This window comes from Streptomyces iconiensis (genome assembly GCF_028657195.3).
In the GTDB taxonomy this organism is placed as follows: Bacteria; Actinomycetota; Actinomycetes; order Streptomycetales; family Streptomycetaceae; genus Streptomyces; species Streptomyces iconiensis.
Genome location: NZ_JANCPR020000015.1, coordinates 115,343 through 173,013 on the forward strand (window position 1 = coordinate 115,343; position 57,671 = coordinate 173,013).

35 protein-coding genes (2 of these 35 running past the window's edge) are annotated in these 57,671 nt (G+C 71.7%); 8 read left to right on the forward strand and 27 right to left on the reverse strand.

The window, feature by feature from the left end; genetic code table 11:
* The 19 genes from NMN56_RS17170 to NMN56_RS17260 all read right to left on the reverse strand — a co-directional run.
* A protein-coding gene (locus NMN56_RS17170; protein ID WP_274045330.1) for a beta-ketoacyl synthase N-terminal-like domain-containing protein crosses the window boundary here: on the reverse strand, positions 1–840 show its 5' portion. It extends 1,599 nt beyond the left edge of the window; 840 of the gene's 2,439 nt are visible here — the first part of the coding sequence; it begins with the start codon at positions 838–840; the stop codon falls past the left edge of the window.
* Positions 841–851: 11 nt separating this feature from the next.
* Positions 852–10,391 (reverse strand): type I polyketide synthase, encoded by a 9,540-nt coding sequence (locus tag NMN56_RS17175; RefSeq protein ID WP_283742489.1) that lies wholly within the window; start codon positions 10,389–10,391, stop codon positions 852–854.
* Positions 10,392–10,453: 62 nt separating this feature from the next.
* Complete coding sequence (locus NMN56_RS17180; protein WP_280842849.1) at positions 10,454–16,735, reverse strand: type I polyketide synthase; 6,282 nt, start codon at positions 16,733–16,735, stop codon at positions 10,454–10,456.
* Between the two features lie 125 nt (positions 16,736–16,860).
* A complete protein-coding gene (locus NMN56_RS17185) occupies positions 16,861–18,534 on the reverse strand; it encodes an NAD(P)/FAD-dependent oxidoreductase (RefSeq protein WP_274045325.1) in 1,674 nt (557 codons plus the stop codon).
* A 29-nt stretch (positions 18,535–18,563) separates the two neighbouring features.
* Positions 18,564–21,311 carry a helix-turn-helix transcriptional regulator gene (locus NMN56_RS17190; RefSeq protein WP_274045324.1) on the reverse strand — a complete coding sequence of 916 codons (2,748 nt, stop codon included), beginning with the start codon at positions 21,309–21,311 and terminating at the stop codon, positions 18,564–18,566.
* Between the two features lie 15 nt (positions 21,312–21,326).
* A complete protein-coding gene (locus NMN56_RS17195) occupies positions 21,327–22,586 on the reverse strand; it encodes a cation:proton antiporter domain-containing protein (protein ID WP_274045323.1) in 1,260 nt (419 codons plus the stop codon).
* Between the two features lie 37 nt (positions 22,587–22,623).
* Positions 22,624–23,895, reverse strand: coding sequence for an NAD(P)/FAD-dependent oxidoreductase (locus NMN56_RS17200; RefSeq protein ID WP_274045322.1), 1,272 nt, complete (start codon positions 23,893–23,895; stop codon positions 22,624–22,626).
* A gap of 594 nt (positions 23,896–24,489) precedes the next feature.
* The gene (rfbB, locus tag NMN56_RS17205) at positions 24,490–25,461 is read right to left on the reverse strand and encodes a dTDP-glucose 4,6-dehydratase (RefSeq protein WP_274045321.1); all 972 of its coding nucleotides are present in this window, start codon (positions 25,459–25,461) and stop codon (positions 24,490–24,492) included.
* A 13-nt stretch (positions 25,462–25,474) separates the two neighbouring features.
* A complete protein-coding gene (locus NMN56_RS17210) occupies positions 25,475–26,545 on the reverse strand; it encodes a glucose-1-phosphate thymidylyltransferase (RefSeq protein ID WP_274045320.1) in 1,071 nt (356 codons plus the stop codon).
* The gene (locus NMN56_RS17215) at positions 26,545–27,765 is read right to left on the reverse strand and encodes a DUF418 domain-containing protein (RefSeq protein WP_274045319.1); all 1,221 of its coding nucleotides are present in this window, start codon (positions 27,763–27,765) and stop codon (positions 26,545–26,547) included. Before NMN56_RS17215 ends, NMN56_RS17210 begins: the two co-directional genes overlap by 1 nt.
* Before the next feature lie 59 nt (positions 27,766–27,824).
* On the reverse strand, positions 27,825–28,415 hold the full coding sequence (locus NMN56_RS17220) for a dTDP-4-dehydrorhamnose 3,5-epimerase family protein (RefSeq protein WP_274045318.1): 591 nt from the start codon (positions 28,413–28,415) through the stop codon (positions 27,825–27,827).
* 48 nt (positions 28,416–28,463) lie between these two features.
* Entirely contained in the window at positions 28,464–29,573 is a 1,110-nt protein-coding gene (locus NMN56_RS17225) for a DegT/DnrJ/EryC1/StrS family aminotransferase (protein ID WP_274045317.1), read from the reverse strand.
* Positions 29,570–30,295: a class I SAM-dependent DNA methyltransferase gene (locus NMN56_RS17230; protein WP_274045315.1), complete on the reverse strand. Its 726-nt coding sequence runs from the start codon at positions 30,293–30,295 to the stop codon at positions 29,570–29,572. The genes NMN56_RS17225 and NMN56_RS17230 overlap by 4 nt, the downstream gene beginning before the upstream one ends.
* Positions 30,296–30,305: 10 nt before the next feature.
* Entirely contained in the window at positions 30,306–31,325 is a 1,020-nt protein-coding gene (locus NMN56_RS17235) for an NAD-dependent epimerase/dehydratase family protein (protein WP_274045313.1), read from the reverse strand.
* Positions 31,322–32,719, reverse strand: coding sequence for an NDP-hexose 2,3-dehydratase family protein (locus tag NMN56_RS17240; RefSeq protein ID WP_274045312.1), 1,398 nt, complete (start codon positions 32,717–32,719; stop codon positions 31,322–31,324). Before NMN56_RS17240 ends, NMN56_RS17235 begins: the two co-directional genes overlap by 4 nt.
* Positions 32,720–32,967: 248 nt before the next feature.
* Complete coding sequence (locus NMN56_RS17245; RefSeq protein WP_274045311.1) at positions 32,968–33,600, reverse strand: TetR/AcrR family transcriptional regulator; 633 nt, start codon at positions 33,598–33,600, stop codon at positions 32,968–32,970.
* 170 nt (positions 33,601–33,770) lie between these two features.
* Complete coding sequence (locus tag NMN56_RS17250; protein ID WP_274045310.1) at positions 33,771–35,168, reverse strand: AMP-binding protein; 1,398 nt, start codon at positions 35,166–35,168, stop codon at positions 33,771–33,773.
* A 165-nt stretch (positions 35,169–35,333) separates the two neighbouring features.
* Positions 35,334–36,713, reverse strand: a complete 1,380-nt coding sequence (locus NMN56_RS17255; protein WP_274045309.1) for an NAD(P)/FAD-dependent oxidoreductase — start codon at positions 36,711–36,713, stop codon at positions 35,334–35,336.
* Between the two features lie 114 nt (positions 36,714–36,827).
* Positions 36,828–37,562 carry a helix-turn-helix domain-containing protein gene (locus tag NMN56_RS17260; protein WP_274045307.1) on the reverse strand — a complete coding sequence of 245 codons (735 nt, stop codon included), beginning with the start codon at positions 37,560–37,562 and terminating at the stop codon, positions 36,828–36,830.
* Between the two features lie 198 nt (positions 37,563–37,760).
* Between NMN56_RS17260 and NMN56_RS17265 the strand changes: the two genes are divergently transcribed.
* Positions 37,761–38,051, forward strand: coding sequence for an antibiotic biosynthesis monooxygenase (locus tag NMN56_RS17265; protein WP_274045306.1), 291 nt, complete (start codon positions 37,761–37,763; stop codon positions 38,049–38,051).
* A gap of 544 nt (positions 38,052–38,595) precedes the next feature.
* Positions 38,596–39,339: a helix-turn-helix domain-containing protein gene (locus NMN56_RS17270; RefSeq protein ID WP_274045305.1), complete on the forward strand. Its 744-nt coding sequence runs from the start codon at positions 38,596–38,598 to the stop codon at positions 39,337–39,339.
* Positions 39,340–39,346: 7 nt separating this feature from the next.
* Here NMN56_RS17270 and NMN56_RS17275 read toward each other — a convergent pair whose 3' ends face one another.
* The 3 genes from NMN56_RS17275 to NMN56_RS17285 form a co-directional block, all read right to left on the reverse strand.
* Positions 39,347–39,721 (reverse strand): DoxX family protein, encoded by a 375-nt coding sequence (locus NMN56_RS17275; protein WP_274045304.1) that lies wholly within the window; start codon positions 39,719–39,721, stop codon positions 39,347–39,349.
* Between the two features lie 222 nt (positions 39,722–39,943).
* Positions 39,944–41,452 (reverse strand): vanadium-dependent haloperoxidase, encoded by a 1,509-nt coding sequence (locus NMN56_RS17280; RefSeq protein ID WP_274045303.1) that lies wholly within the window; start codon positions 41,450–41,452, stop codon positions 39,944–39,946.
* Positions 41,453–41,679: 227 nt separating this feature from the next.
* A complete protein-coding gene (locus NMN56_RS17285) occupies positions 41,680–43,377 on the reverse strand; it encodes a SagB family peptide dehydrogenase (protein ID WP_274045302.1) in 1,698 nt (565 codons plus the stop codon).
* Between the two features lie 376 nt (positions 43,378–43,753).
* On the opposite strand from NMN56_RS17285, the gene NMN56_RS17290 reads away from it, so the two are divergent.
* Genes NMN56_RS17290 through NMN56_RS17300 form a run of 3 tightly spaced genes read left to right on the forward strand, consistent with a single transcriptional unit; the run spans position 43,754 to position 46,986 of the window.
* Positions 43,754–44,932 (forward strand): FAD-dependent oxidoreductase, encoded by a 1,179-nt coding sequence (locus tag NMN56_RS17290; RefSeq protein ID WP_274045301.1) that lies wholly within the window; start codon positions 43,754–43,756, stop codon positions 44,930–44,932.
* Between the two features lie 58 nt (positions 44,933–44,990).
* Positions 44,991–45,776: a class I SAM-dependent methyltransferase gene (locus NMN56_RS17295; RefSeq protein ID WP_274045300.1), complete on the forward strand. Its 786-nt coding sequence runs from the start codon at positions 44,991–44,993 to the stop codon at positions 45,774–45,776.
* 13 nt (positions 45,777–45,789) lie between these two features.
* Positions 45,790–46,986: a macrolide family glycosyltransferase gene (locus NMN56_RS17300; RefSeq protein ID WP_274045299.1), complete on the forward strand. Its 1,197-nt coding sequence runs from the start codon at positions 45,790–45,792 to the stop codon at positions 46,984–46,986.
* 61 nt (positions 46,987–47,047) lie between these two features.
* On the opposite strand, the gene NMN56_RS17305 is transcribed toward NMN56_RS17300, so the two are convergent.
* A complete protein-coding gene (locus NMN56_RS17305; RefSeq protein ID WP_280842848.1) occupies positions 47,048–47,746 on the reverse strand; it encodes a TetR/AcrR family transcriptional regulator in 699 nt (232 codons plus the stop codon).
* A 176-nt stretch (positions 47,747–47,922) separates the two neighbouring features.
* On the opposite strand from NMN56_RS17305, the gene NMN56_RS17310 reads away from it, so the two are divergent.
* Genes NMN56_RS17310 through NMN56_RS17320 form a run of 3 tightly spaced genes read left to right on the forward strand, consistent with a single transcriptional unit; the run spans position 47,923 to position 50,649 of the window.
* Complete coding sequence (locus NMN56_RS17310) at positions 47,923–48,915, forward strand: ABC transporter ATP-binding protein (protein WP_274045297.1); 993 nt, start codon at positions 47,923–47,925, stop codon at positions 48,913–48,915.
* The gene (locus NMN56_RS17315; RefSeq protein ID WP_274045296.1) at positions 48,908–49,768 is read left to right on the forward strand and encodes an ABC transporter permease; all 861 of its coding nucleotides are present in this window, start codon (positions 48,908–48,910) and stop codon (positions 49,766–49,768) included. The genes NMN56_RS17310 and NMN56_RS17315 overlap by 8 nt, the downstream gene beginning before the upstream one ends.
* A 17-nt stretch (positions 49,769–49,785) precedes the next feature.
* Positions 49,786–50,649 carry an ABC transporter permease gene (locus tag NMN56_RS17320; protein ID WP_274045294.1) on the forward strand — a complete coding sequence of 288 codons (864 nt, stop codon included), beginning with the start codon at positions 49,786–49,788 and terminating at the stop codon, positions 50,647–50,649.
* Positions 50,650–50,690: 41 nt separating this feature from the next.
* Here NMN56_RS17320 and NMN56_RS17325 read toward each other — a convergent pair whose 3' ends face one another.
* The 4 genes in view from NMN56_RS17325 to NMN56_RS17340 are tightly spaced (at most 4 nt apart) and all read right to left on the reverse strand, a layout consistent with a single transcriptional unit that may run on beyond the window.
* On the reverse strand, positions 50,691–54,695 hold the full coding sequence (locus tag NMN56_RS17325) for a non-ribosomal peptide synthetase (protein ID WP_274045292.1): 4,005 nt from the start codon (positions 54,693–54,695) through the stop codon (positions 50,691–50,693).
* The gene (locus NMN56_RS17330) at positions 54,692–55,516 is read right to left on the reverse strand and encodes a thioesterase II family protein (RefSeq protein WP_274045291.1); all 825 of its coding nucleotides are present in this window, start codon (positions 55,514–55,516) and stop codon (positions 54,692–54,694) included. The genes NMN56_RS17325 and NMN56_RS17330 overlap by 4 nt, the downstream gene beginning before the upstream one ends.
* Positions 55,498–57,072, reverse strand: a complete 1,575-nt coding sequence (locus tag NMN56_RS17335) for a GMC family oxidoreductase (RefSeq protein ID WP_274045290.1) — start codon at positions 57,070–57,072, stop codon at positions 55,498–55,500. The genes NMN56_RS17330 and NMN56_RS17335 overlap by 19 nt, the downstream gene beginning before the upstream one ends.
* A gap of 4 nt (positions 57,073–57,076) precedes the next feature.
* Positions 57,077–57,671, reverse strand: the 3' end of a protein-coding gene (locus tag NMN56_RS17340) for a non-ribosomal peptide synthetase (RefSeq protein WP_274045289.1). It continues 2,849 nt past the right edge of the window; 595 of the gene's 3,444 nt are visible here — the last part of the coding sequence; its start codon lies beyond the right edge, outside the window — the gene reads right to left on this strand; its stop codon occupies positions 57,077–57,079.

Sequence of the window (57,671 nt, forward strand, 5' to 3'; positions counted from 1 at the left end):
CCGCATCAGGACGAGCACGCCGACGCCTTCGGCCCGCCCGTACCCGTCGGCCGTGGCCAGGAAGGACTGCGACCGGCCGGTCGGTGAGACCGCGCGGGTCTGGCAGAGGGACACCATCAGGCTCGCCGACAGCAGCAGATTGGACCCGCAGACCAGGGCGTAACGGCACTCGCCCGCGCGCAGGGCGCGGGCCGCGAGGTGCAGAGCGCTCAGCGAGGAGGAGCAGGCGGTGTCCACGCTCATGACGGGTCCGCGGAAACCCATCAGGTGGCTGATGCGCCCGGCTCCGAAGCACAGACCGCCGCCGGTCGTGTAGTAGGGGTCGATACGGGTCATGTCGGAGCGGTCCTCCAGGCGCTCCCCGTACTCGGACGCCATCATGCCCAGGTACACGCCGACATCGAGCCGGTCGGAGCGGCGCACCGCGATGCCCGCACGCTCCAGCGCCTCCCAGGAGGTCTCCAGCAGCATCCGCTGCTGCGGGTCGAGCAGCTTGGCCTCGCGCTGCGAGATGCCGAAGAACTCGGCGTCGAAGTGGGCGATGTCGGAGAGAAAGCCGGCGCGGTCGACGTAGGAGCGGCCGGGTTTGCCGGGGACCGGGTCGAAGACCTCGCGCAGTCCGGGACGGTCCTCGGGGATCTGCGAGTCGGCCGTGCCCTCTCCGCGCAGGAAGTCCCAGTAGGCGTCGGGTGTGTCGAGACCGCCGGGCAGCCTCAGACTCATGCCGGTGACGGCGAGCGGCGCGTGGGGGCGCTCCTCCAGCTCCCGGACACGTGCCTGGAGCCGACGGGAGTGCTTGAGCTGTTCTTCCATCAGCTGGCGAATCCGCTCGGGTTCCATGTGTGCTGGCCTCATTTCTCTTTCACCACATCTGCCTGGACGGCCTGGAGGAGTTCGTCGAACGACAGGCCCTCCAGACTCGTATCGGAGCCGGAGCCGGAGCCGGGATCTGACGTCTCGGGCGCCTCCGGTGGGACCCGGCCGGGGGCCTCGTCGCGCGCGGCGGGTTCCGCGGGGAAGAAGCGGTCGGTGAGGTGGGCGACGAGCTGGACGACGGTGGGGTGGTCGAGCGCCACCGTCGCGGGCAGGTCGGCGCCAAGGGCGTGGGACAGCCGCGTCCGCAGATCGATCACCATGATCGAGTCCAGGCCCGTCTCGGTGAACCCGAGGTCGTCGACGATGCCGGCCCTGTCACCCAGCACCTCGCCCGCCATCTCCCGTACGGAGCACAGCAGTTGGTGGCCCAGCTCGTCCCCGCCGAGCCCCGTGAGCCGCGCCGTCAGCCAGCCACGGGCGGGGCCGGAGGCGGCCGGGGCGGACGGACGGCCGGCGAGGGTGCGCAGGAGCGCGGCCCCGGGGAGACCCGCGAGCTGCCCCGCGTACTCCTCGCGTTCCATGGCGACCGCGACCAGCCGGCTTCCGGTGCGGTCGGCGAGGGCGGCGCGCAGGGCTTCCTCCGCCTCCTCGTCGGTGAGCGGGCGCAGGCCCCGCCGTTCCAGGCCCCGTTCCACGGCGGCTGAGGCGGCCATGCCCCCCTTGCCACGGGTGCCGCGGGGGGTCCACGGGCCCCAGTTGACACTGGCGGCGGGGAAGCCGCCGGCCCGCAGGGTCATGACGAGTCCGTCCACATACCCGTTGGCAGCGGCGTAGTTGGCCTGTCCTGCGGCCCCGAGGACGGCGGAAGCGGACGAGAAGACCACGAAGGCTTCCAGGTCGTGGCCCTCCAGCGCGCGTGCGAGGTGGGCAGCTCCGCGCGCCTTGGCGGCGAACACCGCGTCGAAGGAGTCGGGTCCCAGCCGCTCGAACGCCTGGTCGTCGTTGGCACCGGCCAGGTGCAGCACCGTACGGAGCGGAGCGTCCCGTCCCGCGCGTGCGACAGCCTCCCGGCACGCGGCCGGGTCGGTGACATCGCCACGTACGACGCTCACCCGCACGCCGCGTGCGGTCAGTTCGCCGATGACGGACTGTGCGGCGGCATCCGGCGCCGAGCGTCCCATGAGGGTGATCGCGGTGGCCCCGCCCCGGGCGAGGAACGCCGCGCTGCTCAGCCCGAGCGCCCCCAGCCCTCCGGTGATCAGGGCCGCTCCGCCAGGGGACGTTCCGGGTACGCCGTCCGTCGTCGCCGGCCCTTCGGCGCCACCGTCGTACGGGACCAGCCGGGCGGCCCGTATCCCGTCGGCGCCGACGGCGAGCCGGGGCTCCGGGACACCTTCGTCCACCGCGCGGGCCAGCGCCGCCGCGAGGACGGAGCCGTCCCATCCGTCGGCGAGGCCGACCCTCAGCAGCCGCCGGTCCTTCTGCTCGGCCTCCAGCGAGGTGAGCAGGGCCCACAACGCCTCACGGACAGGTGCGTGCGCGGCACGCTCGGGTGACTCGTCGCGCAGGTCGCCGAGCACGGCGTACGGCGTCGCCCGGTCCGCCGTCTGGAGCGCGGCCGTCAGTTCGCGTGCGGCGGCGAGTGCGGGTTCGGGCCCGTCCGGCGACCGCACCTCAGCGAACCGCGCGTCCAGGACGAGGTCGGCGCGCAGCGCCCCGAGAGGTCCCTCCGGCGCGCCGGCGACCTCGTGGCCGTACGCCCCGCAGGCGTCCCGTACCGCGCGCCCGGCGGCGGTGTCCCCGCCCAGCAGGGCGATCCGGCAGCCGGGGGCCCGGCCGCTCGCCGCTGCCGTGGCGGGTTGCGGGGCTGTCCAGACGACGTCGTAGGTGTGGGGCGCCGGTTCCCTCAGCGAACGCTGGAGCAGGGCGCGCGGTGCGCTGCGGAAGCGGAAGTCGTCCACGGCGAGCACCGTGGCACCACCGCCGTCGAACAGATGCAGATCGGCGGAGCGCACCTGGAGCAGCCCGCCGTCCTCGCCACCCTCGCGCACCACGCGGACGTGACCCCACAGTTCCCGGCCGGGAACGGGCCTGTCGGGGAAGGACAGCCTGGCGACGGCGAACGGGATGGCGAGGCTGTCCCCCTCCGTCGCCGCGTCGCCGCCGACGGCGAAGACCACGGCGCTCTGGAGGCACGAGTCCAGCAGGCCGGGGTGGATCTCGTACCCGTCGGGGGACTCGTTCATCTCCCCCGGCTCGGCGAACCGGACGAGCGCCTCGTCGCCCCTGACGTACGCCTCGTCGATCCACCGGAACGACGGGCCCAGGTGGTATCCCAGCGAGCGCAGGTGCGCGTAGAAGTCCGTTCCCGACAGGCGCCTGTCGGCCGCTGCCATGAACGCCGCCGGATCGGGTGGTGTCCCCGTGCGCGGGCCGGGCCGCGGGCCCGTACCGGCGTCGCCGACCCGGGCCGCGAGGTGCTGCTGCCAGCTACCCCGCTCCGTGTCGAGCAGGCTGTGGACACCGACGGTACGCGCTTCTCCCTCGCGCGCCTCCTCGACGATCTGCACCTCGTACCGCTCCCCCTCGCGCAGGACCAGCGCCCGGGGGAAGTGCAGGTCCTCCAGGACGACGGGGGTTCCACTGCTGCCCAGGGCCGAGAGCACGGTGGCCGTCTGGGAGGCGCCGGGCACCGAGACGACACCGTAGAGCCGGTGGTCGGTGAGGTGCGGCGGGTACTCCGCGCTGCGTTCGGTGGCCCAGACCCGCCCGTCCAGCGCGGGCGAGCGGAGCGGGGTGCCCCACGCGGGTCCCTGGACGGCCGCCGGAGTTCCCCCTGCGGCGGCCTGCGGCGCGACGCCGGTCCAGTGCCTGGTCCGCGCGAAGGGATAGCGGGGCGCGTCGGAGCGGGGCGCGTCGGAGCGGGGCGCGTCGGAATGGGGCGCAGGGCGACCACGCGGGGTCACCCGCTCCCAGGCGATGTCCTGGCCCTCCAGATACAGCCGCTGTACGGCGGCGAGCAGCGCGGCGCGGTCGCCCGTACCGCGGCGCAGGGAGGAGACGAGCCGCGGAGCGCCGGACAGCCCCGCGCCGCCGACGAGGTTGACCAGTGTGCGGTCGGGGCCGACCTCCAGGCAGATGTCGACGTCCAGCGCGTCGAGTTGGCGTGCTCCGTCGTGGAAGCGCACGGTCCCGCGGGCGTGGCGCCGCCAGTACGCGGCGTCGTACTCACCGGCGCCGACGACCTGGCCGGTCACGTTGGAGATGACGGGCAGGGCGGGTGCCTGGAACTCCAGCGGGGCGAGGGCGGTGTCGAACTCCGCCAGCGCCGGTTCCAGAAGCCGGGAGTGGAAGGCGTGCGACACGCTGAGCCTGCGGGCACGTACGCCCCGCTCCTTGAGCCGGGCGGCGAAGGCGTCGACGGCCCCGGGCTCGCCCGACACCACGGTGGACTCGGGCCCGTTGACGGCCGCGAGATCCAGCCCGGTGTCTTCCGCCCAGTTCATGACGTCTTCCTCGGCGGCCACGACGGCGAGCATCGCGCCGCGTTCGGTGTCCTGCATGAGCCGGGCCCGGTGCGCGATCAGACGCAGCCCGGTGGGCAGGTCCATCACGCCGGCGGCCATGGCTGCCGATATCTCACCGACGCTGTGCCCCATGACCACGGCGGGCCGTACGCCCCAGGACTCCCACAGGGCGGCCAGCGCCGTCTCCAGGGTGACGAGGGCGGGCTGGGTGACACGGGTCTCATTGATCGCGGTCCGGTCGCCGCCGTAGTACATGAGGTCGGCGAGGGACGCGCCGAGCGAGGGAGCCAGGATGTCGTCGCACTGGTCGAAGACCTCACGGAACACCGGCTCGTTCTCGTACAGTTCGCGCCCCATGCCGTAGAACTGGCTGCCCTGACCGGAGAAGAGGAACGCGACGCACGGCGCGCCAGAGGTGGCCGTGGCCGGCGCGCTCAACTGTGCGGACAGCTCGTCCGCCGTCGTGCCGAGGAGTGCCCGCCGGTGGGGGAAGTGCGCACGGCCCGCCCCGGCCGTGCGGGCGAGGGGGCCCAGGTCCGCTTCGGCGGCGTGCTCAAGCCGGCGGCCCCAGGCAGCGGTCAGCCGCTCCAGGCCCTCGGCGTCGGGCGCTGACAGCGGAACGAGCCGGGTGGCCGGCTTCGCCGGCGCGCTCTCCCCGCTCCCCGCAGCGCCCGCCGTCCTGCCGGAAGCGGCGCCGTGCGGGAGCGCATGGCCGTACGGGGACACGTCACCGTTCGCGAGCGCGTCGCCGTTCGCGAGCGCGTCGCCGTTCGCGAGCGCGTCGCCGTTCGGGGACGCGTCGCCGTTCGGGAGCGCGTCGCCGTTCGGGGATGCGTCGCCGTTCGGGAGCGCGGGGTCTTCGGCGGGGGCGTCGGTCAGGACGAGGTGGGCGTTCGTGCCGGTGAAGCCGAACCCGGAGACACCGGCGACGCGCGGCCGGTCGCCGCGCCGCCACGCCGTGGCGGTGTCCACGACGCGCACATTCATCTCCGACCAGTCCACGTGCGGGTTGGGTTCGCGGAAGTGGAGGTTGGCGGGGATCACGTCGTGCTGGAGCGCGAGGACCGTCTTGAAGAGCGCCGCCATCCCGGCGGCGGACTCGCAGTGGCCGATGTTGCTCTTCACGGAGCCCACGTGGAGGGGCCTGCCCGGTTTCCTGCCGGGGCCCAGCACCCGCCAGGCAGCGCCCAGTTCGATCGGGTCGCCGAGCGAGGTGCCGGTGCCGTGGGCCTCCAGGTAGGAGACCTCCGAGCCCGGTGTCCCCGCCTGGGCCAGCGCCGTCTCCAGCATGCGTTCCTGGGCCCGCCCGCTGGGTGCGGTCAGCCCGGAGGAGGCCCCGTCCTGGTTCACGGCGGTGCCCCGGACGACGGCGAGCACCCTGTCGCCGTCACGCCGGGCGTCGCTGAGGCGTTTGAGGACGACGACGCCGCAGCCCTCGGAGCGCACGAACCCGTTGGCGTCGTCCGAGAACGTGCGGCAGCGGCCGTCGGGCGAGAGCATGTGGGCCTGGCTGACGGCGGCCCAGGAGACGGGGTCGAGCAGGACGTTGACACCGCCGGCCAGCACCGTGTCGCTCTCGCCGGCGCGCAGGGAGGCGACGGCCAGGTGCACGGCCACCAGCGACGAGGAGCACGCGGTGTCCACGGCGACAGCGGGGCCGTGCAGCCCGAGGGTGTAGGCGAGGCGTCCGGCCGCCGCGTTGAGGGCGGTGCCGGTGCTGTAGTAGGCGTCGATCTCGTCCAGCCCGCCCCCGGCCAGCAGCCGCGCGTAGTCGCCGTAACTGATGCCGACGAAGACACCCGTACGGGAGCCGCGCAGCGTCCGCGGGTCGATGCTGCCGTCCTCCAGCGCGTGCCACGCGGATTCGAGCAACAGGCGCTGCTGCGGGTCGAGGTTCTCGGCCTCCCGTGCCGGAACGGAGAAGAAGCCCGCGTCGAAGCGGTCGATGTCGTTGAGGAACCCGCCCTGGTCCGTGGTGAGCGTACGGGTGCCCAGAGCGGTGTCCCAGCGGCCGGCGGGCACGGTGGTGACGCCGTCGCGGCCGTCGCGGAGCAGCTCCCACAGTTCCTCGGCGGAGTCGGCGCCGGGGAAGCGGCCCGCCATCCCGACGAGCGCGATGGGCTCGCCGGTGGCCCGGTCCTCACCGCGGGGCGCCGAACCTGAGCCGGCCGCCCCGGTGTTCGGGGCGCCGCCGCTGCCGGGTGTGCCGCCGCCCGGTGCGGCGCCGGTCGCCGGGGTGCCGGTCGCCGGGGTGCCGCCGGTGGCCGCCGGTGTGGCCGGGTGGCGGTCCTGTCCCTTCGGACGTGCCGGCGGTACGGGGTCGGTGGCGGTCGGCGGTACGGGGTCGGTGACGGCCGGCGCGGCGAGCAGGAACGCGGCCAGCTCACCGACCGTGGGGTGGTCGAACACGTCGGCGACCTGGACGGCCGTGCCGAACGCCTCGGACAGCCGTACGGCCAGGTCCACCGCCATGATCGAGTCGAGGCCGTGGTCGAAGAAACCGACGTCCACACGTATCGCGGAGCCCTCCGCGTGGCCGAGCTGTTCGGCGAGCAGGCCCGCCACGGCGGCCCGCGCCGCCGCCGGCCGCTCTCCCCGCGGCAGCCCCTCCAGGACCGCGCGCGCGGAGGGAACGGGTCCGGTGGCCGTCCCTGCCGTACCGCCCGGGCCCGGAGCGGCGCAGGCGTCGGAGCCTGCGGTGCCGGAGGCCGGCGCGAACAGGCCGCGTGGGCGGAGCCCCGACATCACGTGGCGCAGTCTGCCCAGGTCCAGCGGGCAGACCACCAGACGGCCGTCGTGTCCGGGCGCGTGCTCGGTCAGCGCGGCACGGCCCTCGGCGGCGTCGAGGGCGCCCACGCCCATCCGCGCGGAACGCTCGCGCAGCTCCTGGCCGGCCATCCCCTCGTCACCCAGCGCCCAGGGCCCGTAGGCGATCGCTACAGCGGGCAGCCCGAGCGAGCGGCGGTACGAGGCGAGTGCGTCGAGCGCGCCGTTGGCCGCTGAGTAGGCGGCGCAACCCTCCGTGCCCCAGAGCGCGGAGACCGACGAGACGAGGACGAAGAAGTCCAACGGCCAGGCGCCGCTCGCCAGATGGAGCCACCACGCGCTGTCGGCCTTGCCGCCCAGCGCCTCGGCGAACTCCTCGGCACCGGTACGCGCGACGGGATCGCGCCGGAGGGACCCCGCCGCGTGGAGCACTCCGCGCACGGGCGGCATGTCCGCGAGGGGCTCACAGGCGTGCGCCAGCGCCTCGGCTGTGTCGCATCCGCCGCCCCGGTAGACGACCCGTACGGCGTCGGCGGCGAGGCCGGCCAGGAACTCGGCGGCCTCGGCGGCCAGTTCACGCTCGGGGCGGCGGCCGATGAGCAGCAGATTGCGCGCGCCCCTGCGGACGAGGTCGGCGACGAGCTGCCGCCCGACGGCACCGAGTCCACCGGTCACCAGGTACGTCGCGTCGTCGCGGACGGTGACCCGCGCGGTGTGTCCGGCAGCCTCCGTCAGCCGGGGCACCAGGAGCCGGCCGCCGCGTAGGGCCGCCAGGTCCTCGACGCGGCCGGCTCCGGGTGCGCACTGGTCGCCCACGAAGGCGAGCAGGGCACCGGCGTCCTCGGCTCCGGGGGCGGGCGGCAGGTCGATGATGCCGCCCCAGGCCGGGCCGAGTTCCAGTCCCAGCACGGGGGCGAGACCGTGCAGCGTGCCGTGTCCCGTGGGAACCGTGCGCTCTCCGGGCTCGGCGCGCACCGCGGCGCGGGTGACGGCGAAGGCCCGCCGGTGGCCGCCGCCGTGTTCGGCTGTCGCGCACACGGCGGCGGCCACGGCGGCGCAGAGTGCCGGGCCGTCGGCCATCGGGTTCACCGGCCCGCCGGCGGCTTCTTCTTCGCCTTCCGGGCCACCGGGCCGGTGGCCACTCCTCATGGCCAGTACCAGCGCGGTCGGCGCCGCGTCGGAGCGGCCCTCCCAGAACCGCTGCCAGTCCGTGCCGCCCGTGGGCAGTCGTTCGCTCTGCCAGCCGTCGGCCCTGCCCAGGGGGGCGGGAGTGAGCAGGGTCCCCCGCACCCCCAGGGCCACCGCTTCGCGTACGAGCGTTTCCAGGAGTTCCTGGTCGTCGCCCGCGAAGATCAGGGTGGTGCCGTGCGCGCGCCCCGGCTCCGCTCCGGGGTGGGGCTGCCACACCGTACGGTGCGCGATCCGCCGGTCCGGCGCGGACCCGTGCCCCGGCTCCGGCTCCGGCACGGGCGCGGCCCCGCCCGGGTCCGTACCTGGCTCGGCCCGCGGCGCGGGCAGCGTCTCCGGGACGTACCGCGTGCGCTGCCAGGGGTAGGCGGGCAGGTCGATGACGGCGCGGGGCAGGGGGACGCGTGGCGGGTCGGCGTCGCCCGGCTTCCCCTCGGCGAGGGTCACGTCGGCGTGCGGGGTCCCGGTGGACAGCGCTCGCAGGGCGCCGGCAGCGGCGAGGGGGTCGCCGCAGGTCAGGCGGGCACGGAAGGCGTGCTGGTCGCGGCCGGCTCCGGCGGAGTAGGCGAAGGCGGCGTAGGTGTCGGTGCCGAGCGCCGCCACGCGGTCCGCGTACCGCCCGGCGAGCGCGCGCAGCGCCTCGGGGGTGCGGGCGGAGATCTCGAACCCGTCCACGCCGGTGTCTCCCGCCATGGCCCCGCCGGACGTGCCGGACCCGCCGGACGCGCCGTCGTGGTCGGGCGGCCCGAGTACGGCGTGCGCGTTGGTGCCGCTCATACCGAAGGAGCTGACGGCGGCGTAACGGCCGCTGCCCGGCGCCCAGTCGGTGAGTGTGGAGGGCACGGTGACGCCGGTGCCGGAGAGGTCGATCCGGGGGTTGAGCGTCCGGAAGTGCGCGACCGGGGGCGCCTCGCGCCGCCGCACGCACAGCATCGCCTTGACCAGTCCGGCGATACCGGCCGCCGCCTCCAGGTGCCCGAAGTTGCTCTTGACCGCCCCGACCGCGAGCGGCGCTCCGCCGTTCCTGCGGCCGATCGCCGTGGCCAGTGCCTCCATCTCGATGGGGTCACCGAGCGCGGTGCCCGTACCGTGGGTCTCGACGTAGCCGATGTCCGCGGGCTCCAGGCCGGATTCGGCGAGTGCCTTCTCGATCAGGGACACCTGCGAGACGACGTTGGGGGTGGTGAAGCCGCCCGAGCGGCCGTCCTGGTTGACGGCGGTGCCGTGGATGACGGCGTGTACGCGGTCCCCGTCCCGCCGGGCGTGGTCCAGGCGCTTGAGCAGCACGGCGCCGCAGCCCTCACCCCGGACGAACCCGTTGGCGCGTGCGTCGAACGTCTTGCACAGGCCGTCAGGAGCCAGCGAACGGGTCTCCCGCACCAGCCGCGTCGAGCGGGGAGAGAGGATGAGGTTGGTGCCGGCGGCGAAGGCGAGGTCGCAGTCTCCGCGCCGCAGCGCCTGCGCCGCGAGGTGCACGGCCACGAGCGAGGACGAGCACGCGGTGTCGACGGCCATGGTGGGGCCGCTGAGTCCGAGCGCGTGCGCGACCCGGCCGGCGGCGAAGTTGTGTCCGTTGCCGGTCGTCCAGTACGCGTCAGGATCGCCCGCGAGCCAGTCGCGGTAGTCCTGCCACATGATGCCGAGGTACAGCCCCGTGTGGGCGGCGGAGAGCCGGCCCGCCGGGATACCGGCGTTCTCCGTCGCCTCCCAGGCCACTTCGAGCAGCAGACGCTGCTGCGGGTCGAGATGGCGTGCCTCGCGTGGGCTGATGCCGAAGAACGCGGCGTCGAAACCGAGGGCCTCGTCGAGGAACCCGCCACGGTGCGGGAGGCGTTCCCATTCGGCGGCGAACGGCTCCTTGCGGTGCTCGGGCATCGGGCGGACCAGATCGCGTCCCGCCGCGAGCGCTTCCCAGTACCCGTCGAGGTCCTCGATCCCGCCCGGCAGCCGGAGACCGACGCCGACCACGGCGACGGGCTGGCTGCCCTCCTGCTCCTCGATGCGCTGCCGAAGGGTGCGGATCGTGGCGAGTGCGCGGGTGAGTGGGGTCTGCCTGCTTCCGTCGGGTGTGGCTGTCTCTGCTGTCTCTTCCATGGAGGCGGTGTTCCTCGCGGTCGTACGACGGGACGTCGTGGGGTATGGACAGGGCGCCGGGGTCAGCTGGTCTCCGCCGGGTCGGGCAGCCGTTCGCACAGCGCTCCGGCGAGCGCCTTGGGCGTGCCGTAGGACCACAGGAGGGTCGGCGACAGCTTGAGTCCGAACGCCGCCTCCAGCCGGTTGCGCAGTTCCAGGCCCATCAGGGAGTCCAGACCGAGTTCCTTGAACGGCGTCCCGTCGCGGACCTGTTCGGGGTCGAGGCGCAGCACTCTTCCGGCGAGCGCGCGTACCTCCTCCCCCGCCGCTGCCAACCGGTCGGCGCCCGGCTCCTTCGCCAGCAGCCGCGCCAGGAAGTCGCCGCCCCCGCCGGCCCTCTCCTCCCCGTCGCCGGCCGCGGCGCGCAGCCGCTCCCAGCTGCCGAGCGCTGCGGTGTCGGGGTAGGCGTCGAACCACTGGCGCAGTTGGAGCGGCACGTACCCGGTCACCGGTTCGTCCCGGCCCAGCATCCGTACCAGCGCGGCCCATGCCTCTTCGGGGGCGAAGCCGCCCATGCCACGTTCCTGGAGCCGGACCCCGCGCCGGCCGTCGGCTGCGGCGAGGCCGACGTCGGTGAACGGGCCCCACTGCACACTGAGGGCGCTCAGGCCCCGGCTGCGGCGGGACTGCGCGAAGGCGTCGAGGTAGGCGTTGGCCGCCGCGTACGCAGCCTGTCCCGCGTTGCCGACGAGGGCAGCGGCGGAGGAGAAGAGCACGAAGAAGTCGAGAGGGTCTCCTTCGGTGGCCGCTGCGAGGTGGTTGGCGCCCGCGGCCTTCGGCGCCAGGACCCGTTCCAGCTGTCGCGGCGTCAGGTTGCGGACCGTGGCGTCGTCCAGCAGGCCCGCCGCGTGCACGACCCCGCGCAGCGGCGGGAGGTGGCCGCGCACGTCGTCCAAGGCCGCGCGCAGGGCGTCCCCGTCGGCGACGTCGCACCGCACGGTGCGCACCTCGGTTCCTGCGGCGCGCAGTGCCTCGATCCGCTCGGTCGCCGCCGGTCCCGGACCGGAGCGCCCGAGCAGGACGAGCGCTCCGGCGCCGTTCGCCGCGAGGAACTCGGCCAGGCTCAGGCCCAGCGCGCCGAGTCCGCCGGTCACGAGATAGCCGCCGTCGGCGCGGAACCGGCCGCCGGGCAGGGGCAGCGGTGTCACGGACCGCACGCTGGACGGGTCGACGAGGACCGTGCGGCCCCCGTGGCCGCCGCCGTCGAGGTCCTCACGGAGCGCGTCGGCGGCCTCGGCGAAGGCGCGGGTGCGGACGGGCAGTGCCTCCAGCTTGCCGCCGGCCACCAGTTCCCAGGCGGCTTCGAGCGCGGATGCGAACCGGCGTCCCTGGTCTTCGAGCAGGCCGGGAAGCTGGACCGAGGCGAGGCTGATACCGCGTTCGGCCGCCTCAGCGCCGAGTGCGCGGCCCGCGCTGCCGCCGAAGGTGAGGTACCGGCCGTTCCGCGCCAGCGCGTCCAGCCTCCCGTCGCCTGGCCGTCCTGCGGGCGAAGCCAGTACGAGATCGGCACCGCGGCCTCCGGTGGCCGCGCGTACCGCGTCGGCCCAGCCCGGCGCCGAGATGTCGACGACGTCCCCGGAAGCGGTGCCGGAGGCGGTGCCGTCGCCGGGAGCTTCGCCGTCGCTGCTGGTCGTCGTGATGACCCGGGCGCCGAGCACCCGGCAGACCTGTTCGACGGCGGCCCGCACCGCGGCCCCAGCCGGAAGGTCGACCAGCACCGTCTCACCGGCCTCCAGCCGTCCCAGATCGGACAGTCCGTACCAGGCGGCGGCCATGGGCAACGGCAGCGCGGCGGCCTCCGCCTCGCCCAGTGCGTCCGGCACCAGCGCGGCGTGCTGCGCCCGTACGGTGACGTGGCTGGCGAGGGCTCCTACGGCGCAGGCGGCGACCCGGTCGCCGGGTGCGAGCGCGGTGACGCCGGGGCCGGCGGCCACGACCCGCCCCGCGCAGCCCGAGCCCAGGGGCAGCGCGGTGCCGGCCGCCGGATGTGCCCCCCGCGCCCCGAACACGCGGAACGCGTCCCCGTGGTCCATCGCGACGGCGGCGACCTCGATCTCGATCTCCCCCGGTCCCGGCACCCGCCTGGCAAGGGGCAGGAACTCCACCGGCTCCGGCGCCCCGGGGCGCCGGGCGCCCGCGCGGAAGGGCTGCCGCACGGTGCGGCGGGGCGGTGCCCCGGTGGGCCCGTCGTCCGGTACGCCCCGGGTGAGCCGGGCCGCGAGCCGCCGTCCCGCGCGCAGGGCCGTCTGGTCCTCGCGGCCGTCGCCGAGGAGTTCGGCGGCCCACTCGCGGGGTCCGTCCGCTTCGGCGGGGTCGATGTCGAGGAGACGCGCGGTCAGCTCCGGGTGTTCGCGCCGCAGCACGCGGGTGAACCCCCAGTAGAGGGCGCCTCCCGGGTCGGGCGCCTCGCCGGTCTCCACCGCCTGCGCGCGGCAGGTCACCACGGCGAGGGCCGGTGGTACGGGCATGTCCGTGCAGGCGCGCGCCAGTTCGGCGAGCACGCTGAGCCCGTGGCGCTGTGCCTCCTCCCCGGCATCGGCGCCGGGTGCGACGAAGACGACGGCGCCGGGCTGCGCCGAGGCCACCTGCGCGACCGCCGCCCCTGCTGCCGCGCTCACGGTACTGACGCCGGACGCGCCCGCCGCGGTCAGCGCGGCGGCCAGCCGGCCGGCCACGCCGTCCTCCCCCGGCGCCCCGCACACCAGCCGGCCGCCGGACGGCTCGCGTTCCTCGCGGGGCTCGGTGAGGAGGGTCCAGTCGATACGGTGCAGGCGCGCGGAGTCGTCCGCCGCGCCGGTGTCGGCGCCCGGGAGCGGCGCCAGTTCCAGCCCTTCCATGACCAGCAGCGGCCGGTGCCGGGCGTCGAAGATCTCGATGTCGAAGACGCCTTCGGCCCGCCGTACGGCGTGGGACCACACCTGGGTGACGGGCTCGGCGAGGTCGTCGAGCAGTACGACGCGCTCAACGGCCGTCGGTACGAGGGCCGTTCCGGGCGCGTAGCCGTCGCACAGCGCGAGCGCCACCTGGAGCGCGCCGTCCCACAGGGCGGGGTGCAGGGTGCGCGGGCGGTTTCCGGCGCGCAGCCGGTCGCCCAACTCGGCCTCGGCCAGGGCTCGTTCGCCTTCTGGCGCGGTGTACAGGCGCCGGATCGTCCGGAAGGCGGGGCCGTACCCGAGTCCGCGTCCTGCCCAGGTGCGGTAGAAGGCGTCGGCGTCCGTCGGCCGGACGGCGGCGTGCCAGTCGGGGAAGGCGGGCGCGGGGCGGGGGCCGGCGCGGTGGCCGGCCCGGGCGGTGGCGTTCTCCTCCCAGCCGCTGCCGCCCTCCGGCAGGGACAGCAGCCGGAAAGTGCCGCCTGTGGTGTCGCCGCGCCATTCCACGACGAGCCTGGTCGGCTCCTCGCTCACCGCCACCTCCTTGCGGAAGCGGACCTTCTCCAGGCAGCGGACGGCCGGGCCGGGCAGCTCGCGGGCGGTGCCGACGGCGAGCGCGAGCATTCCGGTGCCCGGCAGCACGGGCGTGCCGTGCACCTGGTGGTCGTCCAGCCAGGGCGGGCTTCCCAGGGCCAGCCGCAGGTCGCCGTGCCGGGTGTCCGCCTCGCCGGGGGCGGGGAGGAGCCGGGTCCCGAAGCCGCGGGAGGCGCCGGCGCCCCGTGGGCGTGCCGCCGTCCAGTAGCGGTCCTTACGGAGCGGGTACCCGGGTATCGGGGGCCCCGCGTGCGCGGGGAGTTCACCGAAGGGCTCAAGTCCGGCGGCGTAGCCCCGGCCGAGCGCCCGCGCGACATCGGCCGTGCTGCCGTGGCCGCGCCGTGTGGTGGTCAGGACGGTCGCCTGCCGGGTGCGGGCGCCGACGATCTGTTCGATGGCGGGGGCGAGTACGGGATGCGGGCTGATCTCGACGACGTGGGTGATGCCCTCGTCGAGCACGGCGCCCATGCTGTCGGCGAACTGGACGGGGTTCTGGAGGTTCTCGACCCAGTAGGCGGCATCCATCTCCGGGCCGCGCAGCCGGCACCGCCGGACGGTCGACATCAGACCGGTCGCGGCATCGCGCGGCCTGACAGGTTCGAGGGCGTCGAGCAGGTCCTCGCGCAGGGGGGCCATCTGCGGGCTGTGCGAGGCGTAGTCGACGTTGACCAGCCGGCAGTAGGTGCCTTCGGCCTCCAGCAGTTCCCTGAGCGTCAGCACCGCCTCTTCCTCGCCGGAGAGGACGCAGGAGGTGGGCCCGTTGTGCACGGCGAGGGACACGCTTTCCTCGAAGCCCTCCAGCGCGGCCAGCGCGGCGTCCCGGTCCAGTTCGACGGAGAGCATCCGCCCCTTCCCCGACGCCCGGCGGGCTATGGCGCTGCGCCGGGCCATGACCAGGGCCGCGTCCTCGTAGCTGAGGGCTCCCGCGAGGGTGGCCGCGGTGATCTCGCCCTGGCTGTGGCCGAGAACGACGTCAGGCTCGACCCCGGAGGCGCGCCAGAGTTCGGCGAGCCCGAGGGACATCGCCCACAGGGTCGGCTGGAGCATGTCGATGCGGCTCATCCACTCCTCGTCGGCCTTGCCGGAGAAGATGTCGAGCAGGTTCCAGTCCGTGTGCGGTTCCAGCGCCCGCGCGCAGCGGGTGACGACGTCGGCGAACAGCGGGCTGTCACGGAAGAGTTCCGTTCCCATACCGCTCCACTGCGAGCCCTGTCCGGGGAAGACGAACGCGGTGCCGCCATACGGCACGGAGCTGCCGGTCAGCACGTCGGGCGAGGTGGGCTCGGCTTCCGGTGCCGCGGCCAGCCCGGCCAGTCCTGCGCGCAGCCGCCCGGAGTCCTCGGCGGCGACGAGGGCCGCACGGAGCGGGAAGTGGTCGCGCCGCCATGCGAGGGCGCCCGCGAGGGCGCGGGTGCCCTCGGCGGATTCCGGGACGTGCGGGGCCAGTTCGGCGGCGCGGTGCCCGAGCGCGGAGGTGTCCTTCGCGGAGAGCGCCAGCACGGCGGGGAGTCCGGTGGCGGGGGCCGGCGCGGGGGCGCCTCCGGTGTCCTGGGCCGGCGGGTCCATGACGACGACGTGTGCGTTGGTGCCGCCCCAGCCGAAGGAGTTGACGCCCATGTAGAGCGGTCCTGCGTCCGGCAGGGGTGTCGGTGACCGCACCACCCGCACGTTGAGGTCGTCGAAGGGGATGGCCGGGTTGAGTTCGGCGGAGTGCAGGCTCGGCGGCAGGACCCGGTGCCTGAGCGCGAGGAGGATCTTGAAGAGGCCCGCCATCCCCGCGCTGGCCTCCAGGTGCCCGATGTTGGTCTTCACCGAGCCGACGAGCAGCGGGTCGTCCGTGCGGCCCTGGCCGAGGACGCGGCCGATGGCGGTCGCCTCGATCGGGTCGCCGCGTCCTGTTCCGGTGCCGTGCGACTCGATGTAGGCAGGGGCGCCCGGCGGTACGGCTCCGCTGTGGTAAGCGCGGCGCAGCAGGTCCTCCTGGCCCTGTGGGCTGGGGGTCACCAGGCTGTCGCCGCCGCCGTCGTTGTTCACCGCGGTGTTGACGATGACCCCGTGCACGCGGTCGCCGTCGGCCAGTGCGCGGGCCAGCGTCTTCACATACAGCGCGGCGACGCCCTCGCCCCGTACGAATCCGTTGGCGGTCGCGGCGAACGCCTTGCACCGGCCGTCCGGTGAAAGTCCGCCGAAGTGGGTGAGGCCGACGGTCACATGCGGATCGAGCATGAGGTTGGTGCCGCCGACGACCGCCGCGTCGATGTCGCCCTGGCGCAGGGCCTGGGCCGCGAGGTGCAGGGCGACGAGCGAGGAGGAGCAGCCGGTCTCCACGGTCATGCTCGGGCCGCGGACCTTGAGGAAGTAGGAGAGCCTGGCGGCGATCACGTCGAGGGCGTTGCCGACCAGGCTGTGCGGGGTCGGCGCGGCTTCACGTTCCCTGCGCAGGAGTTCGTAGTCGTGCCAGGAGGCGCCGACGTACACGCCGGTACGCGTGCCGGCGAGGTGCTCGGCACGCTGGCCCGCGTCCTCGATCGCCCGCCACCCCACCTCCAGCATCAGCCGCTGCTGAGGGTCGACCGCCTCGGCCTCGCGGGGCGAGATGCCGAAGAATCCGGCGTCGAAGCGGTCGACATCGTCCAGGAAACCTCCGACCGCCTGGATTTCTCTCTCCGGGTCGAGCTGCTCCGTACTGTCCCAACGGTCCGCGGGAACGGGAACGATGCCGTCCCCGCCCTCCATCATCAGGGTCCAGAAGCTTTCGACATCCGGCGCGCCTGGGAATTTACCCGCCATTCCGACAACGGCAACGAGGTTCTCCGGGTCGTGGCCCGCGTACGGTTCCATGCGTCCCCTCTTGTATCGCTCATCAACTCCGAAGGAATCCATGCGACTTTATCTCCGCCCCGAAGCGGGGAACACCCCAGACATTTCCGAGGTGTTCCCCATGGACCCCTACGCGGCGACTGGGGTTACCTGAGGTCCTTCAGACGCGTCCTGACCAGCCCTTTACTGGCGTTGATCATGCGCGGGCCGATTTCCGGGGGAGCGTCCCTGCGGGACCAGATGGCATTCATCGCCATCTTGGCAGGACTCATGGCGAAGCAGCGCGTCCCCTCGTTCCCCAGCCGGAACGACGGCGATATGAAGTCGGCTTCCTCAATGTGCCGCAGAATGCGCTTCGCGGCATCACCAGGCGCGAGGTTCCCCTCTTCCACGGATTCGCAGAGGTCGCGCGTGAGAATTCCCATCTCGTTGAATCCGGGACTCACGGGGAGCGGTGATCCGGGGTGCTTGCTCTGCTCCAGATCGAGGAACACCGATTCGCTGCCTGTTTTCTCGTACCGGTAGTAGGCGTCTTCCAGCATGACGTTGCCGAGCATGGTGCCGAGCATCCAGGTGCGGTTGACGGCGTTCCACAGCTCGTAGTCCCGGAAGCCCACGAAGGAGCTGTAGACGAGGTTGTCGTGGAAGTCGAACAGCCCCTGCTGGAGGGCCTCCAGGTACGCGAACCGCTCCAGCGACCAGTTGCCGTCCCTGGAGGCGGCGATCAGCCGCCAGCCGAGTGCGTTGACCAGTTCCAGCGTGTTGGTCAGGCCGCGCGAGTACAGGGCGTCGATGAACCCGGCGGCGTGGGAGGTGAGACAGTACCGCTCCCCCACGACCTGCTTGGCCGAGTACTGGAGGCGTCCGGTGGACACCCAGGGGCGGACGGCCCGCGAGCCCTGGAACTGCCACGCGATCTCGGGGTACCGCTTGAGGAAGTCGTCGAACTCCTGCTCCGGCGACTGCTCTCCCTTCGGGAACTTGCGAGGGTCGAGGGTCAGGCCGACGCTGCACAGCGGATTGAGCGATTCCTCGTGGTTGTCGAACGGGATGACCCAGAGCCAGCCGCCGTCGAAGACGTGGTGCAGCGTGCCGTTGTGCCACGGGTTGGGCTGCTTGTGTTTCCTGCCGTTGGGCGACCTGTCGTAGGGACGCACACCGACCATGTGCGTGAACAGGCTGCGCGAGTGGGTGCGCGCCCTGGTCGGCGTCTCCCGCAGGCCGAACTTCTCCGCGAGCGGCGAGCGGAACCCGCTGCCGTCGATGACGTAGCTCGCACGGAACTCCTTGCCCGCCTCGGTGCGCAGGACGGCGCCCGTGTCCGGGTCGATCTCGATGTCGGCGATCCGGGTGGAGAGCTGGGGTACGGCGCCGTACTTGACCGCGAGGTGGAACAGGTACGCGTCGATGTCCTGCCGGAACAGATGGGTCTCGGTCCTGATGGCCGAGGGGACCACCAGTTGGTTGACCTCGGCGGGGTTCTGGGCCCGGCCCTCCCTGTGATAGACGAAACCGAAGTTCTGCTTCTGCCCGCAGTTGCGGGACACCTCCTTGCGGATGCCCTTGAAGCTGGAGAGCGCCTTCAGTTCGGGTACCTGGTACCGGTCGGCGATCAGCCTGGTCATGCCCGAGGTGTAGGGGATCGTGGACTCGCCCACGGCGAAGCGCGGATGCGTGCCCGCGTCGAGCAGCAGCACCTTCACGCCGTTCCTCGCGAGTACGGCGCCCAGCATGCCCCCGGCCATGCCACTGCCGAGAATCGCCACGTCGTACTGATTGTCCGGGGGTCGTTGCGCGTCCTTGCGCGACACGTCGCTCACCTGTCTCTCCCATGTCCGGTGGTGCCTGCTCAGCTCGTTGCCGCTTCCAGGAAGTTCTTCTTCGGCAGTTCTCTCCGACTCCGGATGCCGAGCTTCCGGAAGGCGTTCGTGAGGTGCTGTTCGACCGTGCTCACGGTCACGGTCAGCGCACCGGCGATCTCCTTGTTGGTCCTGCCGTGCGCGGCCAGCGCCACCACACGGCGCTCCGCGCCGCTCAGCCGGTCCAGCGCCGTCCCGGCCCGCGTCCGTGCGGGGTCCGGTGCGGCGCCCGGGTGTCCGGCGGCGGGAGCGACGGCCTCGCACGCGCGCCTGAGCCCCTCCGCCTCCTCCTGCACGGCCCTGGCCCGAGCCGGCCGCTTCTCCAGCGCGTAGGCATGACCCAGTTCGCCGAGGGCCCCCGCGAGCTGGAACCGGTCGCCGCAGAAGCGAAGGTTCTCCGCTGCCTCCTCCAGCAGCCCGGTCCGTTCTCCGGGACCGCCGGCCGCCGCGCAGGTCCGCAGCGAGATCCCGCGGGCGCGGGAGAGCCCCTCCCCCGCCAACTCCGCCTGTTCCCTTGCCAGTTCGCGCGCCGACCGCACGTCGGACAGGGCCAGGTGCGCGCGCGCCGCGCTGCTGCGCCAGGGCAGCAGGGTCGGCTGGTCGAAACCCCAGTTCGTCATCAGTTCCCCGCATCGTGTGAAGTCGTCGAGTGCGGCGTACGGCCGGCCGGTCGCCATGTGGTAGGCGCCCCTGGCGTGCAGGTAGGGCAGGCCGAAGCGGCTGGAGAACATGCCGTCGGGCACGGGCTGCGCCAGGTATTCGGCAGCTGCCGCGAGATCTCCCGAGTCCGTCGCCGCCTGGATCAGGTTGGCCAGCGGGCCGCCGATGCAGACGCCCCAGCTGTCCGCTGGGACCTGCGCCAAAGCGGCCTCGGCCAGCGTCCTGGCGCGTGCCAGCGCTCCCCTGCGCAACGCGATACCGGCCCGCAAGGACGCGAATTCCGCTGTCCAGAGCGGGACTTGCCGGCAGCGTGCTTCCTCAAGCCAGTGGTCGCACCAGCGCGCGGCGGCCTCCGTACGGTCGGCGAACGACAGCGCCGCCACGGCGCATATGAGCCATTCCTGGTTGTGCTTGTTGAGACGCATGGCACGCATCGCCGCCTCGGCCTCGGCCACGGCGCCCTCGCTGGGTCCGTGCGCGAGGACCTGCGAGAGCGCCAGGGCAGCGCGCGTACGCGGGTCGCCGTGTGCGGGGCCCTTGCGGGTCGGTGCCAGCACCACGGGATAGGTGACGGACAGCAGTTCCCAGGTCGCCCGCACTTCGGCCGCGTGCTCCGGGTCGGCCGGCCCGTCGCCCTCGTCCATCTGCGCGATGGCGCGCACCGCCTCGCCGAACCGGCCGTGCCACAGGAGGTACTTGGCGAGGGTCAGGGTGTGCCGGACCGGAAGGCGGCCGTCGCTCAGGGCGATCGCCAGCTCGCCGAGGTGGGGCGTGCTGATCGACGGGTTGAGCATCCACGCCGTCGAGGTCAGCAGGGCGCGCAGGCCGACCCGTTCGCCGTCGTCGGCGCTGAACCGCAGCGCCGCCTCCAGACAGGAGTGCGCCTCGGCGACCTGGTCGGCGTTCAGATGCCGCTCGGCCGCCTCCTGCAGTACGGGCACCGCCCACGGAAGCGCCCCGCCCTCGGCGGCGCAGTGACGCAGATGCCGGGCCGTGCGGGTGACGGCGACCCCTTCCTCGTAGCACATGAGGGCCGCCTCCCGGTGCATCGCGCTGCGCTCCGCCACGCTGAGCCCCTCCAGCACCGCCTGGGCGGCGAGGGGGTGCCGCAGCCGGGTGCCGTCCAGGAAGCCGGCCGCCCCCAGCGCGCGTGTCCCCCGGACGACGGCGACGTGCTCCTGTCCTGCGAGCCGGGCGAGCAGCTCCGGGGCGTGGATGTCGCCGTCGACCGCGGCCAGTACCCGGGTGAGGCGCAGCAGCTCGGGGCGCCCCCGGTGCAGGCAGCTCAGCAGCATGTCGCCGAAGGTGTCCCCGACCACCGGTGCGGCCTGGCCCGACAGGTGGCTGGAGTCCACGAGCAGGGCCCGGATGAGGAGTGGATTGCCGCCGCTGAGCTGGTGGCACCTCTCGGTGAAGCCCTCGTCGGCGGTGCTGCCCAGGTGGTCTGCGAGAAGTTCGGCGACCCCCTCGGGCGAGAGCGTGCCCAGTGTCAGAGCGAGGTGGTGGGGCTGGCGCAGCAGCTCGGCGTGCAGCTCGGGGTGGGCGGGGCGCCACAGGGGGCACTCGGTGAGCACCAGGACGATGCGCGCCTGCCGCAGCTGCCGGATGAGCCGGCGGAGCCAGTGCAGCGAGAGGGAGTCGGCGAACTGGACGTCGTCCACGCACAGCAGCACCGGGACGTCGCCGGCCGCCCGGACCACTTCGGCCCGCAGCTGGTGCAGGGCGTCCGTGGCCGCCGCGTCGAGCGTCCACGTCCCGTCGCTCCGCTCCTCGGTGACGCGCCCGCACGCACCGCGCACGGTGTCGAGCAGTTCGGCGGCGCCGGGCAGGGCGTCGGCCGAGCACAGCAGCTGCTTGAGCACACTGCCGGGCGAGCGCCGCTCCGGCCAGGAGCCCACGGCGTCCAGTATCCGCCAGCCCTGGTCAGCGGCCTGGTCCTTCAGGGCGGTGAGCAGCTCCGTCTTGCCGCAGCCCATGGCGCCGCCGATGACCGCGGCGCCGCCGCCCTCCCCGTCCGAGCAGGTGTGCAGCAGCCCGTTGAGTCGACGTAGTTCGCGGTCCAGTCCGACCAAACGCATGCTCTCCTCTCCCCCTTACGTCTTCGAAACGGTCGTGGGCCCCGGCCCGACGGGCTCGGGCTCCCGTGCGAGGTCCAGGGGTTTGCGGTGGATGCGGGCGAGCAGCGGACCCGTCATGGCGGTGGTGACCACGGCCATGACGACCATCAGCGAGTACATCTCGGTGTCGAGCAGGCCGATTTGCAGGCCGACGCCGAGGATGACCAGCTCCGTCAGTCCTCTGGTGTTCATCAGGACGCCGAGGCTGACGGCCGGGCGGGCAGGCAGGCCCTGGCTGCGGGCGCCGAGGTAGGTGCCGCCGATCTTCCCGACGACCGCGACCACGAGGATCAACGCGAGTTCGGCGAACCGGCCCGCGTTCATGGACCCGAGGTCCACCCCGAGTCCGGCCACCACGAAGTAGACGGGCAGCAGCAGCGAGGTGACCTGTCCCGTCCGTTCGTGGATCTCCGCGCGCAGCGCGGCGGTCTTCTCGCGGGGCATCACCGTGCCGAACAGGAAGGCGCCGAAGATGAAGTGCATCCCCATCGCCTCGGTGGCCGCCCCGGAGAGCAGCACCCCGGTGAACAGCATGGGCAGGTGCCACGGGCCGAGGGCGACCGCCCGCCCCTTCCGGACGAACACCGCGCGCAGCACCGGCCGGACGACGAACGCCGTTATCAGGACGTAGGGAATGGCGAGGGCCACCCGCCAGTGCTCGTCGCTGCCGTCCATCGTGGCCTGGACCGCCGCGAGGGCGGTCCAGGCCACGACGTCCACCGACGCCGCTGTGGCGAGGGCGATGCCACCGATGGCGCTCTTGCTGAGGCCGCGCTCGCTGAGTATCCGGGCGAGCACGGGAAACGCCGTCACGGAGATCACGAGCCCGATGAACACGACGAATCCCGCCCTGTTCTCGGGTTCGTGCGTGCGCAGCAGGTAGAAGGCCAGCCCGATGCCGAGCAGGAACGGCGCGACGGTGGAACCGACGATCGCCCCTCCGGTGACCCGGCTCCTGCCCCGCAGCGTGGCGCGCTCCAGTTCCAGGCCGATCGCGAACATGAACAGCGCCACGCCGACATCCGCCATGCCCGCGAGCAGCGGGCGGATGTCGGCGGGGAACAGCAGGTCGGGAACGGCCCCGTTGAACAGGCTCGGCCCGAGCAGGACGCCCGCGACGATCTCGCCCACGACCGCGGGCTGGTTGACGCGGGTCGCGAGGTAGCCCAACGTGCGGGCCAGGAAGAGGATCAGTCCGAGGTCGATGAAGAGCAGTTGCACCTGATGACTGGTCATGTCCGGCGTGTCCCGCTCGCCCTCCTCTCGTTGGTGGTCAGTTCTGTGCGGGCACGGACGCGCCCTCCTGGTCGATGAGGTCGTCGATGGTGAGCGTGAGCATCGGGTGATTGCCGCTGAGCCCGGAGATCAGCTGCACGAAGTCGGCGGACGGGGTGCGCTCGCGCTCGGGGTCGACCATCTCCTGGGCGAGCGAGTGGTAGAACTCCTTGTACTTCGTACGGTCGTAGAAGCGCTCGACGAAGGACCTGATCTCGTCGAAGAAGCCCCGGTAGGCGGTCACATAGCGCTTGAGCGCCTGCTCCTCGATCTTCGGGTGCTGGATGATCTGGTCGACGATCTTCGACAGTGTGCTGCCCGCCAGCGTGGCCAGCGCGACGCCGGTGGAGAACAGCGGGTCGACGAAGGCGGCGGAGTCGCCCACGCACACCCAGCCGTTGCCGGTGAAGCTCTGGCTGGTGTACGACCAGTCGCGTGCGGACCGCCAGCCCGCCGCCTGGTTGGCGCCGGCCAGCATCTTCTTGAGCTTGGTCGACTTCTCCGCCTCGGTCCTGAACATCGCCTCCAGCGAGGCGTGTTTGCCAGCCTCTTCCGACCGGGTCACATAGCCGACGCTGATGGTGCCCTTGTCGATGGGGATGGCCCAGAACCAGCCCTCGTCGAGGCCCTCGATGAGGATGTTGGTGTACTCGTCGCCCGGCAGCCGCTCGCAGTTGTCGAAGTACGTCCAGACCGCGACGTTCCGCAGCTCCTCGTGCCAGGTGATGTCGGCGTACTTGCGGCTGAGCAGCCGGGCCTGCCCTGAGGCGTCGACGACGAGCTTGGCCCGCGCCTCGTGGACGCCGTCCGTACCGCGCAGTGTGAAGCGGACTCCCGTGACGCGGCCCTCGGTCTCGATGGGCCCCTTCACCGTGGCTTCCTCGATGATGTAAGCGCCCAGTTCACGGGCTCGGTCGAGGATCAGCGAGTCCATGTCGGCACGGCGGGTGTGGTACGCGTACTCGTGGGTTCCGCCCTCGATGAAGGAGAAGTTCCACGGCACCTGCGCGTTGCCCCAGACCAGCGTGCCGCCGTACTTCCGCTCGAAGCCGCGCTTGTCCATGCGCTCGGTCAGGCCGAGTTCCTGCATGGGACGCATGAAGGCGGGGATGAGCGACTCGCCCACGTGGTAGCGGGGAAAGCGCTCGCGGTCGAGCACGAGGACACGGTGTCCACGCTTCGCGAGAAGACCAGCGGTGGTGGAACCGGCCGGCCCTCCGCCTATGACGATGACATCGAATTCTTCCGGTACTCCAATGAGAGCGGACAATTGCAGATCCTCCCCAATCGTGGACAGCGCACGCCGCCTGGGCGGGACGCGTCTCTGCGTTCCTCGAAGTCTGAAGCCCGGCACATGAAGGTGTTCTGGAGTATTTCTGGATGCCCGTTCGGCGACGTGTCCGGAGCCCGCCGCCCCTTGGGGTACGCGGCTCGGAGGGGTGGACGGGACAGGTGAGGTGAAGAAGCGCAGCCGCACCGCCGGGGTCCGGCACACACAGGCCCCGCGGGCCTGACCGGGATCCCTCAGGTCGCCGTCCGCCTCGTCCGCGCAGGCGGGCGCGGACACACGGCGGCGGCACTTGAGTTGCACGACCCCCGCTCCCGGACCGCCTCCAGGCCGGCAAGGGGCCGGCCGGCGGGGTTCGGCGAACACCGGGTCCGCCGCCAGGAATCGCGGCGGTTTCGGAAATTGACGCCGCTCGGCATCAGGCAGTCGGCGCGAAGTGCGGGGCAGCGCGAGAAACTCCGCCGGAATGACCTCTTCTTGACGTTCCTGATGGCCCCTGACGCATTTCGCGCCGTCTCGAAAAGTGCGGCTCCTGCGGCCTACGGCGTCATCTCCCGTGCTGCTCCGCCGGAATCGTCACGCGCTGTCGTCCGCGTCGGCCCACCAGTCGGGGTTGTCCCGGTACCAGGCGACCGTCTCCGCAAGCCCTTGCTCGAAGGGGACGGCGGGCTCGAACCCCAGCTCCTCGCGGAGCTTGCCGCCGTCCAGGGCGTAGCGCCGGTCGTGGCCCTTGCGGTCGGCGGTGTGGCGCACCCGGTCCGGGTCGGCGCCGCACAGGACGAGGAGCCGTTCGGTGACCTGGAGGTTGGTCAGCGGTGTGCCCCCGCCGATGTTGTACACCTGTCCCGACCGTCCCTCGGTGAGGATGAGCTGAAGCGCACGGCAGTGGTCGTCCACGTGCATCCACTCCCGGACGTTGGCGCCGGAACCGTAGAGCGGCACGGGGCGGCCCTTGAGGAGCCTGGTGGTGAAGAGCGGAATGAGCTTCTCGGCGTGCTGGTAGGGGCCGTAGTTGTTGGAGCAGCGGCTCACCGACACGTCGAGCCCGTGGCTGTGCCAGTAGGAGCGGGCGACCAGGTCGCTGCCGGCCTTGGTCGCCGCGTACGGGGAGCTGGGGTCCAGCGGCCATTCCTCGGTCCACGAGCCGCGCTCTATGGAGCCGTAGACCTCGTCCGTAGACACGTGCAGGACACGGGGCACGCCGGTGCGCAGGCACGCCTCCAGCAGGGTCTGGGTCCCGGCGACATTGGTCCTGACGAACTCGGCCGGCGCGTCGAGCGACCGGTCGACGTGCGACTCGGCGGCGAAGTGGACGACGGCGTCGTGTCCCGGGAGCAGGTCGAGGAGCATCGGCGCGTCGCAGACATCACCGTGTACGAACGTGAGCCGCGGGTGTGCGGCGGGAAGATTGGCCCGGTTGCCCGCGTAGGTGAGCAGATCGAGCACGGTGACCTCGGCGGCCTCGTGGCCCGGGTAGGCACCCTCCAGCAGGGCCCGCACGTAGCGCGAACCGATGAAGCCCGCTCCACCCGTCGCAAGGATTCTCATTCGGTTCGCCTCATCAGGTCGTCAGCATGTGCACGCTCGTGTGATCGCCGACCACCAGGCGGTGGCCGCTTCTGTCCCCTTCGGCGGCTGCCACCAGGGCGGACCGGCCGATGACCGAGCCGTGGATGTTCCCGACAGCGCTGATGGTCGCGGCGTCGAGCACGATGGAGCACTCCAGGCGGGCCCCGCTCAGCACGCAGTCGTCGCCGATCACGGTGTCGGGTCCCACGACGCTGTCTTCGATCACCGTGCCGCGTCCGATGCTCACGGGGCCGGTGATGCGTGAGTTGACCACCCGGCTGTCCGTACCGAGCCGGACCGGGCCGATCAGTTCGCTGGCGTCGTCGGCCTTACCCTCCATCGAAGGGACGAGGGCGCGCAGCAGTTCACGGTTGCACTCCAGCATGTCGTCGACCGTGCCCACGTCCCGCCAGTAGCCGGTGTAGCGGGACGCGCTGACCCTGTGCCCGGCGTCGACCAGCCACTGCACCGCGTCGGTGATCTCCAGTTCCCCCCGCGCGCTCGGCGCGATGTGCGCGACGGCCTCGTGTATCCGCCGGGTGAAGACGTACACACCGATGAGCGCCAGGTCGCTGCGGGGGCGCTGCGGCTTCTCCACGACCCGCGCCACCCGGGCGTGGCCGTCCAGTTCGGCCACGCCGAAGGCCCGTGGGTCGCCGACGGACTGGACGGCGAGCTGCGCGTCGGCGCCGCCGCCGCGGAAGTCCGCCACGACGCCGGCGATGCCCTGCGGCAGCATGTTGTCCCCGAGATACATCACGAAGTCCGCTTCGCGCAGGAACCCCTGAGCGATCCGGACGCAGTCGGCCAGCCCCCGGGGCCGGTCCTGCGGGAGGTAGCTGATCCGCAGCCCGAGCGCGGAGCCGTCGCCGAGCGCCGCGGCGATGTCGTCGGCGTATCCGCCCACCACGACTCCCACCTCGGTGATGCCCTGCGCGCGGATGTCCTCCAGGACGTGCACCAGGACGGGCTTGTTGGCGAGGGGGATGAGCTGTTTGGGCATGGTGTGGCTGAAGGGCCGTAAGCGGGTTCCGGTTCCGCCGGCCAGGACCAGGGCCTTCATCACGAGCCTCCTCCCTGTGCGGACCGGTGGCGCTCTGCCTGCTCCGGGACCGTTTCCACCGGCCGGGCACGGGCGGCCCGTCCGTAGACGAGCCGGCGCATGAGCGCGTCCAGCGGCCCGCGCAGCCCCGCGTGTTCCAGCGCGACGGCCACGGCGACGACGGTGAGCCAGACGCCGACGGCGACGACGGCGGCACCGGTGGCGTGGATCTCGTCGCCGAGGCCGAAAGCGACCCGTGCGAGGAGCAGCGCGAGCAACGCGGACTGGAGGAGGTAGCTGGTCAGTGAGCGGCGTCCGACGGCCGCCAGGGCGCGGGTCACCGGCGAGGTATCCCCGCTCCCCGAGCGCGCGACGAGCAGCCCGAAGGCGGCTGCGTACGCGAGCCCTCCGCCGAAGCCTGTGACGATGTGCAGCGCCGTCACGGCGCCTGTCGCCAGCTCGCCGATCCCCCAGGCACCCGCGCCCACCAGCGCCAGCGGCACACCGCCGAGCACCGAGACGGAGCCGCCGAGCAGCACGGTGCGCCGGAGCAGGGCCCGGTGCGCGGCGGGGTCGTCGAGGTAGCGCCTGCGCGCGGCCACGGCGCCGACGAGGACGGCGGTCAGGATCGGCCAGCCGAGCAGGATGTGCACGGCGGCGAGCGGCGCCTCCGAGAGCCGGTCGACCACCGCCTGACCGTAGTCGTGGGCCCAGAGGGTGCCGCGTGTCCGCTCGCCTCCCGCCTCCAGCTCCATCGCGACGGACAACAGGGGGACCAGGACAGCGGCGACCGCGGCGCTGATCACCACGCCCCGGTGCAGCGCGCGGTCCCCGCGGGTGAGCAGCCAGCCGAAGGCGAGGGCGGCCAGCCCGTACGGCGCGAGGATGTCGGCCGGGAAGATCAGCAAGAAGTGGACGAGGCCGAACAGGATGAGGAACACCCCGCGCCGGCGCAGCAGCCCGGCCGCCAGCGGCCCGGTGGCCCCGGCAGCGCGTTGCCGCATGACCAGCGTGGCCATGCCGTAGCCGAAGAGGGCGGCGAACATCGGGTAGGCCCGGTTGTCGACGAGGTCCAGGCTGAGGAAGGTGACGACGCGGTCGAGCGCGTCGCCCCCTTCCGGATGCGTCACAGGACCGGGGTCGCTGGTGGTGACGTACATGGGTGCGTGGGCCAGGGCGATCAGCAGCAGCATGAAGCCCCGCGCGATGTCGGGCGCCGGCGACCGCTCGGCCGCCGTCATACTCCGGCGTCCGGCCGGCCGTGCCGCGGCCCCGCCGGGGGGCGTGGTCCCGTGCCCGCTCACAGTCCCAGCTCCCGGCAGACCGGGTAGGCGGGGAGGAGGCCGGCGGCCCTGGCCTCGGCGAGCGTCGGCGCGGCGAGGTCCCGTTCGGACATTACCGGGTCGATGCCGTCGGGAAGGGGCAGCCCCAGCTCGGGATCGAGGACGGAGAGGGCGAGTTCGTTCTCCGGAACGTAGGAGCTGGTGAGCATGTAGGACATGACCGTGTCGTCCTCCAGCGCGATGAAGGCGTGCCCGACGCCGACAGGGAAGTACATGGCGCGGAAGCCGACCGGGTCGAGCAGCACGGAGTCCCACCGGCCGTACGTCGGGGAACCCACCCGGATGTCGACGACGATGTCGATGGCCGCGCCGTGCGCGCAGTAGACGTACTTGGCGGTGCCGGGCGGCGTCACGGTGAAGTGCACCCCGCGTACGACGCCACGGGCCGACCTGCTGTGGTTGGTCTGCGCCACCGGGAAGTGACGGCGCCCGACGGCCTTTTCGAAGGCCGCCTCCTGGAACGGTGAGACGAAGAGACCGCGTGCGTCGGGGAAGGTCCGCGGAGTGAACTCCACTGCTCCCTCGACGGCGAGTTCACGTATTTCCATGGCTCCTCCTGAACGGGCCCGCTGTCGGAACGCAGAGGGCGGCCGGTGCTACAGCGCCGCGAGCACCTCGCGCAACGCGTCGATCACCCGGTCCTGCGTCCGCTCGGGCAGCGACGGGTACATGGGCAGCGAGAAGATCTCGTCGGCGAGCGACTCGGTCACCGGGAGCGGCCCGGTCCGGCCGGCGAGGTGGCTGAACCCGGTCATGGTGTGGACGGGCCAGGGATAGCTGATGTTCAGCTCGATGTCGTGGTCGTGGAGCGCCTTGAGTATCCGGTCCCGCATCGGGTGCCGCACCACGTACACGTAGTACACGTGGTCGTTGCCCGGTGCGACGGACGGCAGCACGAGGCCGGTGCCTGCGAGCCCGGCCGCATAGCGCTCGGCGACGGCACGCCGGGCGGCGATGTAGCCGTCGAGCCGGGTCAGTTTGCGCCGCAGGATCTCCGCTTGGACGTCGTCGAGGCGGGCGTTGTGGCCCGGCGTCTCGACGACGAAGTAACGCTCCTCCATGCCGTAGTAACGCAGTCGGCGCATCCGCTGGGCGATGTCCTCGTCGCGGACGAGCATGCCGCCGCCGTCGCCGTAGGCGCCGAGCACCTTCGTCGGGTAGAAGGAGAAGGCCGCCGCGTCGCCGGTGGTGCCGGCCCGTACGCCGTTCCGGGTGGCACCGTGCGCCTGGGCGCAGTCCTCCAGCACGACCAGACCGTGCTCCCGGGCGAGGCTCCGCAGCGGCTCCAGGTCGACGCACTGGCCGTACAGGTGGACGGGCAGCAGACAGCGGGTGCGGTCCGTCAGCGCGGCGGCCACCTGTGTGGTGTCCATGAGATAGGTGTCGGGGTCGATGTCGACGAAGACCGGCGTGGCGCCCACCGCGTCGATGGCGACCACCGTCGGCGCCGCGGTGTTGGCGACGGTGACGACCTCGTCACCCGGGCCGACGCCGAGGGCCTGGAGCGCGAGCTTGACGGCGTTGGTGCCGTTGTCGACGCTCACGCAGTGCGGCATGCCGTGGTAGGCCGCGAACTCCTCCTCGAAGGCCCGCATGCTGCCGCCCAGGATGAGCCGCCCGGAGCTGAAGACCGTGTCGACGGCGTCGAGGATGTCCTCCCGTTCGGCCCCGTACTCCTCCAGGTAGTCCCAGACTCTGGTCGTCATGGTCGCTGTGCTCCTTCCTTCACGCCGAGGAACAGGCCACGGCCGGCTTGAGCGCCTCCGATGTACTCGGTGCTGAACCCGGCGTCGCTCAGGGCCCGTTCGTACAGGGCCCGCGGGAACAGCTGGTGCACGTAGGACTCGACGAAGTGCCGGACGCCGCTCTCGGGTTCGGCGACGACGTAGTGCACCTCCATGCGCGAGGCGTCGCCCTCGCGGTGGGCGTGCGAGACGCGGGCGATCGTGCGGTGGTCGGGCATCAGGACGTCAGCGGCCACATAGCCCTCGGCGAAGGTCTCCGGGAACCACCAGGGTTCGACGACGACGACACCGCCGGGACGCAGGTGCCGTGCGAAGCACTGTGCCGTGGTGGCCAGTTCGGCGGCGCTCTGGTGGGCCACCGACGCGAACATGCAGACCACGGCGTCGAACGTCCGGCCGAGGTCGAACCCGCGCATGTCGCCCTGGTGCAGCGGGGTTCCCGGCATCCTCTTCCGCGCGACGGACAGCATCGCCCCGGACAGTTCGAGGCCCTCGACGTGGGCGAACGCCTCCTTCAGGTAGCGCAGGTGCCCGCCGGTGCCGCAGGCGACATCGAGCAGTGAGGAGGCCCCGGGCAGTCGGCAGCGGATCTGTTCGGTCACCTGCTTGCTCTCCGCCGGGTAGTCCTTGCCGCGCAGTGTGTACACGTGGTCGTAGATCTCGGCGAACTCCGGTCCGTACACGGCTGTTCCCTCACTCTCCTCGGGCGTCGGCCAGGGCGGCGACGGTGCGCTCCAGCGCCGCGCGCAGCGGTACACCGGGCCGCCAGCCCGTGATGGCCCGGTACGGGGAAGCGTCGATGGTCACGCTCCGGAAGTCCGTGGCCGGCGCACCCTCGGGCGGCTGGACGGAGACGACAGGCACGGGCGGCTTCCCCTCCCGGGCGGCCACCAGTTCGGCCACGGTGCGGCACACGTCCCCGAGCGGATCTCCGCGGCCGGCGCCGAGCAGCCAGTGCCGGCCGGCGAGCGCGTCCGGGTGACCGAGCGCCGCGACGAACGCCCCGGCCACGTCCTCGACATGGACGAGGTCCCGGCGGACCGTCCCGTCGTGCCACAGGGTGAGCGATTCACCGGACAGCGCGCGGCGGACCATGAAGGCGACGAACCCGCGGTCGGCCGCCCGCGAGTCCGGCACATGGCCGAAGACGGTCGGCAGCCGCAGGCTCACGCCGCGCACCACGCCCCGCGCGCTGGCCTCCTTCAGCAGCCGTTCGGCGGCGAGCTTGTGCTGGTCGTAAGCGGTCGCGGGGTGGTCGGGCTCACTGCCGTCGATGGGGCGGTCCGGCGGCAGACCGATCTGGGAGGCGGCCCCCGCGTACACCACCAGCGGCGGCGGGCGCCCGGCACGGTCACCGCCCAGCGCCTCGCACAGGTTCTCCATCACGCCGACGTTGACCGCCCGGCTCGCCGGATCGCTCTCGGCCGCGCGCCAGCCACCGCTGTGCATGACGAGGTGGATCACCACGTCGGCACCGGCCACGGCCTCCGCCAGTTCGCCGGGCCTGGTGAGGTCGGCCCGCCGTATCTCGATACCGGCCGCGCCACCTCCCGCCGCTTCCGCGCCGGGCACGTGGCTGGGACGGCGTGCCACCGCCCGTAACCGGATGTCCTGGCGTGCCAGCGCCGCCGTGACGGCCGACCCGACGAAGCCCGAGGCTCCGAGCACGGCGACCGTGCGCCGCTTCCGCTGATCCCGCTGCTGGGACGTCATGCGCCGACTTCTCCTCGCTCGCGCCGGGGTGCCCGGTCAACCGGGTCCCGGAGCGCGTGCAGGCACGCCAGGAGGCTCCGCGCCTGCATGTTGACGTAGTGGCTGTGGCGCAGCAGCCCGGAGAGCTGGGCCGGCGTCAGCCAGCGGTAGTCGGGGTGGTCAGGCCGTGCGTCCGTCTCCACGACGAGGTGACGGCTGCGGGTGTGGAACAGCCGGCCGCCCTCGTCGGAGAGCGTGGTGTCGAACAGCACCCGGTGCGGCTCGGCCGTCAGCACCTCGTCGAGGAACAGGGGGCGCGCGGCCGGCGGCAGCCCGTCGTAGTTGCCCGGCGTGCACTGCACGGTGGGGCCCAGCTCGACCACGTCCACGAAACCCGGCTCCACCCGCTGGTGGACCAGTACGTGCGGCGCCCCGTCGAACCGTGTGAGGAGGAAGGCGACAACCCCGGTCCCGTGGGCGGCGATCATCGGCTGGGCCCATGCGCCGACCTCCCGGCCGCACGCCTCCACCCGTACGCCGATCACGTCGAAGAAGCGCCCGCTCTCATGGACCAGGGCGTCGGGCCCGCGCCGCCAGTGCCGGAGCCCGGTGAGCGGCAGCCGCTCGGTGCGCACCTCGGCCCAGCTGCGTGCCGCGGTGATCCAGCTCAGGGCCGCTTCGCTGGTGACGGGGCCGCACGGCGAGCTCTGCGGCGCGTACGGGCGCGGCTCGTGCACCGGGCCCGGCGGCGGGAAGCAGGCGAGCACGCTGCGCGCGTCCATGCCGACCAGATCGTCGAACCTGAGCAGACCCCGCAGCTCGTCGAGCGACAGCCAGTGGAACCCCTCGGCCGGTTCGACGTCCTCCAGCACCTCGACGATCATGTTGCGGTTGCGCTTGCGCAGAAACCACGACGCCTGTTCTGACTGCCGTACGTCGGCGAGCACGCGGGTTCCGCCGGCGGTCGAGCGTGCGTCGACGTTCCGGAAGAAGTCGAGATACGGGACGTCTTTGCCCCGGTGCACTCCGGTGAAGTTGCTGCGCGTCGCCTGCACGGTCGGGGAAATCTGGAGCCCGTTGATGTTCCCCGGCTCGGCCTTCGCCTGCACGAGGCAGTACGGAACACCGTCGAACCGCTTCACCAGAATTCCAAGAATTCCTGTTTCCGGCTGGTTGATTATGGGTTGGTCCCAGCACGGAACAGCACCACCGGAATGGTGTGTGCGGAGCCCCTCGACCGAGAAGAACCGGCCACTGGTGTGTGTCAGCGCCGCCGCTTCGGGCGCGCAGTCCCAGCCGCTCACGGAGGCCAACGGCACGCGCTCCACACAGGTGTAGATGTTCCTGCGCGCGGACTCGAACCATCGGCGGAAAGCAGCCGGAGCCTGCGGTTCCTCGGTGAGAAATTCCTTCATGAGCAACTCTCGGCTAGATCGGCATCGACCTTGCACTTTCAGCGGTTACTCATTTTCGCCGAACCCGCCGCCTTTTGGCGTCTCCCAGATTGCTCTTACCGTGCTCCGTTTACTCAATTCGAAGAAGGCAGGACCCAGCTACCCGAACGCCTCGCGCGGGGCCACGGATACGCACACGGACAGGGGCACGGAGACACTCACCGGCACGGGCGCGGCGGAGGAAGACAGCCGTCGCACGCGCCGGCGGCTCAGGCCGGCGGACCGATCAGATGGTGGCACTGCCCCTCGTACACCCACTGCTCCCACTCCTGCGGCGTCCAGCCGCGCTCGGTCACCAGCAGGTGGAACAGCTCAGGGCTCAGCAGCGCGTGCGAGATGTCGACGGCCCGCTCGACGTCGAGCCCCTTCGCGAGCGCGTCCTTGGCCTCCAGCGACTCCACGAAGCGACGCTGGACGACGGTGCGCTGACTCTTGTTCGCTTCCCACAGCTCGGCACCGTCCCCACTGGTGGCCGCGGCGTTGCGGAGCACTTCGAGCAGCGGGCCGACCCGCTCGAACACGAGCCGCGTCAGGTGCGCCTGGAGCCGCAACTGCCGCCGCGGGTCCTCCTCCTCCAGCGCCTCGACGACCTGGGGCCTGTCCAGGGTCGGCACGGGGTCCTCGTCGCCCGCGATGTGAACGTCGATCAGTTCCTTGAGGATCTGCTGCTTGCTCCCGAACGAGAAGTAGATCGTCTGCACCGCGACCCCGGCCTCACGGGCGATGGACTCGATGGTCGTCGCTCCGTAACCGTGCTCGACGAACAGCTTCATCGCGGCGTCCAGCATCCTGTCGCGCGTCTGCTGCGCCTTCAGACGACGGCCGGGGGACTTCTGCACCATTCCTGATCACTTCCTCGTCACTGCTTCAGCGTCTGGGGCGCCACCGGATGGCGCGTTGGTGGAACTGGCATGGGGGAGACCGTCCACTCCAGCAGGCCAGGCAAGTATGACTGCCCGGCCCCGCCGCTCGCGGAGGGGCCACACCCTCGCGGGCGGGGACCGGCGCGCGCTCACGGCCGGCTGCCGGCCGCCGCCACTCCCGTGATCTCCAGGGCCCCGTCAGGACGCTGGCGCCCCAGTCGCCCGGAGCGCAGAGCCGTACCGCCGTGCTGCGCGGACGACGTGGCCCACTGGGAACCCGGGATGCTGTCGAAGGGCAGCGCGGCACCCGTAGCGCAGATCTCCCCGGTCAGACCGGGTGACACCGCGCGCCCGTCCGCGTCGAGCACGCGCACCTGGGCACGCGGCACGGGCCGCCCGACAACCACCCCCACGCTCCGCTGCCGGTGCTCGGCCGACAGCTCGTGGGCGGTCCAGGGAACCGCTCCGCCCGACGGCGCGAACTCGGCACGCAGCCGCGTGGTCGGCAGCACCTCGAAGTGCAGGGCGGCGAGTTCCGGTGGGCACGGGCTGCCGATCAGTACGACCATGCGCGGCCTGACGGGGCGCTGCGTCCGCCGTATCGCCTCCAGGACCTGCCGGTACTCCCGGGTGTCGAGGACCGCCACACCCGAGCCGGACGCGACCCGGGCACCGGCGATCCCCTCTCCCCCGGACGGGATGTGCAGCACGCCGCCGGACCGGAACGCCCACCACATCGCGGACAGCGCCGCCCTGCCGAGCGGAAGCGGGGAGGTCCAGACTCCGCAGGTGGCCCGCCCGGCCTGCTCGATCCTGGCGTCGAGTGCCAGGCCCCAGGCCCGGTGGTCCACGAGCTGCCCACCGAACGCGGGCCCGTCCTCGGTGTTGACGAGCAGATACGCCGCGTCCGTCGGTTCGGAACGCGGCAGGGCCCGGTCGACCCGCAGCGCGGCGACCCTGCTCCAGGTCGTCCCGACGTCCATGACCAGACAGGCGGCACGGCCCACCCAGGGCGCCCGGGTCGATCTGCTGCACAGCACGGTCCGCGCGGCGCTGATCAGCGCGATGCGCCGCACCCTCGCCGCGTCGGCGCCGGGCTCGACCGGCACGCAGACCCCTCCCGCCTTCAGCACGGCGAGTTGGGCGAGCACCGAGTGGGCGTGGTTGTCGCAGTGGACGACAACCGGGTCCCCCAGCTGCACCCCGCCCCTGACGAGCGCGGTCGCCAACTGCACGGCGCCCGCCTCCGCCTTGGCGTAGGTGAGGAGGTGGGCTCCGTCGTTCAGGGCCACACCGGCAGGCTTGCGCAGAGCGGCCCTGGTGAACATGCCGTCGAGCGTCGCCTTGCCCCGGACCGCCGGCTGAGGGCCGGCCGGCCCGCCCGTGCGCGGTGCCCCGCCCGCACCGCGGCCTGCGGCTGCGCGCGGTCCTTCACCTCCGGTACGGGAGCCGCCGGCGGGCCGCGCGGCGTCGCGGGCAGGCCGCCACGCTTCGCGCGTGGGCCGCGTGCCGCGCCCGTCCACGCCGACCTGATCAGTGAGTGCCACGGCTTCCCCTGTCCTGGTGGGTAACAGCTGTCCTGGTGTGACAGCGAGCGCGGGCACGGGGCCGCCTCGACCGTCGGCTGACGAACCGGAAGTGCTGCGTCCCGGCCGCGGGCGAGGCCGGTGCGAGGAGTGGGGTCTCTTCCCCGCCCGGAGAAGAGACCCCACTCATGAGGCTGGAGCGGTGCCGGGCACCGGCACCGCCGGTGAGAGGTCGGCCGGGGAACGCCGCGCGGCGAGCAGCGACCTGACGACCGTGTCCGGCCTGACGACCGAAGCGGGCTTGGCCAGCAGGTGCTGGACGTTGAGCATGACGCGGTGCGCGGGCACCGACACGTGACTCGCCTTCATGACCTGACGTACGTACGCGTTCATGAGGTCGGTGCCGAAACCCTTGGCACCCACCGTTTCGGGGTACATGAAGTCGCTGCTCGTCGACATCTGCCACGGTGTCGCGATGACGCGCGCGGCCGACCGGTAGAACCGGCGTGCCATCGCGGAGCCCGCGTCGCCGTGCCGGTCCAGACAGCGCCGCAGCTCCACCGCTTCCAGGGTGGCCACGGTCATGCCCTGCCCGTACAGCGGGTTGAAGCTGCAGATGGCGTCGCCGATCGCCACGAACCCGTCGGGAACGGTCCGGAGGCGTTCGAACCAGCGCCGCCTGGCGGCCGGGTACAGGAACCGCTCCGCGTTCCCGTCGTCGACCGGTTTGGTGCGCGCGAGCAGTTCCGCCACCACCGGGCTGCGCAGGCCCTCGGCGAACGCGGTGAACCCTTCGGGGTCCACCGGCGCGTGCGCCCGGTGCCAGCCGCCCAGCGTGATCATCCAGCGGTTCCCCTCGACGGCGAAGACCGCGGCGGCCCGCTTGTCGTGCGGCGGCACGGCGGACATCAGGTAGAGCAGGGCGTCCTCGTGCAGCTCGCCGCCCTCGCGGTGCATGATGCGGGTGGTGTACCCGACGTCGATCTTGACGGTGGTGGTCTCCGGCGCCGGGCAGTCGAGTTGCTCCAGCCAGCGGTCGGTGCGGCCGGCGCTGCGGCCCGTGGCGTCCACGACCAGCGAGGCACCGAGCCGGCTGCCGTCGTCCAGCTCCACGCCCAACACCCGTCCTGGCACGCCGAACAGCCCGCTGACGGCGGTACGGTCCCGGATCTCGACGTTGGGCAACGCGCTGACGCGGCGCCGGACCGCGTGTTCCAGGAAGGCCCGCGTGAGGCTGATCCCGAGTTGGCCGCTGCTGAAGCGGGTGCGCAGCGCGCCCATCTGATGGAACAGCAGGTCCTGGCCCGGGTCGAAGGGAACGGCGCCGTCGCCGATCAGCTCGTCCGTGAGACCGGGGAAGAGCTGCTCCAGCTTCTGGCGACCGCTGATGAGCAGGGCGTGGGCGTGCGGACTCTGCGGCACGCCTTTCCTGTTGTCCGGATTCCCGGGCAGGGTGTCCCTGTCCAGCACGGTCACTGTTCCGAATCTGCGGGCGAGAGTACGCGCGGCGACCAGTCCCCCGATCGAGCCTCCGATAATGACTGCGTGTCCGCCGACCAGGCTCACGGGCCCTCCCCAGAAAGACAGCAATTCCGATGCGGAAACCGCTGTTGAGTCATTCTTGGGGTGCGGGCCCAAAGGTGTCTTCTCCAGGATTGCTCAACCAGCTGACGTCTTCCTTCAGGCCGCAAAGAGATCCGGCAGCGCGGCACCAATAGCGGCACGTTCGACATCAAATACACGTGTCTGCGACGGTGATTTCAGATCGAGTTCGACGGTGATCACCGAGCCCGGTACGACGCAGAAAGGCCCCGCGCTCGCAACGGCAATGGGCAGCTTCCCGGCGCCCGACCTATGTGATACCGCCTGTACGTACCAGGAACCCTCCGGAACGTATTGCACGTTCCATCGGCCGGTCCCGCTGTCGGCACGGCAACAGCGCGCGGGACGCTCATGACCGAGCGGCGGAACCGCCGCGACGAAGACCGGCTGGTCGTACTGTCCGTCCCCCCTGGTGACCGTTCCCTGAATCGCCCCGTAGGCGAAGGGCGCGTCGTCCACCCGGCCTGCCGAGAAATCGATCGCGGTCTGTCCGAGCTGCGCCAGCCTGCGGAACCGGCCCGGCGACACGCCGACGCTCTTCGTGAAGCGAGTGGTGAAGCTCCCCAGGCTGGAATACCCGACCTGCACCGAGATATCGGCTACCCGGTCCGAGGTGTACAGGAGCTTGCGCTTGGCGACCTCCTGCCGCACGGCGGCCAGGAACCGCGCGGGTGGCAGACCGGTTTCCTGCCGGAAGATCCGCGCCATGTGGAACGAACTCAGCCGGGCCGAGTCCGCGAGCGCACAGAGCGTGAGTTCCTCGTGGTACCGGGTCCGCATGACTTCGACGACGCACTCGATCTCAGAACGCATCAGAACTCCCCGTGAGTGAACGACGCGCCACGAGCCCGCTTTCGGCCCGCCCCGGTCGGCGCCGACCGGGGCGGGCACGGCCAGGCGATGGCCCCCGTGGCCAACCCCCGCCGAACTGAGCAGCCGGGACACTTGACTCGTCAATAGAGTCTACCTCTAGAGTGACACATAAGATAGCGACCCCAGAGAGGGACTTACATGACATACGTCCGGATCACCCGCTTCACGACGGACCCCGCCAACGACCAGGCGATGATCGAGAAGCGGGCCGTTCTCGTCGCCGCAGTCCGGGCGTCGTACCCGGGCCTCATCGAGGCGCGCCTCGGCCGCCTCGAAGACGGTTCATGGGTCGACCACTGGTACTGGAATTCCGCGGCGGAGATGGAGAAGGCGCTGGCCGCGGCACCCACGATCCCGGAGGCCGGCCCCGCGTTCGCGCTCACGGCCAACTCCACGGCGGAGTCGGCCGAGATCGTCGCCGTGGTCTGACCCAGGACACCTCTCCCGTCGGCCTCTGCCCCCAGCCGGACTTCTCCGAGCCGCGCGCGGGCAGGGGCCTTTCGCTGTCCCCCGGCCGTCCACGCGCACCGTCAGCAGCTGACTCCGAAGCTCCCTCACGACTCCCTCCGGCGCCCGAAGCGGGCACGAAACGGGCACGGCCCGAGCAGCTTCGGGCACGCCGGAAGATCCTTCGGAAAGAAGATGCCGGAACCGCAAGCATGAAGAAGACGGGCCCTTCCCCCGTCTGAAATTCTCTGACTGCACGTTCACCACCACCCAGTCCGAGTCGCGCTCGACGAAGAGCACCGAGAGGGTTCCTCTCACTTGGACACTCTGGCGGAAGGGATTCGCGCCCAGCGTCTCCTGCCCCGCATTCCTCACTGTTTCAGCGGGCGGCCCGATCAGGTTCCGTAACCGTACCGAAGCACCTGACAGTGCCTGCGTCCCATCATAAAGCGAACCGTGAAGTCTACGCGCGACACGTCGTGCTGCGCGGTGTCCTCCGGATCGGATCATTGCACTAGGGAGCGCAATGGAACACGCAATTCAGTGCGCCGTGAAAACGATACGCGAGAAATACTCCGAGCCCCTCACCCTGGACGAGCTTTCGAGCTGTGCCATGGTGAGCAAATTCCACTTCCTGCGCACGTTCCGGCGCATCACAGGCGTGACGCCAGGCCGCTTCCTGAGCGCGGTGAGGATTCACGAGGCGAAGATCCTGCTGCTGACGACGTCGCTCAATGTGAGCGATATCGGAGCGCAGGTCGGCTACGGCAGCACCGGCAGTTTCACACGGCGCTTCAGCGCGTCCGTCGGCTGCTCACCGACGCAGTACCGGAACAGCTCCCCGGGCGGCGAGCCGCCCGCCGCCGCTCCCCGGATGTCGCTCGTCGCGGGCGACGCGGGGACGCGCACCGAGGGGACGGTCTCCGGCCGGGTGGAAGGCCCCGACGTCACCGGCTCCGGCATCTACATCGGCGTGTTCGAAAGCCCCATCCTGGAGGGCCCCCCGGCGGCCCACACCGCCCTCGCACGGCCGGGCGGATTCCACATCGGACGGGTTCCGCCTGGTGACTGGTACATACACGCGATGGCACAGAGCGCCCGGCCCGGCGACATGACGGCGCCGGCCCGCCCCCTGCTCTCCGGCTCGGCCGGCCCTGTCGCCGTCGGACCGGGGGCGGACCTCGGGGTCCGGGTCACCCTGCGTCCCCTCAACTGGGCGAACCCTCCCATCCTGTTCTCACCCGTGGAGTGGTCCGCCCACGCGTCCTGAGCCGGCGTCAGAAGCTGTGGGGCCCGAAGCGGCCCCAGGCGACGAACAGGGCCAGCGCCAGCAGCACGACGTTGACCACGACGTTCGAGGGCTCGTTGCGGCGGATGTGGACGACTCCGGCGCCGACCATCGTGACGGCGAGCCCCGTCGCGGCCAGCGGGACCAGGACCGGGGCGATGTCGAACACCGCGGGGAGGATCAGTCCGACGGCGGCGAGGACCTCCACCGCGCCGATCGCCTTCAGCACTCCGGGGGAGAAGTCCTCGGCCCAGGTCATACTGCCTGCCGCCAGGGTCTCCTTGGACTGCGCCACCTTCATCAGGCCCAGCCCGGCGAAGGGAAGGGCGAGAACTCCCGCGACGATCCACAGGGTTACGTTCATGGCAGTGACTTCCTCTGCTTTCCAGGTGTCGAACGGGGTTCAGGAGCGGCGGCGTTGGCGGGCGCTGCGGGCACGTGGCCGGTCGCGGGGCCTTGGGTCGCCAAGCCGCGGGGAGGGGTCTCGATCACCCCCTCCCGGAGCCGGAGCGGAGCCGGAGTGCCCGGCCGACGACGCGTCGGCCGGGCACTCCGGTTGCGGTTGCCTGTCATCCACGGCGGGTTGTCACACCTCGCCGTCGATGTGCTTGCGGACGAAGGCGAAGGCGCTGTCGCCGACCTTGCGCCCCATGTCCCAGGACTCCTCGACCGCCGCCATGAAGTGCACCCCGCCCCAGAACCTGCTGAGACCGCAGTCGCGCCGCCAGTCGGTCCAGTTGTCCCAGCTGAGCACCGTGTCCTCGTGGGGCGTGACGCCCGGCTCCACCACGGACGAGCCCTTGGCACGCGTGACACGGATCCTGATGGCGTCCGTGCCGAGGAAGCTGCTCACCGCCCGCGCCTCCGCTGCGCAGAGCGCGGTGGAACCCGAGGGGTACTCCGGGTGGTCGGGGGTCCCCAGATAGCTCTGCCAGTGGCTGGCCGGCAGCCTGACGGTCCCCTTGCCCGGTCCGCCCCACGCCCGCACCGGCCGGTCGCCGTACAGATGGCGGATCGCGGTGAACGGGCGGACGGTGTCGTAGACGTTCTTGCCGTACCAGGCCGCGATGCTGGCATCGAAGGTGGCGGTGTCCGCGACGGTGTGCAGATGGACCCAGCCGTCCAGATCGGCGCCCTCCGCCGCGGAGCCGACGGCGGAGCCGAGGCTCACGAACTTGTTGTCGAACATCTCGCACTTCGTCTTCTGCTCGTCCGTCAGACGTGCCGAGGCGGCGAGGACCTCGTCGGCCTGTGCCTTGTACGCCCTGCGGTTGTGGTGGTCACTCGCCCTGGGCTCCGGGACGCGGAAAGCGCCCGGGTCGGAGTACGAGTAGGGCCTCACGTGCTGGAGCTGGGGGGTCACGAACTGCTGGACGTGGAAGATCCCGCCGCCCTTGGTCGCGATGCGCGGCTGCCAGCGCGACGGATTGCGCAGCTTGTAGGCGGTGTTCACCGGCTGGTACCCGGTGTAGTCCTCGAACGGCTGCCGGTTGTGCTCGCGTCCGCCGTGGTCGCCGAGTTGGTTCATCCCGTCGTGCATACGGTTCTTGAGCACGTTCTTGGCGGCGAGGTTCCCGATCCCGACGGGCGTACGGGTGTCCTCCCGCTCGTCGTCGGGGTTCATGCCCACCGACTCCATGGACGTACGCCACACGTCCTCGTACATGGGCAGGAGCGTGCTGTACATGCGGTAACTGGCGTACAGCAGCGCGATGTTCTTGTTCCTGTTGGTCTTCGCCTCGCTCGCGGGCCGCCGCCCGAGCTCCGAGTGGATCCCCACCGCTGTCGGGTGGTACGGCGCGATGGCGTCGAACCAGGCGTGTGCCATGAGGTTCGAGAACCGGATGATCAGCGTGGCGTCGCTCGGGTGGATCTCGGCCCGCACCGGATCGGCTGACACGGGGCCGAAGACCTCCAGGGGAGCGTTGCCCGTGTCGAAGTCGAAGCCCTCGCGGGGCCTGGCACCCGGTGCGGCCGTCGCGGGTGCCGCGAGACCGACGCCGCCGACCGCGAGGGCGCCGGCACCCGAGGCGATCCCGAAGAGCATGGAACGTCTCGGCGTTCCCTGTCTGAGCGAAGTGTCTGACTGCTTCATGTAGGGCCTCCCCCTGAGAGCCGTGACGACATGCCCGTCACGACGGCTGAGCGCCGACCATCACAGAGCCAGCTCGCGCTGTCGCCTCCTCGATTGCTCGCCACGGAACGCGGTACGCCCGGCGCACACGGCTTCTCTCCCCCCGCCGGTACGCCGGGCGTGCCGACTCCCCCGCAAGAGGGTGACACTAGAGTTAGCATATAGTAAAGTCTGCTCACGCCGGACGGTCAGACGTGCGCGACAGTTCCGTCAGCGCGAGGCGGTCGTACCACGCCGACGAGATGGACGTAGACGACGGACGAGTTCACCCCGTCCAGCGCCAGCACCTCGTTCACCGTGTCGTCGTAGAAGCCGCCGATCCCCACCGAGGACTTCCCCAGCCACGTCCCGACGAGAGCCAGGTTCTGCGCCAGGTGACCGCTCTCCTGAAGGACGAGACGATAGGAGCGCAGGCCGTAGTGGAGACGCTGGAAGGTCAGGTCCGCGACCGTGAAGACCCACAGCGGGCATGCGTCGACGTGCAGCTTTCCGCCCGCCTTGGGCGGGAAGGCCACCCGCGGGTCGGTGGCGGGCGCCATCCGCATCAGCTCCGCACTGATGTCACGGTCGTCCAGCTGGTCGAGGGCGTGCTCCAGGGGGTCGTACAGGTGGACGCCCCGGGCGAGGCCCGCGATGTCATGGCAGTACAGCAGGGTGCGCAGGGGGTAGCGCGTGCCTCCGCTGGGATACGGCCTGACCGGGTAGGAGCTGTCGGCGCCCGGCATCGTCTTCTCCGCGGTCACGCCCGCGGAGAAGTACAGCAGGGCGCTCAACTCCTCGACGGAGAAGGGCCCTTCGTACGTGCCGTACGTGCTGCGCCGGGCGAGGAGCACCTCCTCGAACCCCGGCGCCTCCGGGGCCGGCCCTCCGGGGCGGGTGAGCGCGAAGCGGGCCAGCGCCGCGGGCAGCTCCTGGCGTCCTTCCTGCGTCGCGCCGGCCATGTCGGGACGCTGGTCCATGAGGCGGGCGCCGAAGAACTTGCCGTTCTCGTGCAGGAGCCGGTCGCAGGCGGCGGGAGAGTCGGCGAAGTACGGCTCCCGCGGCCCCGGCGAGACGAGGTCCATGGACACCAGCCACGCCGTGTACGCCGTGTCCTGTGCGTCCAGGCCGAGTTGCTCGCACAGCAGGCCGGAGAGGGCACGGTGAACGTCCGCGGTCGCCAGACAGAGCCTCCCCGCCTCCTCCAGCCGGGCCAGCGACGTGCGGACGGCGCACTGCAGTTGGTGCCAGGCGCCGACCGTGGTGGTGGGCCGGGTGAGCCGCGCGCGCGTGGCGGCGTGCCGGTGCCGCCACTCGGCCTCGTTACGGAAGTGGTCCTCCTCCGCCCGGCTCCGCGCCGCGGCGACGTCCGTGACACGGGCCAGCGAGGAGGCGTGACCGCGCAGCCACTGGACCGCGTCCTTCGGTTCGGGCGCGACCGCCAGGGCCGAGGCGAGCAGCAGGGAAGCAGCGGCGCGCAGCCGCTGCTCCCGGGAAGGCGACGACCGGATCGCCGCGAGAGCTGTCCGCGCGGCATCCCCGAAGTGCCGTGCGCACACGGCGAATCCGTCGGCGCCGCCGAACCGGGCCGTGTCCGGCTCGTAGGGGAACTCCGACACCGCGGCCGGCGAGCCGCCCTTTCCCGGCCACCCGGCGGACCGTATCGCCTCCCTCAGTGCCGACATGTCGCGACCGTCCGCTTCCAGGACATGGACGCGCAGCTCGTCCCCCGCCTTGCCCGCACGCTCCAGAAACCAGCTCGCGGCCGTGGTGTCGGCGGCCCAGGGCGCGACGGCCGCCGACAACAGCCGCTCCACGGCCGTCTCGTCGTCGTCGGCGGCAACATGCAGGGAACGCCAGGAGAGAGTGCCGTCCTCCGCTCCTACCATTTCGATCACTTTCGCCATTCCGTCATCCGTCCTTGGTTTCGCGTATACCAGCAGCGGTATTCGGCAGTACGTCAAATTGTGACGATAGACGTGTGGTTGCCTTAGCCACAAGACTTCCGCCCGCGGAAAGAACAGCAATTTAGGATATTCCCCGCGGTAACCCAGCCGTGCAAAACTGCTCACTAAAGCACTTGGCAGTGGCATCTCCCCAAAAAAGGCGACCACGGGTAAAACGCGAACGTCGGAAAGTCCAGGCGAACGCCACCGGGGGGACATCCGGGGTCGACAGGCCGCCCTTTCGCGCGCTCGTGCCCGGTGCCGGTGAACGTGGCAGCAGACAGCCCTCCCCGCTTCCTCCCCGAGGGGCGGGGACACCAGCTCTGGAGACTCAGGCATGAAGTCGATCAAGGTACTCGTCGCCGGCGGAGGGATAGGCGGTCTCGCTCTCGCCGTCGCTCTGCGCGAACGCGGCATAACCACCGAGGTGTTCGAACGCGCGAAGAGTTTCGGAAATACCGGCTCCGGTATCGAGCTGACACCCAACGGCGTGAAATCGGTGGACCATATCAGCCCTCAACTGGGTGCCGCGGTACGGAGCGCCGGATGGTCAAGCGACCAACACGCAACCGACATGCCGATCAAGACATGGAACGGCAAGCTCCTGAAGAGCCGTGAGGTCGGGAACTTCCAAGCCAAATGGGGAGCGCCGATGATCGGCATTCTCCGGGCCGACCTCCACCAGATTCTGGCCGAGGCGGTACGGCGTCCGGGACCGACCTCGGCGACGGTCCATCACCAGGCAACGGTCGTCGAGGCGTCCAGCTCCGGAGGGACCGCGACCGTCCGGCTGGCCGACGGACGTTCGCTCTCCGGCGACCTGGTGGTCGGCGCTGACGGTGTGCGCTCCACGCTGCGCACGCTGGTCGCGGGCGAAGTGCCCCCGCGCTACCTCGGTTTCACCTCCATCCGCGGCATCTCCAAGAGGCCCGCCGTGCACGGGGACGGCTTCGTCTTCGTCGGGCCCGGCGGCCACTTCTTCGCCGAGGCGTTCGACGACACGCGCCTGTTCTGGACGGCCACCGTCAACGCCGACGAGCACAGCTGGCCGGCCAAGGACACGGAACAGGCCAGGGCCGATCTGCTGGATCTGTGGGGTGAGTGGTCCGCTCCCCTGGCGGAGACCGTCACGTCCTGCGCGCCGGAAGACCTCGTCGTCACCGACGTCCACGACTGTGAGCCGCTGAAGCGGTGGCACACCGGCAGGCTCGTGCTGCTGGGCGATGCCGCGCATCCGATCGGACCGGTGCTCGGGCAGGGCGCCAACATGGCGCTGGAGGACGTCGCCAGCCTGGCCGACCTGCTCACGGAGCACGACGTGCCGGCCGCCCTGCGCCACTACGGGCGGGTCAGGTCGCGGCGTGCCAACAAGATCGTCCGTCACTCCCGGCTGATCGCACGGCTGGGGCACACCACCAGTCCCCTCGTGGGCCAGGTCCGCGACGTGCTGATCAGGTCGATGAAGCGCCGCGAGGAGACCTACCGGGACAAGGAGCTGTTCAGCTACACCCCCTGAGCACGGCCCGCCACACGGCGTGCCGCCCCCACCGGACCCGACCACCGCAGAGGAAACCATGACCAACATCGCCGACTACGTCTTCCACAACGTGCCCGCCCAGCTGAGCCCTCTTGAGCAGTTCCTCGACCCGTTCACCCGCGCGGAACTCGGCGAGATCGCGCCGGGCTCCGGAGCGCGGTACCTCGATCTCGGCGCCGGCGGCGGCTCGGTGACGCGGATGCTGTCCGAACTCGCGGGTGAGACCGGGCACGTCGACGCCATCGACCAGGACACCCATATGACCCCCACGGGTCCGAACATCGACGTCCACACGCAGGACCTGAGCAAGGGGGAACCGCTCCTGGCTCCGGGCCCGTTCGACCTCGTCCACGCGCGGCTGCTGACGCATCACCTGGAGAACCGGGTGGAGTTCGTGCACCAGCTGGCCGGCTCCCTGAAGCCGGGTGGGTGGCTGCTGCTGGGAGAGTTCGTCCGCTCGGCCCCGCGGGTGGTGTCAGCGCCGAGCGAGAGGCACGCCGAGGCGTTCCGGCGCGTCCTGGACGGTCTGTACGACGTGATGACCGCCCGGCACACACACGGCAGTTGGGGACACGAGGTCCACCGGACGATGCTCGACGCCGGGCTCACGGCGGTGCGCACCCGCTGGCACTTCGAGAGCTGGACGGGTGGCGGCCACGGCTGCCGCCTGTTCGAGAACAACGTCAGCCAGAAGCGGGACGCCATGGTCGAGGCGGGTGTTCCGGCCGCCGACATCGACCTCTTCCTCACGGATCTGATGCACAACCCGGACATGGTCGTCCGCAGTCACGAGTTCGTCTCCATACGTGGCCGGCGTGCCTGAAGGAGGTTTCTCCATGTCAAGCCGCAGCCGCCATATCGCCTTCTTCAACGCCCCGGCTCCCGGGCATCTGGCACCGTCGCTCGCCGTGGTGGAAGAACTGGTCCGACGCGGGCACCGGGTGAGCTACCCGGCCACCGAACTGTTCGCCGAGGATGTCGCCTCGGCGGGTGCGACCGTCATCCCGTACGAGTCCACCATCGACATCCACCGGGACTTCCCGCCCGGTACGGGCAACTGGCTGACCAAGGTCCTGCTCGGTTCGATCCGCGAGGCCGTCGCCACCACACCGGTGTTCGACGCGTACTTCGCGGACGACCGCCCCGACGCCGTGGCGTACGACCTGTTCGTCCGCTGGACCGGGGAACTGCTCACGGAGAAGTGGCGGGTGCCCGCGGTGCGCCTCTTCCCGGTGGGCTGTGTCAGCCAGCACGTCACCCCGTTCGCCATCGGCGACGTGGCCTACGCGGAGCTGAAGGCCGAGATGCGGCGGTACGCGCACACGTACGGCGTCGATCAGGACAGAGCCTTCCATCAGATGAAGGGGGACCCCGACGCGCTCAAACTGGTCTTCTATCCGAGCAGGTTCGGGCACATCGACGCGGAGACCGACGAGAAGTTCCGCTTCGTCGGCCCCTGCTTCCCGTCGAAGACCGCCGGTGGGGACTGGCGGCCCCCGGCGAGCGGCCTGCCGGTGTGTCTGGTGTCGCTCGGCACCAGCTTCAACCACCAGCCGGAGTTCTTCCGGATGTGCCTGAAGGCGTTCGAGGGGCTGCCCTGGCACGTGGTGCTCGCACTGGGCCCCGGCGTGGAACCGGCGGACGTGGGCCCGCTGCCGCCGAACGTCGAGGCGCACAGCTGGATTCCGTTCCAGTCCGTACTGGAGCACGCCCGGCTCACGGTCTGTTCCGGCGGGACCGGCACGGTCATGCAGGCGCTGTACACCGGCACCCCGATGGTCGTGCTGCCTCAGCTGGCCGCTGCCGACGGACTGGCGCAGCAGCTCGCGGACTTCGGCGTCGCACGGGTCATCGGCCGGGACGCGACATCGGCGGAGCGGCTCAGGTCCGCCGTGCTGGACATCGCGGACGACGAGTCGGCGATGAGCGCGACGCGGGACCTGCAGGCGCACATCCACGAGTCGGGCGGGGTCGTCAGGGCGGTCGACGAGATCCTGTCCCACATCGACGACAGCGTGCCCTCGCGGGTGTAAGGAGCCGCCGGAATCCGCCGGCGGCCCCTCCTCGGCGGCTCCTGGACCCCGCTGGACCGGTTCAGGAACCGTCGAGGTCGCTGCCCGCGAGCTGTCTGTCGTACTCGGACCCCGAGAGCTGCTGGGCGAAGTTGATCAGCTCGGTCTCGAACAGGGCCGCGCTGTCGGTCACCGCCCAGGCCATATGGCCGAAGATCTCCATCGCGATGATGCCGTAGAGCCGCGCCCACGCGGCCAGAAACGCGAAGATCACGGGGAGTTCGAGACCTTCCTGCCCCGTCAGGTACTCCCGCAGGCCGGGCGCCAGCCGGTCCTCGATGAGATCGACGGACGGGGTCCGCAGCCCTCCACGCCGGTTCAGCTCCGCGATCTCGCCGAGGAACGCGACCCCCACGCACGCCGGTGCGTAGTCAGGCTCCTGCGGCTCAGGCCCTCCTTCGACTCCCGGCGGTGGCGGACCGAGCATCAGCCCGAACTCCGCCCGGTGTGCCAGCCCCCAGGTCCGGAAAGCACGCGCCATCGCCATCAGACGGGCCAGCGGATCATCGCCAGGCACGCTGTCGCGCGCCTCCATGGTGGCCTCGCCCAGCTCCTCGAAGAGGTCGCTGCGCACCCCGGCCAGCAGCGCGTCCAGGCTCGGGAAGTACCGGTAGAGCGCCGACGGGGTCATCCCCATCTCCCGGGAGATGGCACGCAACGAGACGGCCTGCGGGCCGCCCTTCACCAGAAGCTGCCTGGCCACGTCCTTGATCTCTCCCACGGCGGAGGCTCGCCTCTTCTCACGCCAGTTCGATGACATCCGCTCGTCCATTCCGTCGGGCTGCGACCTGCGACCAGCATGCTACGAGAACATGCTTGACAACAGAGTACAACGTCTGCAAAGTGAATGGTGTTCTCGTTTCGGTGTGGTGTTTACACGACGATGAAGGTGCGAATGTGAGTACACAAACCCAGGCACCATCCAGCCACGAGCGGCCCGGCGCGGCCTCGGCGACGCCCGCGATCGAGATCAGCGGACTCACGAAGATCTACGGCTCGTCGGAGACCAAGTCCGTCGATGACGTGTCGCTTTCGGTCCCGGCGGGAACGGTCTTCGGCTTCCTGGGGCCCAACGGCGCCGGCAAGACCACCACGATCAAGATCCTTGCCGGGCTGCTGGCCGCCACCTCCGGCCACACACTGCTCAACGGTTACGACGTGACCCGCCGGCGCTCAGCCGCCATGCAGCAGTTCGGCGCCGTGCTGGAGGGCTCACGCAACGTCTACTGGAACCTCTCCGCCTGGCAGAACCTGCTCTACTTCGGCCGGCTGAAGGGCATGCGCACCGCCGAGGCCCGTTCCCGGGCCGAGGAACTGCTCAAGGGCCTGGGCCTGTGGGAACGCCGTTCAGAGAGCGTCGGCGGCTACTCCCGCGGCATGCAGCAGAAGGTCGCGGTGGCGGCGGCGCTGATCGCCGACCCGCCCATCGTGCTTCTGGACGAGCCGACGATCGGCCTGGACGTCGAGGCGACCCGCACGGTCATGGAGTGGGTCCGCACCCTCTCCCGGGACCGGGGCAAGACGGTTCTGCTCACCACCCACCAGATGAACGTGGTGGAGGAACTGTGCGACCGGGTGGCCGTGATCCGGGAAGGCAAGGTCATCGCCGACCTGCGGACCGAGGAACTGCTCTCCCAGTTCCGTGAGCGGGACAAGTACGAGGTCCGTATCGAGGGCGACCTCCCGGACGAGGCGTTACCTGACGGCTTCACCGCCAAGGCCCACGAGGGCACGACGACCATCTCCGGCCGCGTCAGCGATCCGCAGGAGGTCTACGCGCTCGTCGACCGGCTCCGCGACCGGCGTGCCGTGGTGCAGTCGCTCGCCCAGGTGCAGCCCGACCTCGAAGACGTCTTCATGGGTCTCATCAAGGCGCCCGCCCATGACTAGCGTCGCGACCGCCACCACCACGGAAGAGCTCGGCCCTTCGGTCCGGGCCGACTGGAAGCTGACCCCGGGCAGCGGACTGCGCATGATGAGCGCCGAGGTCCGCAAGGGACTGCTCGCGCAGCTGTCCCACCCCCTCGGCCACATCATCACGCTCGTCGTCAGCACCGTCCTGTACCTGGGCATGCAGTACGTGATGGGCCAGGGCTCACTCCGCAGGGACCTGCTCCCCGAGACGCTGGTCGGCATCAGCGGCTACTGGTTCCTCCAGTACGCCAGCCTGGTGATGGTGGCGGACCTCGTGGAGGAGAAGCGCGGCGGGACGTACGCGCAGAGCCACATGTCACCGGCCCCGCCCTCACTGATCATGCTCGGACGGCTGGTCACCGCGTCCCTGATCGGCATGACGGTGGCCGTTGTCGCCACGCTGGTACCGATGCTCGTGGCCGATGTGACGATCCCGCTGCGGGCCGGGGCACTGGTGCCGTACGCGCTGGTGGTCGTCAACGTCCTGGCATTCACCTTCGTGCTGGCGGCCGTCGCCCTCCGCTCGCCCATGGTCGGTGCCCTGCACTCGCTGTTCACCTCGCTGGTGATCCTGCTGAACGGCTCGATGATGCCGCTCTCCCTCTACCCGGACTGGCTCGCGGTGGTGGCGCGTCTCCTGCCGACGACACTCGCGGTGGAGGCCACCTCGAAGATGCTCTTCCGCGACGAGTCGCTCGGGGACATCTGGTCGGACGGGACGCTGGCGTGGCTGCTCGCCTACACCGTGGCGCTCATCGTCTTCGGAGGTTGGCTCTTCACCCGAAACCAGCGCAGAGCCGTGCGCGACGGCCGGCTCGGCCAGTACTGAAACGGCGGGGACCCACCATGACAACGCTCACTCCGACTGCCGATCGCTCCGCTCCGGCCGCCATCGCGGAACGCCCGCACGCCTCCACCTATCTGAACGGGTTCGTCAACGAGGTGCACAAGGGCCTGCTGGGCCTGCGGGCCGGCTGGCGCGAAGTCCTCGTGCAGATGATCACCTTTCCGCTCTTCTACCTGCTCCTCGTCCTGTTCATGGGGCGCGGACAGCTCAAGGACGACCTGCTCGTGCCGGGGCTGCTCGGCATGGTCGCGCTCACGTTCATCCACGAACAGGTGAACCGCGTCTTCTGGAGCTACCTCGGCGACCTCCAGTCGGGGGTCCTGGAGCAGACCTACCTCACCCCGATGCCCTCCTGGGTGCTCGTCCTCGGGCGGCAGGTCGCCGCCGTCGTCTCGGCCCTGCCGAGCGCGCTGTCCGTCCTCCTCGTCGGCGTGATCACGATCGAGGCGCGGGGCGGGAACACGCCCTTCGACGTGCAGATCCTGGTACCCCTGGCCGCGATGGTCCTGGGCACCTGCGGATTCGCACTGGTCCTGTGCGGACTGACCCTGGTCTACAAGCGGATCGAGATCATCACCCAGTTCTCGATCGCCATCTGGTTCATCGCCGGGGGAACCTTCGTCCCCCTCGACAAGATGCCGGACGTCACCGCCTTCCTCAGCCGGCTCATCCTGCCGATCGCCCCGGGCATCGAGGCGACCCGCGACATCCTGCTGGGCGGGCACTCGCTGACGAACCTGCCGACCGGCTGGGGGCTGTGGTGGGTGCTCCTCCAGCCCCTCCTGCTCGTAGCGGCCGGCGTGGTCCTCTTCGGCCGCCTGGAGCGGGTCGCACGGCGCCGCGGCACCCTCGGCCGGTACTGACACCGGCCCTCACGCCCCTCCGGGTCGTCGCCGAACCGGGTTCATTCCCCGTCCACCACGCTTCGCCGGTTTTCCCCCGTGACGGCAAGCCACCGGACGACGCGTTCGGCGATGGCCCGGAGGCCATCGGCAGAGACGATCGAGTAGTGGTCACCCGCACGGACCTCCACCTCGATCGCCGGGCACACGGCCCGCCAGCCCTCCCCCGTACCGTCCCGCCCGGTGCCCGCGGCGAAGAGCAGTGCGGGTACCTCACTGGGCCCGGGGCGGTAGCCGCCCAGCAGCCTGAGGTTGTGGGTGTGCGTCCGCGAGAGCCGTTCGAACTCCACGAGACCGATCTCCGAAGGGAGGAGTCCATGCCCGACAGCGGACGCCCTGGCCACAGCCGCGAGCCCGTCCGCTTCCGCGGCGCGTACCGCGGTCACCAGTTCGGCGGGCGGAAGTCCTCCGGCGAGGTCCCCCAGGAACTCCACGTACCCCTCTTGCGGGGTCAGCGGCGCACGGTTCTCGGCGACCAGACTGTCGATCATGAAGACCCGGCACGTGTGCCCCTCGGCGGCGAGTTGCCGCGCCACCTCGTAGGCCAGCACCCCGCCCATCGACCAGCCACCGAGCATGTACGGGCCCACGGGCGACAGCTCCAGCAGCTCCTGCCGGTAGGAAGCCGCCATGGCGACCAGGTCGGCCTCGCCCGGCGCTTCGCCACCCTGGACGAGCATCCGGCTCTGGAAGGCGTGCACGGGGCCCGGCCAGGCACGGGCGAGTTCGAGATAGCTGGTGACCGATCCGCCCACGGGGTGGAAGAGGAAGAGCCCCGGACCGGCGCCCTCCGCCGGGCCCGTGGAGAGCGTCACCGCGCAGGCCGCGGCGCGCGTACCGTCCTGGACGGCCGCGGCGAAAGCACTCAGCGTCGGCGACTCGAAGATCCGGCCGAACTCGACCTCCGCCCCCAGCTCCGACCGTGTGCGGTTCACGAGCCGCAGGGCGAGCAGCGAGTTGCCGCCCAGGGAGAAGAAGTCGCTGTCCGGCCCGACGGAGTCCACACCCAGCAACTCGGCCCACAGCTCTCCCAGCCGGCGCGCCGTCTTGTCGTCGGCCCGGTCCTCCCCCGACGGTTCCCCCGCGGGTTCCGCCAGCATCTCCCGCACCCGGTCCAGGTCGACCTTGCCGTTGGAGGTCACCGGCAGCCGCTCCGCCACCCGGAGCCGGCCAGGCACCATGTAGGACGGCAGCAGCTCGCGGAGATGCCGTTCCACCTCCCCGGCACCGACCTCGCTGCCCGCGCGCCCGACCACCAGCGCCACCAGCCGGGCCCGGCCGTCGGGCGAGGCGGCCGTGCACACCACGCACTCCTCGACGGAGGGGTGGCTGCGCACCGCGGCCTCCACCTCGCCCGGCTCGACCCGGAAGCCCTGGATCTGGACCTGCCGGTCCTCGCGGCCGAGGAACTCGATGGTCCCGTCGGGCCAGTAGCGGCCCAGGTCACCTGTCCAGTAGAGGCGTTCGCCGGTGCGCGGATGACGCAGGAAACGCTCGTCCGTCCGCCCGGGATCATGGGCGTACCCGCGGGCGACACCGGCGCCGCCGATGTAGACACGGCCCGTGGCCCAGGCGGGCCTGACCTCCATGGTGTGGTCGAGCACGCGCATGGTCTGCCCGTCGAGCGGCTTGCCGTACGGGATGCTGCGCCAGCCGGGATCGACGGTGCCGACCTCGAAGAAGTTGGACCAGATGGACGCCTCGGTGGCACCGCCGAGTGCCAGCACCCGCACCTCGGAGCGGAGTGCCCGCAGCCGGTCGGGCAGCGAGAGCGGTATCCAGTCGCCGCTCAGCAGGAAGACCCGCACGGGCGGTACCCCGCTGCCGCGCTGGGCGAGGACCTCGACCAGCATCTCGGCGAGCGCAGGAACGGAGTTCCAGACGGTGGCCCCGAGGGCGAACGCCGTGTCGGCCCACATCTCGGGGTCGGGGTGCTCGCAGGCGGCCGGGAGCACGAGCGCCGCACCGGTTCCCAGGGTGCCGAAGACGTCCCAGACCGACAGGTCGAAGCTGAGCGACGAGATGCCGAACACCCGGTCGTCCGGGCCGAGTCGCACGCGCCGGTTGATGTCGAGGACCGTGTTCAGCGCGGCGGCGTGCTCGATCATGACCCCCTTGGGGGAACCGGTCGAGCCCGAGGTGTACATGATGTAGGCCAGCTCACCGGGGCCGTTCGCCGGAGGCTCCGGCGCCTCGTCGGTGGGGCGGGTCCGATCGACGCTCAGCACCGGGAGCGCGCCGAGCAGTTCCGGCGCGGGCATCCGGTGGGACTGGCACAGCACCACGCGGGCCGATCCGGCCCCGATGAGGCGGGTGACGCGCTCGGCCGGCAGCGTCACCGACACGGGACAGTAGGCGGCCCCCGCCCGCAGGACACCGAGCACGGCCGCGACCTGCTCCCAGCCCTTGTCCATGAGGACGGGCACCACGTCGCCGCCGCCGACTCCGTGGTCCCGCAGCCACACCGCGACGGACCGGGAGACACGCTCCAGTTCCCCGTACGTCACCGTGCGGTCCGCCGTCACCACGGCCGGGCGCTCGGGCCACCGGGCCGCCGCGGCGAGGAATCCGTCCTCCAGGCGACCGGTGGGAGCGGGGCCGGCCGGCCTGTTCAGCGCCTCCACCAGATCGCGGTGCGCCGGCGCGGGGTGCGCGGGGCGCGTCCTGTCACCGCCCGGCGCCGCCAGCGACTCCAGCAGGCTCCGGTACGCCGCGAACATCGCGTCGGGCAACCCCTCGGGGAACGCCTCGTCGACGGTGTCCCACACGCATTCGATCCCGCCTCCGGGCGCGTCCTTGACCTGCTGGTCGATCAGCACCTGGGGCGTACGCAGCGCGGAGTGGACCGTACGGCACACGCCCCGTCCGCCGGTCTTCCGTGTGCCGGGGCCCAGCATGCTGTTGAAGACGTACGGCAGGGCGGCGCGCGAGGTCCAGCCACGGCGTGCCGCCAGCTCGCGCGTGACCCGGACCGCGCTCACGTCGGAGTGCGCCAGGTCCTTCCACAGCCGGCGCTGCAGCCGTGCGGCCCGCGCGAAGAAGTCGTCGTCCTGGCGCAGGTCAACCTCCAGGGGCAGGGTCGCGCTGAACTGTCCGACGACGCCTTCGGCTTCGGGGTGCCTGACCACCCAGTTCTGGTGCAGGACATTGAGGCAGAAGTGCGGTGCGGTGGCCCAGGACCCCAGCACCTCCGCGTACACGTGCAGCAGCCCGGTGGTCGGCAGCACGCGGTGCGCGCGGAAGTTCGCCCGCAGCCGCTGCCACTGCTCTGCGCTCAGCACGCAGGTGCGCCGGGTAAGGGTGGCGGACTCGATACCGCCGGACGGCCGGGCGAGCGGCAGCCGGGGAGCGAGCGGCAGCGAGTCGAGCCGGTCCTCCCAGTAGCGCCACTGCTTGCGGTGGTCCTCCGTGTCCTCCTCCGCCGCACGGGCCACGACGCACTCGCGGAACGTGCGGCCCACCGGCGGGAGGCCGGCCGTCGGGTCGCGGTACAGCTCCCACCACTCCTCCTGGAGCCGGCGGGTGCTCGTCGAGTCGAGCAGCAGCAGACTCATCGCGAAGTGGACCCGGGTCCTGTGCCGCCGCAGCCGGTGGGCCGTGACCTCGAAGAGGGGCCAACCGGTAGGTTCCGGGCCTCCGTCACGCATCCGTTCCCTGGTACGGCCGATCGCCTCCTCCTGCTCCGGCGCCGGCAGCCCGGTCAGGTCCACCACCCGCAGCCTGAAGGGCGTGACCTCCGGGGGTGTGAGCACCCGCTGGACCCCCTCCTCGGTCATCACGGTCCGCAGGTGCTCGTGCCGGGCGATCAGCAGGTCGATGGCGTGGCGCGCGGCCTCAGGATCGAAGTCCACGAGGTCGATCTCGGTGTAGAGGTTCGGGCGGAAGCCGCCGAGTTCCATCAGCGGGCTCGACCCGACCAGGTAGGCGGCCTGGAGGTCGGTCAGCGGGAACTCCGCTTCGCCGGGCGCGGACGCGGGGCGGGTCGGGGAAAGGTCGTGCGTGGTCACTGCTGCCTCCCGGTCAGTGCGATGTCCCGCCCCGGCAGTCCGGCCGCCAGGGTCGTCAGTACCTGCTCGCGGGACTCCTCGTGCAGGAAGAAATGTCCGCCGTCGAACAGGCGCACCTCACAGTCGCCGGTCGAGTACTCCCGCCAGGCCGCCAGTTCGCCGGGGGCCGCCAGGGCGTCGTCCCGGCCGCCGAGCACAAGGACCGGGCACGTCAGCGGAGGGCCGGCCCTCCAGTGGTAGGTCTCGGACACGGCGAAGTCGGCACGCATCATGGGCAGCAGCGCCCCCAGCGCTGCGGAGCTGTCGAGCACCTCCGCCGGGGTCCCGTTCAGCTCCCGCAGGTGTGCCACGAGAGCGTCGTCCGGCGCGTCATGGACCCGCCGCTGCCGGGAGGGCAGGTGCGGGGCACGGCGGCCCGAGACCAGCAGCCGCTCGGGCTCCCGTTGTCCCAGGCCGCGCGCCGCCCGGCACATCTCGTACGCGACCAGGGCGCCCATACTGTGCCCGAACCAGGCGTACGGCCGGTCAAGCAGCGGCTCCACGGCCTCGGCCAGCGCCTCGACGAGGTCGTCGAGGCGGCGGTACGGCGTCTCCCGGAAGCGCTTCTCGCGGCCGGGCAGCCGGATGGAGACGACATCGACGTCCGGGGCGAGCCGCCGGGCCCAGTCCCGGTAGAGCGCGGCGCCGCCTCCGGTGTGCGGCAGGCAGAACAGCCGTACGGGCGCGTCCTGGGCAGCGGCCCAGCGTACGCACCAGTCGTCCGACGGGGCGCGGGACCCCGCACGGCGGGGGGCGGGGCGGTTCAGGGTTGCGGGGTCCACGAAGCGGCCCTCTCTCCGAGCATGACGCAGCTGAGGTTGGTCGGAGCGCTCGGCATCGTCGGCATCACGGACGCGTCCACGACGCGCAGACCGCTCACGGAGTGCACCCGGAAGCGCTCGTCCACCACCGCGGCGCGCCGGGAGGCCGGGCCCATCACGGCGGTGCCGGCGGGGTGCCAGGAGGGGCAGACGAACGTGGTGACGGCGCGGCGCAGCATGGCGTCGTCCTCCACCGTGCGGTCGGTCCAGAGGAAGACGCGCTCCAGCAGCGGCGCGAGCCGACCGCCCTTGAGCATCCGCCACAGCATCCGCGTTCCGGCCATCAGCCGCTCCACGTCCCCGGGGTCGGTGGCCAGTCCCAGCTCGATCACGGGGTCGGTGTCAGGTGCCGCGGTCCGCAGGGTGACCCGGCCCCGTGAGCGGGGTGTCAGCAGCGAGGCGTGCAGCGAGAACGCGGTCCGCCCGCTGAGGACTCCGCGCATCACGGGCACGTCGAGGCCGGTGACGTTGTTGACGAGGGTGAGGTTCAGGTCCGGGGGACCGTCCGTGCTCGCCACCCGTGCCAGGACCTGGTGCATGGCCTCGCCCCGCAGGCAGCCGCCGGGGGCCGGGAGGGCCCACAGCGCGACGAGGGGGTGTTCCATGAGGTGCGCGCCGACCCCGGGCAGATCGGCGACGGGGCGGATACCGAGTCGCAGGAGGTCGTCGGCCGGACCGATGCCCGAACGCAGCAGAACGGTGGGGGTGCCGATGGCTCCCGCCGACAGCGTGACGCGGTCGGCGCGGACGCGGACGAGGTGCCCGTCCCGCTCGGCCTCGACACCCACGGCCCTGTCGCCGTCGAACAGGACGCGGAGCACCCGGTGGTGAGGGCTGACGGTGAGAGGGGACCGGTGCCGGGCGGGGTCGAGGTACGCGTCGGCCGTGGACACCCGGCGTCCGCCCGCCTCGTTCCGGGGGACGGGTCCCGCTCCGACGGTGCAGTCGGCCGCGTTGAGATCAGGCACCGTCGGCACACCGAGGTCCTCGCAGGCACGCAGGAAGCCGTGGGAGAGGGGACCGAGGTCGTCCTTGCCCTGCCTGCGGACGGGCAGCGGTCCTTCGCCTCCGTGTTCGGGTACGCCGAAGTCGCCGTCGGACTCCATGCGGACGAAGTACGGGAGCACCCGCTCCCACGACCAGGAGGGGTTCCCGGCCGCCGCCCAGGCGTCGAAGTCGCCGGGCAGCCCGCGCAGGGCGAGGGCGCCGTTGACGGCGGAGGAACCTCCGAGGGTCCTGCCCACCGCGTAGGGGTAGCGGCGCCCGTCCTCCGCCTCCCTGCCCACGTAGGCCGAGTAGTCCCAGTTCGCGCCGGACAGCACGGGACGGTCGGGCGAGCCGGGCCCGTCGCCGTGGCCGTCGCCCCCGGCTTCCAGGAGGAGCACGCGGCGCCCCGGGTCCTCGGCCAGCCGCCCGGCGAGAGTCGCGCCGGCGGAGCCCGCCCCGACGATCACCTCGTCCCAGTGCCCTTCTTCCCCGCCCGCCTCACGGTCCGTTCTCCGGGAGGTGGTTGCCATGGCGTCATGCCCCCGTTCCGGTGCTGAGCCGTTCGGCGAGTTCGGCGATCGTGGGGAACTCGAAGAGGAGCCCCAGGTCGTCTTCCATGTCCTCATCGAGCCCGATGTCCCGGCGGATCATCGTCAGGATGCGTACGGCGTGCAGCGAGTCGCCGCCCAGCTCGAAGAAGTTGTCGTCGACGCCGAAGTCGTCGCGCTCCAGCGCCGCCGTCCACATCCGCATCAGCCGGCTCTCCAACCCGTCGCGCGGGGCGACCTGTTCCTCAGGGGCCAGCTCGGCCCAGGGGACGGGCAGGGCACCGCGGTCGACCTTGCCGTTGGCGCTGAGCGGCACCGCGTCGATGACGAGGAAGTGGTGCGGGACCATGTAGTCCGGCAGCAGTTCGCCGACGGCGGAGCGTACGGCCGCCACATCCACGCCGGCGCCCGCACGGGCCGCCGCGTCGTCACGGGCCCCGGACGAGGGGGTCTCCTCCCGGTCCCCCGGCAGCAGATGGGCGACGAGTTGACGCCTGCCGGTCGCCGGGTTGGTCTCCACTCCCGCCAGGGCGCCGCCGACGCCGGGAAGCGAACGCAACGCCGCCTCGATCTCGCCGAGT

What these genes read in the sequence shown, in the direction of transcription:
- NMN56_RS17175 (WP_283742489.1), bottom strand. Translation starts at nt 10,391, where the DNA reads ATGGAAGAGACAGCAGAGACAGCCACACCCGACGGAAGCAGGCAGACC.
- NMN56_RS17180 (WP_280842849.1), bottom strand. Translation starts at nt 16,735, where the DNA reads ATGGAACCGTACGCGGGCCACGACCCGGAGAACCTCGTTGCCGTTGTC.
- NMN56_RS17190 (WP_274045324.1), bottom strand. Translation starts at nt 21,311, where the DNA reads ATGCGTTTGGTCGGACTGGACCGCGAACTACGTCGACTCAACGGGCTG.
- NMN56_RS17195 (WP_274045323.1), bottom strand. Translation starts at nt 22,586, where the DNA reads ATGACCAGTCATCAGGTGCAACTGCTCTTCATCGACCTCGGACTGATC.
- rfbB (WP_274045321.1), bottom strand. Translation starts at nt 25,461, where the DNA reads ATGAGAATCCTTGCGACGGGTGGAGCGGGCTTCATCGGTTCGCGCTAC.
- NMN56_RS17210 (WP_274045320.1), bottom strand. Translation starts at nt 26,545, where the DNA reads ATGAAGGCCCTGGTCCTGGCCGGCGGAACCGGAACCCGCTTACGGCCC.
- NMN56_RS17215 (WP_274045319.1), bottom strand. Translation starts at nt 27,765, where the DNA reads ATGACGGCGGCCGAGCGGTCGCCGGCGCCCGACATCGCGCGGGGCTTC.
- NMN56_RS17220 (WP_274045318.1), bottom strand. Translation starts at nt 28,415, where the DNA reads ATGGAAATACGTGAACTCGCCGTCGAGGGAGCAGTGGAGTTCACTCCG.
- NMN56_RS17225 (WP_274045317.1), bottom strand. Translation starts at nt 29,573, where the DNA reads ATGACGACCAGAGTCTGGGACTACCTGGAGGAGTACGGGGCCGAACGG.
- NMN56_RS17235 (WP_274045313.1), bottom strand. Translation starts at nt 31,325, where the DNA reads ATGACGTCCCAGCAGCGGGATCAGCGGAAGCGGCGCACGGTCGCCGTG.
- NMN56_RS17240 (WP_274045312.1), bottom strand. Translation starts at nt 32,719, where the DNA reads ATGAAGGAATTTCTCACCGAGGAACCGCAGGCTCCGGCTGCTTTCCGC.
- NMN56_RS17245 (WP_274045311.1), bottom strand. Translation starts at nt 33,600, where the DNA reads ATGGTGCAGAAGTCCCCCGGCCGTCGTCTGAAGGCGCAGCAGACGCGC.
- NMN56_RS17260 (WP_274045307.1), bottom strand. Translation starts at nt 37,562, where the DNA reads ATGCGTTCTGAGATCGAGTGCGTCGTCGAAGTCATGCGGACCCGGTAC.
- NMN56_RS17265 (WP_274045306.1), top strand. Translation starts at nt 37,761, where the DNA reads ATGACATACGTCCGGATCACCCGCTTCACGACGGACCCCGCCAACGAC.
- NMN56_RS17270 (WP_274045305.1), top strand. Translation starts at nt 38,596, where the DNA reads ATGGAACACGCAATTCAGTGCGCCGTGAAAACGATACGCGAGAAATAC.
- NMN56_RS17275 (WP_274045304.1), bottom strand. Translation starts at nt 39,721, where the DNA reads ATGAACGTAACCCTGTGGATCGTCGCGGGAGTTCTCGCCCTTCCCTTC.
- NMN56_RS17280 (WP_274045303.1), bottom strand. Translation starts at nt 41,452, where the DNA reads ATGAAGCAGTCAGACACTTCGCTCAGACAGGGAACGCCGAGACGTTCC.
- NMN56_RS17285 (WP_274045302.1), bottom strand. Translation starts at nt 43,377, where the DNA reads ATGGCGAAAGTGATCGAAATGGTAGGAGCGGAGGACGGCACTCTCTCC.
- NMN56_RS17290 (WP_274045301.1), top strand. Translation starts at nt 43,754, where the DNA reads ATGAAGTCGATCAAGGTACTCGTCGCCGGCGGAGGGATAGGCGGTCTC.
- NMN56_RS17295 (WP_274045300.1), top strand. Translation starts at nt 44,991, where the DNA reads ATGACCAACATCGCCGACTACGTCTTCCACAACGTGCCCGCCCAGCTG.
- NMN56_RS17300 (WP_274045299.1), top strand. Translation starts at nt 45,790, where the DNA reads ATGTCAAGCCGCAGCCGCCATATCGCCTTCTTCAACGCCCCGGCTCCC.
- NMN56_RS17315 (WP_274045296.1), top strand. Translation starts at nt 48,908, where the DNA reads ATGACTAGCGTCGCGACCGCCACCACCACGGAAGAGCTCGGCCCTTCG.
- NMN56_RS17320 (WP_274045294.1), top strand. Translation starts at nt 49,786, where the DNA reads ATGACAACGCTCACTCCGACTGCCGATCGCTCCGCTCCGGCCGCCATC.
- NMN56_RS17335 (WP_274045290.1), bottom strand. Translation starts at nt 57,072, where the DNA reads ATGGCAACCACCTCCCGGAGAACGGACCGTGAGGCGGGCGGGGAAGAA.